This window comes from Streptomyces sp. S4.7 (assembly GCF_010384365.1).
Classification (GTDB): Bacteria; Actinomycetota; Actinomycetes; order Streptomycetales; family Streptomycetaceae; genus Streptomyces.
On sequence record NZ_CP048397.1, the window covers coordinates 4,286,561 to 4,342,340 of the forward strand.

51 protein-coding genes and 4 pseudogenes (2 of these 55 cut by a window edge) are annotated in these 55,780 nt (G+C 70.5%); 31 read left to right on the forward strand and 24 right to left on the reverse strand.

The window, feature by feature from the left end:
• Together SSPS47_RS19125 and SSPS47_RS19130 are read left to right on the forward strand one after the other, a co-directional pair.
• Window positions 1-210, forward strand: partial view of a sugar O-acetyltransferase gene (locus SSPS47_RS19125; protein WP_164252136.1) — the 3' portion only. Its footprint begins 333 nt before the window's first position; only the last 210 of its 543 coding nucleotides appear in the window; its start codon lies off the left edge, out of view; the stop codon is at window positions 208-210.
• A gap of 80 nt (window positions 211-290) precedes the next feature.
• Window positions 291-605, forward strand: a pseudogene (locus SSPS47_RS19130) (ATP-binding cassette domain-containing protein); the annotation flags it as partial.
• A gap of 1 nt (window position 606) precedes the next feature.
• Here SSPS47_RS19130 and SSPS47_RS19135 read toward each other — a convergent pair.
• A pseudogene (locus SSPS47_RS19135) lies at window positions 607-1,698 on the reverse strand (BTAD domain-containing putative transcriptional regulator); the annotation flags it as partial.
• Window positions 1,699-1,847: 149 nt separating this feature from the next.
• Between SSPS47_RS19135 and SSPS47_RS19140 the strand changes: the two are divergent.
• The 3 genes from SSPS47_RS19140 to SSPS47_RS19150 all read left to right on the forward strand — a co-directional run bounded on the left by SSPS47_RS19140 (window position 1,848) and on the right by SSPS47_RS19150 (window position 3,767).
• Complete coding sequence (locus SSPS47_RS19140) at window positions 1,848-2,297, forward strand: hypothetical protein (protein WP_203557880.1); 450 nt, start codon at window positions 1,848-1,850, stop codon at window positions 2,295-2,297.
• 62 nt (window positions 2,298-2,359) lie between these two features.
• The gene (locus SSPS47_RS19145; protein ID WP_164252137.1) at window positions 2,360-2,848 is read left to right on the forward strand and encodes a hypothetical protein; all 489 of its coding nucleotides are present in this window, start codon (window positions 2,360-2,362) and stop codon (window positions 2,846-2,848) included.
• A gap of 34 nt (window positions 2,849-2,882) precedes the next feature.
• Entirely contained in the window at window positions 2,883-3,767 is an 885-nt protein-coding gene (locus SSPS47_RS19150; protein WP_164252138.1) for a tetratricopeptide repeat protein, read from the forward strand.
• A 515-nt stretch (window positions 3,768-4,282) separates the two neighbouring features.
• Here SSPS47_RS19150 and SSPS47_RS19155 read toward each other — a convergent pair.
• Entirely contained in the window at window positions 4,283-6,019 is a 1,737-nt protein-coding gene (locus SSPS47_RS19155) for a lysyl oxidase family protein (protein ID WP_164252139.1), read from the reverse strand.
• Between the two features lie 205 nt (window positions 6,020-6,224).
• Window positions 6,225-8,924: a polysaccharide lyase family 8 super-sandwich domain-containing protein gene (locus tag SSPS47_RS19160; RefSeq protein ID WP_164252140.1), complete on the reverse strand. Its 2,700-nt coding sequence runs from the start codon at window positions 8,922-8,924 to the stop codon at window positions 6,225-6,227.
• Between the two features lie 205 nt (window positions 8,925-9,129).
• Here SSPS47_RS19160 and SSPS47_RS19165 point away from each other — a divergent pair, with 205 nt between their 5' ends.
• From SSPS47_RS19165 to SSPS47_RS19180, 4 genes and pseudogenes are all read left to right on the forward strand, one after another.
• The gene (locus SSPS47_RS19165; protein ID WP_164252141.1) at window positions 9,130-9,654 is read left to right on the forward strand and encodes a PadR family transcriptional regulator; all 525 of its coding nucleotides are present in this window, start codon (window positions 9,130-9,132) and stop codon (window positions 9,652-9,654) included.
• 185 nt (window positions 9,655-9,839) lie between these two features.
• Window positions 9,840-10,361, forward strand: a pseudogene (locus SSPS47_RS19170) (FtsX-like permease family protein); the annotation flags it as partial.
• A gap of 41 nt (window positions 10,362-10,402) precedes the next feature.
• Window positions 10,403-11,044 carry a GNAT family protein gene (locus SSPS47_RS19175; protein WP_164252143.1) on the forward strand — a complete coding sequence of 214 codons (642 nt, stop codon included), beginning with the start codon at window positions 10,403-10,405 and terminating at the stop codon, window positions 11,042-11,044.
• A 253-nt stretch (window positions 11,045-11,297) separates the two neighbouring features.
• Window positions 11,298-12,863, forward strand: coding sequence for a glycoside hydrolase family 3 protein (locus tag SSPS47_RS19180; protein WP_164252144.1), 1,566 nt, complete (start codon window positions 11,298-11,300; stop codon window positions 12,861-12,863).
• 174 nt (window positions 12,864-13,037) lie between these two features.
• Here the strand turns inward: SSPS47_RS19180 and SSPS47_RS19185 are convergent, their stop codons facing one another.
• Both SSPS47_RS19185 and SSPS47_RS19190 read right to left on the reverse strand, forming a co-directional pair.
• Window positions 13,038-13,427, reverse strand: a complete 390-nt coding sequence (locus SSPS47_RS19185; RefSeq protein WP_239064980.1) for a VOC family protein — start codon at window positions 13,425-13,427, stop codon at window positions 13,038-13,040.
• Between the two features lie 184 nt (window positions 13,428-13,611).
• Window positions 13,612-15,303 carry a bifunctional 3'-5' exonuclease/DNA polymerase gene (locus SSPS47_RS19190; RefSeq protein ID WP_164252146.1) on the reverse strand — a complete coding sequence of 564 codons (1,692 nt, stop codon included), beginning with the start codon at window positions 15,301-15,303 and terminating at the stop codon, window positions 13,612-13,614.
• Window positions 15,304-15,590: 287 nt separating this feature from the next.
• Here SSPS47_RS19190 and SSPS47_RS19195 point away from each other — a divergent pair, with 287 nt between their 5' ends.
• Window positions 15,591-15,809, forward strand: coding sequence for a zinc-binding dehydrogenase (locus tag SSPS47_RS19195; protein ID WP_275405194.1), 219 nt, complete (start codon window positions 15,591-15,593; stop codon window positions 15,807-15,809).
• A gap of 143 nt (window positions 15,810-15,952) precedes the next feature.
• Here the strand turns inward: SSPS47_RS19195 and SSPS47_RS19200 are convergent, their stop codons facing one another.
• A complete protein-coding gene (locus tag SSPS47_RS19200; protein WP_164252147.1) occupies window positions 15,953-16,519 on the reverse strand; it encodes a sugar O-acetyltransferase in 567 nt (188 codons plus the stop codon).
• A 220-nt stretch (window positions 16,520-16,739) separates the two neighbouring features.
• Here SSPS47_RS19200 and SSPS47_RS19205 point away from each other — a divergent pair, with 220 nt between their 5' ends.
• Complete coding sequence (locus SSPS47_RS19205) at window positions 16,740-18,011, forward strand: DUF2786 domain-containing protein (protein WP_164252148.1); 1,272 nt, start codon at window positions 16,740-16,742, stop codon at window positions 18,009-18,011.
• 91 nt (window positions 18,012-18,102) lie between these two features.
• Here SSPS47_RS19205 and SSPS47_RS19210 read toward each other — a convergent pair whose 3' ends face one another.
• Window positions 18,103-18,591 (reverse strand): hypothetical protein, encoded by a 489-nt coding sequence (locus tag SSPS47_RS19210; protein ID WP_164252149.1) that lies wholly within the window; start codon window positions 18,589-18,591, stop codon window positions 18,103-18,105.
• 264 nt (window positions 18,592-18,855) lie between these two features.
• Between SSPS47_RS19210 and SSPS47_RS19215 the strand changes: the two genes are divergently transcribed.
• On the forward strand, window positions 18,856-19,092 hold the full coding sequence (locus SSPS47_RS19215; RefSeq protein ID WP_031230206.1) for a DUF397 domain-containing protein: 237 nt from the start codon (window positions 18,856-18,858) through the stop codon (window positions 19,090-19,092).
• A gap of 99 nt (window positions 19,093-19,191) precedes the next feature.
• Here SSPS47_RS19215 and SSPS47_RS19220 read toward each other — a convergent pair whose 3' ends face one another.
• Window positions 19,192-19,686, reverse strand: a complete 495-nt coding sequence (locus SSPS47_RS19220) for an ATP-binding protein (protein ID WP_031230204.1) — start codon at window positions 19,684-19,686, stop codon at window positions 19,192-19,194.
• Between the two features lie 338 nt (window positions 19,687-20,024).
• Here SSPS47_RS19220 and SSPS47_RS19225 point away from each other — a divergent pair, with 338 nt between their 5' ends.
• Complete coding sequence (locus SSPS47_RS19225) at window positions 20,025-20,906, forward strand: helix-turn-helix transcriptional regulator (RefSeq protein ID WP_164252150.1); 882 nt, start codon at window positions 20,025-20,027, stop codon at window positions 20,904-20,906.
• A gap of 124 nt (window positions 20,907-21,030) precedes the next feature.
• The gene (locus SSPS47_RS19230) at window positions 21,031-22,488 is read left to right on the forward strand and encodes an aldehyde dehydrogenase family protein (protein WP_164252151.1); all 1,458 of its coding nucleotides are present in this window, start codon (window positions 21,031-21,033) and stop codon (window positions 22,486-22,488) included.
• Window positions 22,489-22,507: 19 nt separating this feature from the next.
• On the opposite strand, the gene SSPS47_RS19235 is transcribed toward SSPS47_RS19230, so the two are convergent.
• The gene (locus SSPS47_RS19235; protein ID WP_203557881.1) at window positions 22,508-23,293 is read right to left on the reverse strand and encodes a VOC family protein; all 786 of its coding nucleotides are present in this window, start codon (window positions 23,291-23,293) and stop codon (window positions 22,508-22,510) included.
• Between the two features lie 40 nt (window positions 23,294-23,333).
• On the opposite strand from SSPS47_RS19235, the gene SSPS47_RS19240 reads away from it, so the two are divergent.
• The 3 genes from SSPS47_RS19240 (at window position 23,334) to SSPS47_RS19250 (ending at window position 25,815) form a co-directional block, all read left to right on the forward strand.
• Complete coding sequence (locus SSPS47_RS19240; RefSeq protein ID WP_164252152.1) at window positions 23,334-23,975, forward strand: PadR family transcriptional regulator; 642 nt, start codon at window positions 23,334-23,336, stop codon at window positions 23,973-23,975.
• 137 nt (window positions 23,976-24,112) lie between these two features.
• On the forward strand, window positions 24,113-25,030 hold the full coding sequence (locus tag SSPS47_RS19245; RefSeq protein WP_147878415.1) for an ATP-binding cassette domain-containing protein: 918 nt from the start codon (window positions 24,113-24,115) through the stop codon (window positions 25,028-25,030).
• Entirely contained in the window at window positions 25,027-25,815 is a 789-nt protein-coding gene (locus tag SSPS47_RS19250; RefSeq protein ID WP_164252153.1) for an ABC transporter permease, read from the forward strand. The genes SSPS47_RS19245 and SSPS47_RS19250 overlap by 4 nt, the downstream gene beginning before the upstream one ends.
• 162 nt (window positions 25,816-25,977) lie before the next feature.
• Here SSPS47_RS19250 and SSPS47_RS19255 read toward each other — a convergent pair whose 3' ends face one another.
• From SSPS47_RS19255 to SSPS47_RS19265, 3 genes are all read right to left on the reverse strand, one after another.
• Window positions 25,978-27,384, reverse strand: coding sequence for a glutamate decarboxylase (locus SSPS47_RS19255; RefSeq protein ID WP_164254722.1), 1,407 nt, complete (start codon window positions 27,382-27,384; stop codon window positions 25,978-25,980).
• Window positions 27,385-27,453: 69 nt separating this feature from the next.
• Entirely contained in the window at window positions 27,454-28,071 is a 618-nt protein-coding gene (gene wrbA, locus SSPS47_RS19260; RefSeq protein WP_164252154.1) for an NAD(P)H:quinone oxidoreductase, read from the reverse strand.
• Between the two features lie 288 nt (window positions 28,072-28,359).
• Window positions 28,360-29,634 (reverse strand): ion channel protein, encoded by a 1,275-nt coding sequence (locus SSPS47_RS19265; RefSeq protein WP_239064982.1) that lies wholly within the window; start codon window positions 29,632-29,634, stop codon window positions 28,360-28,362.
• A gap of 237 nt (window positions 29,635-29,871) precedes the next feature.
• Between SSPS47_RS19265 and SSPS47_RS19270 the strand changes: the two are divergent.
• A pseudogene (locus tag SSPS47_RS19270) lies at window positions 29,872-30,498 on the forward strand (VTT domain-containing protein); the annotation flags it as partial.
• Window positions 30,499-30,741: 243 nt separating this feature from the next.
• Here the strand turns inward: SSPS47_RS19270 and SSPS47_RS19275 are convergent.
• Both SSPS47_RS19275 and SSPS47_RS19280 read right to left on the reverse strand, forming a co-directional pair.
• A complete protein-coding gene (locus SSPS47_RS19275; RefSeq protein WP_164252156.1) occupies window positions 30,742-32,409 on the reverse strand; it encodes a threonine/serine exporter family protein in 1,668 nt (555 codons plus the stop codon).
• A 205-nt stretch (window positions 32,410-32,614) separates the two neighbouring features.
• Window positions 32,615-33,109 (reverse strand): inorganic diphosphatase, encoded by a 495-nt coding sequence (locus SSPS47_RS19280; RefSeq protein WP_003968257.1) that lies wholly within the window; start codon window positions 33,107-33,109, stop codon window positions 32,615-32,617.
• Window positions 33,110-33,296: 187 nt separating this feature from the next.
• Here SSPS47_RS19280 and dacB point away from each other — a divergent pair, with 187 nt between their 5' ends.
• The 6 genes from dacB to folE all read left to right on the forward strand — a co-directional run bounded on the left by dacB (window position 33,297) and on the right by folE (window position 40,950).
• Window positions 33,297-34,805, forward strand: coding sequence for a D-alanyl-D-alanine carboxypeptidase/D-alanyl-D-alanine-endopeptidase (dacB, locus tag SSPS47_RS19285; RefSeq protein ID WP_164252157.1), 1,509 nt, complete (start codon window positions 33,297-33,299; stop codon window positions 34,803-34,805).
• Window positions 34,806-34,935: 130 nt separating this feature from the next.
• The gene (locus SSPS47_RS19290; RefSeq protein WP_147878378.1) at window positions 34,936-36,066 is read left to right on the forward strand and encodes a zinc-dependent metalloprotease; all 1,131 of its coding nucleotides are present in this window, start codon (window positions 34,936-34,938) and stop codon (window positions 36,064-36,066) included.
• Window positions 36,067-36,297: 231 nt separating this feature from the next.
• Window positions 36,298-37,380: a tRNA lysidine(34) synthetase TilS gene (gene tilS / locus SSPS47_RS19295; RefSeq protein ID WP_164252158.1), complete on the forward strand. Its 1,083-nt coding sequence runs from the start codon at window positions 36,298-36,300 to the stop codon at window positions 37,378-37,380.
• A gap of 69 nt (window positions 37,381-37,449) precedes the next feature.
• Entirely contained in the window at window positions 37,450-38,010 is a 561-nt protein-coding gene (gene hpt, locus SSPS47_RS19300) for a hypoxanthine phosphoribosyltransferase (RefSeq protein ID WP_164252159.1), read from the forward strand.
• Between the two features lie 195 nt (window positions 38,011-38,205).
• Entirely contained in the window at window positions 38,206-40,233 is a 2,028-nt protein-coding gene (gene ftsH / locus SSPS47_RS19305; RefSeq protein ID WP_147878375.1) for an ATP-dependent zinc metalloprotease FtsH, read from the forward strand.
• 111 nt (window positions 40,234-40,344) lie between these two features.
• Window positions 40,345-40,950 (forward strand): GTP cyclohydrolase I FolE, encoded by a 606-nt coding sequence (gene folE, locus SSPS47_RS19310; RefSeq protein ID WP_147878374.1) that lies wholly within the window; start codon window positions 40,345-40,347, stop codon window positions 40,948-40,950.
• Between the two features lie 66 nt (window positions 40,951-41,016).
• On the opposite strand, the gene SSPS47_RS19315 is transcribed toward folE, so the two are convergent.
• The 6 genes from SSPS47_RS19315 to SSPS47_RS19340 all read right to left on the reverse strand — a co-directional run bounded on the left by SSPS47_RS19315 (window position 41,017) and on the right by SSPS47_RS19340 (window position 45,370).
• Window positions 41,017-41,502 carry a DUF3180 domain-containing protein gene (locus SSPS47_RS19315; protein ID WP_164254724.1) on the reverse strand — a complete coding sequence of 162 codons (486 nt, stop codon included), beginning with the start codon at window positions 41,500-41,502 and terminating at the stop codon, window positions 41,017-41,019.
• A gap of 123 nt (window positions 41,503-41,625) precedes the next feature.
• The gene (folK, locus tag SSPS47_RS19320; protein ID WP_147878373.1) at window positions 41,626-42,222 is read right to left on the reverse strand and encodes a 2-amino-4-hydroxy-6-hydroxymethyldihydropteridine diphosphokinase; all 597 of its coding nucleotides are present in this window, start codon (window positions 42,220-42,222) and stop codon (window positions 41,626-41,628) included.
• A complete protein-coding gene (gene folB, locus SSPS47_RS19325; protein WP_147878372.1) occupies window positions 42,219-42,587 on the reverse strand; it encodes a dihydroneopterin aldolase in 369 nt (122 codons plus the stop codon). The genes folK and folB overlap by 4 nt, the downstream gene beginning before the upstream one ends.
• A 204-nt stretch (window positions 42,588-42,791) precedes the next feature.
• On the reverse strand, window positions 42,792-43,250 hold the full coding sequence (locus SSPS47_RS19330; RefSeq protein ID WP_147878412.1) for a nuclear transport factor 2 family protein: 459 nt from the start codon (window positions 43,248-43,250) through the stop codon (window positions 42,792-42,794).
• 5 nt (window positions 43,251-43,255) lie between these two features.
• The gene (gene folP / locus SSPS47_RS19335; RefSeq protein WP_164252160.1) at window positions 43,256-44,122 is read right to left on the reverse strand and encodes a dihydropteroate synthase; all 867 of its coding nucleotides are present in this window, start codon (window positions 44,120-44,122) and stop codon (window positions 43,256-43,258) included.
• 75 nt (window positions 44,123-44,197) lie between these two features.
• Window positions 44,198-45,370 carry a betaine/proline/choline family ABC transporter ATP-binding protein gene (locus SSPS47_RS19340; RefSeq protein ID WP_164252161.1) on the reverse strand — a complete coding sequence of 391 codons (1,173 nt, stop codon included), beginning with the start codon at window positions 45,368-45,370 and terminating at the stop codon, window positions 44,198-44,200.
• Window positions 45,371-45,513: 143 nt separating this feature from the next.
• Between SSPS47_RS19340 and SSPS47_RS19345 the strand changes: the two genes are divergently transcribed.
• The 4 genes from SSPS47_RS19345 to SSPS47_RS19360 all read left to right on the forward strand — a co-directional run bounded on the left by SSPS47_RS19345 (window position 45,514) and on the right by SSPS47_RS19360 (window position 49,420).
• Window positions 45,514-46,251 carry an ABC transporter permease gene (locus tag SSPS47_RS19345; protein ID WP_147878369.1) on the forward strand — a complete coding sequence of 246 codons (738 nt, stop codon included), beginning with the start codon at window positions 45,514-45,516 and terminating at the stop codon, window positions 46,249-46,251.
• Window positions 46,252-46,254: 3 nt separating this feature from the next.
• On the forward strand, window positions 46,255-47,052 hold the full coding sequence (locus tag SSPS47_RS19350; protein WP_164252162.1) for an ABC transporter permease: 798 nt from the start codon (window positions 46,255-46,257) through the stop codon (window positions 47,050-47,052).
• An 89-nt stretch (window positions 47,053-47,141) separates the two neighbouring features.
• Window positions 47,142-48,116: an ABC transporter substrate-binding protein gene (locus SSPS47_RS19355; protein ID WP_147878367.1), complete on the forward strand. Its 975-nt coding sequence runs from the start codon at window positions 47,142-47,144 to the stop codon at window positions 48,114-48,116.
• A 107-nt stretch (window positions 48,117-48,223) separates the two neighbouring features.
• Complete coding sequence (locus SSPS47_RS19360; protein WP_203557882.1) at window positions 48,224-49,420, forward strand: hypothetical protein; 1,197 nt, start codon at window positions 48,224-48,226, stop codon at window positions 49,418-49,420.
• A gap of 269 nt (window positions 49,421-49,689) precedes the next feature.
• Here the strand turns inward: SSPS47_RS19360 and SSPS47_RS19365 are convergent, their stop codons facing one another.
• Both SSPS47_RS19365 and SSPS47_RS19370 read right to left on the reverse strand, forming a co-directional pair.
• Window positions 49,690-50,841 carry an NADH-quinone oxidoreductase subunit D gene (locus SSPS47_RS19365; RefSeq protein ID WP_147878366.1) on the reverse strand — a complete coding sequence of 384 codons (1,152 nt, stop codon included), beginning with the start codon at window positions 50,839-50,841 and terminating at the stop codon, window positions 49,690-49,692.
• Window positions 50,838-51,821: an SAM-dependent methyltransferase gene (locus SSPS47_RS19370; protein WP_164252163.1), complete on the reverse strand. Its 984-nt coding sequence runs from the start codon at window positions 51,819-51,821 to the stop codon at window positions 50,838-50,840. Before SSPS47_RS19370 ends, SSPS47_RS19365 begins: the two co-directional genes overlap by 4 nt.
• 174 nt (window positions 51,822-51,995) lie before the next feature.
• Here SSPS47_RS19370 and SSPS47_RS19375 point away from each other — a divergent pair, with 174 nt between their 5' ends.
• From SSPS47_RS19375 to SSPS47_RS19385, 3 genes are all read left to right on the forward strand, one after another.
• Window positions 51,996-53,198, forward strand: a complete 1,203-nt coding sequence (locus SSPS47_RS19375) for a sensor histidine kinase (RefSeq protein WP_164252164.1) — start codon at window positions 51,996-51,998, stop codon at window positions 53,196-53,198.
• 69 nt (window positions 53,199-53,267) lie between these two features.
• Window positions 53,268-53,945: a response regulator transcription factor gene (locus SSPS47_RS19380; protein WP_164252165.1), complete on the forward strand. Its 678-nt coding sequence runs from the start codon at window positions 53,268-53,270 to the stop codon at window positions 53,943-53,945.
• Window positions 53,945-54,547 (forward strand): AAA family ATPase, encoded by a 603-nt coding sequence (locus SSPS47_RS19385; protein ID WP_164252166.1) that lies wholly within the window; start codon window positions 53,945-53,947, stop codon window positions 54,545-54,547. Before SSPS47_RS19380 ends, SSPS47_RS19385 begins: the two co-directional genes overlap by 1 nt.
• Before the next feature lie 58 nt (window positions 54,548-54,605).
• Here the strand turns inward: SSPS47_RS19385 and SSPS47_RS19390 are convergent, their stop codons facing one another.
• Both SSPS47_RS19390 and SSPS47_RS19395 read right to left on the reverse strand, forming a co-directional pair.
• Window positions 54,606-55,700 (reverse strand): DUF5937 family protein, encoded by a 1,095-nt coding sequence (locus SSPS47_RS19390; RefSeq protein ID WP_164252167.1) that lies wholly within the window; start codon window positions 55,698-55,700, stop codon window positions 54,606-54,608.
• Between the two features lie 54 nt (window positions 55,701-55,754).
• Window positions 55,755-55,780, reverse strand: the final stretch of a protein-coding gene (locus tag SSPS47_RS19395; RefSeq protein WP_164252168.1) for a beta-eliminating lyase-related protein. The gene runs 1,165 nt beyond the window's last position; only the last 26 of its 1,191 coding nucleotides appear in the window; the start codon falls outside the window, past its right edge; it ends in the stop codon at window positions 55,755-55,757.

Consider the following 55,780-nt stretch of genomic DNA (forward strand, 5'->3'; position numbering starts at 1 on the left):
CCCGTCGATCCCGAGGAGCGAAGGGGGTGGCTGAGCGGAGCGCCCATCGATGTGGCGGAGAACGTGTGGATCGGCGCCGGTGCCACGATCCTTCCCGGTGTCAGCATCGGCCGTGACGCCGTGGTCGCCGCAGGGGCCGTCGTGACGGAGGACGTTCCGGCGGCAAGCCTGGTGACCGGCAGCAAGGCGACCGTCCACCGGCGGTGGTGACCACGACCTCGCCACAGGGGCCAGGGCGCTGAAACCGCTCTGAAACAGCGCTGAATGCGCCCTGCCGCAGCCTCTGCGGCATGACGACAACGACTCCCGAATCACACGCCATAGCGGCCAAGGGGCTGCGCAAGTCCTACGGGGACAAGCTCGTCCTCGACGGCATCGACCTGCGCATCCCGGCGGGCTCGGTGTTCGCGTTGCTGGGACCGAACGGTGCCGGGAAGACCACCGCCGTGAAGATCCTGTCGACGCTGATCATTGCCGACGGCGGACAGGCGCGGGTCGGCGGTCACGACCTCGCCGCCGATCCGCAGTCGGTGCGCGCCGCGATCGGTGTCACCGGGCAGTTCTCCGCGGTCGACGGTCTGATCACCGGCGAGGAGAACATGCTGCCTGCTCGCAGTTGTCCAGGACCAGCAGCGCCGGCCCGGTGCCGAGCGCGCCGAGGATGCCGGACACCAGCGCGGCCGGGCCGGTGCCGCCCCCGGCGCCGGGCCGCCCCTCGCCCGTACCGAGCGCGGAGGCCACCTCGGCGGCGACGTCCGCGTCCGCGGTGACACCGGCGAGCGGCACGAAATACTCCACCCGCTGCTCGGCCCGGCGGCTGACGGCGTGTGCGATCCGGGTCTTGCCGAGACCGCCGGGGCCGACGACGGTGACCGCGCGAGAGGTGCGCAGCAGCCCCTGGAGGGCCGCGATGTGGTCGTCCCTGCCGAGGAGCGGGTTCGGCTCGTGCGGCACGCCGTGTCTGACCACGGGCGCCTCACCGAGCAGCAACTCCTGCTGTACGGCCTTGAGTCCGGCGCCCGGATCCGTGCCGAGATCGTCGCGCAGCTCGCGGCGGTACGCCTCGTACCGCGCCAGCGCCGCGGACGGGCCCGTCGTCGCCGCCACGCCGCGCAGCAACTCGGCGAGCACCTCCTCGTCGCGCGGGTGCTCCGAGGCGGCCAGGCCCAGCGGACCGGCCGCCTCCGCGCGCCGTCCCAGGCGCGCGAGCGCGAGCGCACGCGTACGTATGAGGGCTCCGCGCACCGGCTCGCGCTCGGTGCGCAGCGCGTAGACGGGGTCGTCGGTGTCGCCGGCCCCGTCGGGCGTGCCCTCCCACAGCGCGAGGCCGGCCTCGGCGGCGGTGAGGGATCCCGCGTAGTCCCCGGACCTGGCCCGCTCCGCGCTCGCGGCTGCGTGCAGCAGCAGGGCGGAGGTGTCGACCTGGTCCTCGGCGAGGGCGAGCCGGTAGCCGGTCGGTGTGCTCGCGATGAGATCGGCGCCCAGTTGCGTCCGCGCCCGGGAGACGAGTACCTGTAGTGCCCGACCCGGCCGCTCCGGCAACTCGTTTGGCTGCCACAGCCCTTCCACCAGCCGCTCGGTGCTGCATCCCGTACGCAGGTCGCCCGCGAGCAGCGCGAGGAGCCCGCGCAGCCGGGGAGCGGTGACCTCGTGTCCGCGGTGGGCGACACGTGGCAGCAGGGTCAGGTCGGTAGTCACCCGTGCAGATTAGCCAAGGGGCCATCGGGTGGAGCTGCCGCTGCCGCCTCTGTTGGGTGTCCCACCCACCGAACGCGACGGAACCCGTCTGGGAACCTTCTGGATCGAGGTTCGGGGACGGGTTCGGATCAGCGGGGCGGCGGCTGATCGTGGTACTCGGGCCGCCGGGCCCTTGTTGGACGCCACGCCGCCCGTCAGGCGGCGTCGAGGGCTCCAATGATCTTGCGGGCCATCACGGCTCGCTGACCGCGTACGCCACCCTCACCGAGGCGGCCCTGCTGCTCACACCAGGGCCGAGGCGGCAGATCTCCGCCTCCTCGCCCGCGGCACTGCTGGCCGCCGTCGCGCCGGTGGTCTCACCGGCGTATCCGCTGGAGGAGCAGCTGAGCTACGCGGCGCGCGAGCGCAGGCCCGGCCAGTACGAGCAGGTGGCCGCCCTGCTGTCCTCGGCGCCGGGCGAGTTCCACCGCCGGATGCGCGCGGTCGTCTACCGGCTGCTCGATCTCGGCGAACCGGCCCACGCGCCCGTCGTGTCACCCCTCCCGCTGCCACCGGCGCTCGACCGCTGGGAGGCCACGGACCTGGGACTGGCACAGTGACGGTCCGGCCCCCGGCGCCGGCGCGGTCCGGGGCCCGGTGGGCGGACGCCGCGTGGTGCGCGGTGCGGTTCGGCCGTCCGGGCGGCCGGGGGCGCGGGCCGGTCTCGCGCCCGGTGTCGGTGCTCTGGCGGCCGGTGGGCGGGGCGGGTGCCCCGGCCTCGGTGCCCTGCCACACCCTCGCCCGGCTCGACGGGGCCTTCGAGGGACCGCGGGAGCCGTACGCGTGCGACGTACACCTGCGCGTGGATCCGGACGCCTCCGAGCGGCGGGACACGGTGTGGTACGCCGATGTGCTCGTCGTCCGCGAGCCGTTGACGACGACGGCGGCCCGCCGCCGTGCGACCGAGTTGATCGCGCGGTATCCGGGCTCTCTCGTCGCCGCCGTACCCGACTCCTCGCACGGGTGCGTCCTGGCGGTGCGGGACGGTGCGGACGTATGGGCCGACCGCCGGCGACTGCCGGCGAACCTCGCGGGCGCGGGCCCTGCTCGACCTCAGCACGGTGTGCGTCCACGCGGGGAAGTACGACGAGGGTCACTCGACGGCGCGTGAGGCGCTCGGGCTCGCCCAGTCCCTGAAGGACACGGTGCTGGAGAGCGAGTCCATTCATCAGATGTCGATCCCGATGTGGCACACCGGGCAATTGGCACTCGCGCAGACCCTTCGGGAACGTGCCGTGTTTTTGCGTAAGCAATCGGGCAACATTCTGCAAATGGCGCGCAGTCGCAATTTTCTCGAAATCATCCATCTCCACCTCGGTCAGGACCGGGATTCCGTCGACTACTTTCAGCTCGCCCGTTCCGGATTCACCGATGCGGGTGATGACCGCGGGCGGTACCGGACATTGAACAACGTGGCCGAACTCTGGCAGAAGCTGGGTAACAAGGAATACGCCGAGAGGTATTACCGGGAAGCGCTGGACGTCTCGAAGACCATGGGAAGCAGAGGAGACCGGGCAACTCTCCAGATGAATCTCGCGAGCGTTCTGACCGATCGCGGAAATACCGACGAAGCGCTTGCTCTGTATGCGAAGTCGCTGCCCGCCCTGAGGGCCGTCGGCGATGTGCAGGGGGAGGGAACGGCCTTGAACGGGACCGGCAGGGCGTACCGGGCCGCGGGGCTCAGCGAGCAGGCGCTGCCGCATCACATCGCCGCCCTGGCGGTCATGCGCCGTATCCGTGCCGCTGCCGAGGAGGTCGGAGTGCTGTACGACCTGGCACTGGCGGAGCTGGACACGGGCCGAGTGGACCAGGCCGCGGCGCACCTGGCCCAGTCGCGGGCCGTCAGCCGCAGGATCGGGGCGCGCGCCGACGAGGAGCGGGCCGCGCTGGCGCTGGAGCGGCTCGGGCGGTCGGGGAGTCCGGAAAGCCAGGACGTCCGACAATGTGGTATGCGCACCTCTTTGGCATATGCGCCGGAATATGCCAGGACCTGCTCTTTCCATGGTCCGGGCGGTGCGGAGAGGGCATAGGGAAGCGATAGCATTCTCGTGGGCAACAGCGGAGCAACCGAACTTCGAATCCCGCTGCTTCTTGCCTGCCCCAAAAATTGGAACAGAAGGAAAATATCCGTGTCGTTGAACAGCGCTCGCGTCTCCCGCACCCGCGCCACGAGTAAGGGGCGAATCGCCGTACTGATGCTTATTGGTAAGGCGCTGGTTTGCATGGCGTACATAGCCCCGTCGATGAGTACGGGAGGGCCGGGCAGCATTTGAGGGAGTCGAGAACGGAGTGCCGGACCACGGAAGCGTGGCCCGGCATTTTGCTGTCGGCGGGGATGGCGAGGCGGTGGTGGAGGGTGGCCGGCGCGGCGCGGGTGGTGAGGTCGGTCGTCTCGAGTACGTCGAGGAACGTCAGCCACAGGTCCTGCGTCGGGGCCATCGCCATCTCCTCCTCGACCCGCGGTGACAGAAGGCCGCGGACGGCGTCGGCCCCCGGGGCGGAGGAACCCGGGGGCCGATCGAGAGTGGTTACCGTACGGACGAGGTCAGTTGGAGTCGACCAGGTCGTGCGCCGGCACCTTCACGGTACGCGCGCCCGGCTTGCCGCCGAGGACGACCTTGCGCAGCGCGCTGTTGTTGTCGAGGTCCGTCTCCTTGAGACGGTTCTCGGGGTTGGCGAGCACCTGGATGTAGTAGGTGCCGTTCGCCAGGTTGGTGATGTCGAAGGACTGACCCGGCAGGTCCTGCGTGTACGTGTCGCCGGAGCCGACGTCCAGCACCTCACGGACGGAGATCGAGTTCTCCTGGCCGCACGCGGTGGACAGGTCGGTGTTCCCCGGGTGCCAGTTGGCGTTCTTCACCGTGTAGTCGACGGCGTCGGTGTTCGCCAGGCAGAACGCCTCCTTGCCGCTGCGCACGGTCTCCTTCTGGTCCGCCTTCAGCAGCCGGTAGCTGGCGAAGTCGGTGAAGTGCCAGTGCTCGTGGCCCGGCCGCGGGTCCCACTCCATGGTGCCGGTCGGGGTGTAGCCGACCTGCTTGCCCTCCGCGTCGTAGAAGTACTGGTAGGCGTCCATCAGCTCCTTGCCGGGGCTGCGGAAGCCGTCCACGACGAGCTGCGCCGGACCCGCGTTCCAGACGTTGGCGCTGAAGGCGAGGTAGTCCTTGCCCTTGACGTCCTGGCCGCCGTCGCTGATCTCGATGCCGTAGGCGGGCAGCGAACGCAGGTCGGGCTTCGGAACGTCCGGGACCAGGGCCTTGCCGGTCGGGCGCTTGGCGTTGGGCTCAACGGCGGGCGCCTTGCGTGAGCCGTCCGTACGGCCGGGGCCGTCACCGACGGGAGCCGTCGCGGTCCTCAGCGAGGCCTTCTTCAGTGCCCACGGCAGGGCGGGCGGCGCGGGGATCAGCGGGCCGTGGCCCACGTTGTACGAGGGACCGGCGCCACTCGTCGGGGCGGCGGGGGCCTCGGAGCGCGTCGCGCCGTGGCCGGCGTGCCCGGACATGCCCTTCATGTTCGCCATGTCGTGGCCGCTGTGGCCGGATGCCGCGCTCTTGCCGCGCAGCCCGGCGGCGCCCTCCTCGTCATCCCAACTGCGCTCGCGCACCGTCAGGTTGATGATCTGCGGCTTGCTGGAGATGCCGAAGAGGTCGCGGTAGCGCTTGGTCACCGACACCTTGGCCTGGTACTTGCCGGCGGCGAGCTCGACCGGTGTGGAGGAGTAGCCCGCGTACGTGTTGGACGCCCAGCCCTTCTCGACGCCCCACACCGAACCGAGGGTGAACGCGTTCTCCGGGCAGCTCTCCGGGTACTTCGACTTGGCCGGTCCGTCGGGGTCGATGCGCCCGGCGGCGTTGTTCGGGCAGTACTTCTCGGTCTTGTTGACCACGACCTCGCGGTTCGTGTCGGTGATGGTGATCTGCGCGAAGCCCGGCAGCCCCGAGAAGTCCTTGACCAACCCCGCCGGCAGGGCCTTGGTGCTGGTCTTGTCCCCGTCGTGGATGACCTGCTCCGCGACGACCGGGTCCTTGTACGACTTGCGGGTCACCTTGAGTTCGAAGGGCGCGCCCTCGGCCGTGAGGTAGGTACCGAGGTCGAGGTAGACGCCCGGGTCCTCCTTCCACGAGTCGAGCGTCAGCATCTTGGTCGCGGCGATCAGGCTGAGCTTCGGCGTGGTCTGCGCCGCCTCGCCTTCGGGCGCCGCGGCCACGACACCCGCGGTCACGGCGAGCGCCGCGGTGGCGGCCATCACCGAACGCCGGAGCCGGACGTTGTGCGTTCTGGTCATCGTTCCTCGTTTTCCGAGTATTCCGAGTTCTCCGAATGCCTGCGTGGACGGTGGACGAACAGCCGGCGCGAAGTACGGTCTCCGATCGCGGAACCGTCTCCCCTGCCAGTGAGAGGCGGGAGAGGGAGCTGTGGGTTGTCTGTGAACCGGTGGGAGCTCAATCGTTGGCCGAAAGTCGCCCTCGGGGGACGGATCCGGCCGCGCCCTACCGCAGCTGTGCCGTCAGGCTGCGCCCGTGCGTCCGGTGGGTGTCGACGTCGATCCGCGTGCCGCCGGGTACCTTGCGGACGCGGACCCCGTCGTCGGACGACACGGCGCGCAGCCAACGGCCGCGCACGGTGACCGAGACCGTCTTCCGCCGCATCGTCGGGTCGCAGACCGAGATCGAGACCGTGCCGTCGTTCGACGTCCGCAGGAGCACCGACGCGGCGCCGTCGATCGACAGACGGTCGGCGCGGTGGGTGCCGGGCGTGAAGGTGTTGACGGCGAGGAGGGACAGTCCGCGGTGTTCGACGGCCTGGACGCGGGTGGTGTTGGCGACGACCGACAGGGGCCCGCGCCCCGCGCCGTTCCCGTGCTCGCGCCCTCCGTCGTGCCGCCCTCCGTCGTGCCCGTGCCCGGCGCGGTACGCCTTCAACTGCCGTTCCGTGGCGTTCGGTACGAGCGCGTGCGCCATCGACAGCCGCCGCGCACCGTCCGGTTGGTCGACGGACAGGGAGAACACCCGCTTGGTGACCGGGGTGTCGGGGTTGGACGTACGCACGACCCGTCGGCTCCTGGTGACCGTGTCGAGCGTGACCGTCGGACGGCTGTCGCCGCCCCCGTCCAGGAACACGTACCCGACCGAGATCCCCTGTCCGGCGTCGGCGTAACGCAGCCAGGCCACCGGGCCCGGCGCCGTACCACCGCCCCCCGGCCACGCCGCACCGTCGCGCAGCCGCCCCGTCACCGTGACGGCGTCCGAGGCCGCGGCGATCCTGCTGTCGAGCGTGGTCGTCACCGCGCGGCCCGCCGCGTCACCGACCCCGGCCGCCAGGACGACGATCTCGTCGTCGAGCATGAACCACGACTTGGTGGCGGTGGCGTTGCGGTGGACGACGAAGTCGTCGGGCAGCTCGCCGGCCTGCTTCGCGGCGTACGCGACGTCGTCGCCCAGCACGAGGCCGACCGCGCCGTACGCGCCGAGGCGGGCGCCCCCGGACACGGTGTTGGTGCCGCGCGGGAAGTAGACGTACGTGTTCTGCGACTCGGAGGACGAGGTGAAGCCGCGCTCCGGGTTGTCGTACCAGGCGGTGCCGTACAGCTCGGGGATCGTCCGCCGGGTCTCCACGGGCGCGGTGACGCCGGCCAGCCGGTACGGCGACACGGTCGTGTAGTAGTCGATGCCGAAGGACCGGGTCTGGTCCTGGCCCGCGAGGTACAGATAGTGCGCGCCGTCGCCCTGGAACCACGGCATCAGGTTCTCGCCGCTCATGTACTCGTACTTGCTGATCCGGTCCGAGCTGCGGGCCAGCGCGAACGCGTAACCGGGGCGCCGGTGCACGGTCTTGTCCATGGCGTTGAACGCGGTGTGGCTCTCGGCGTCGCCTAGGTCCGCGGCCGGGACGGACGTGTCGGCGAGGATGTCGGCGTAGCGCGCGACGCTGACAGGTGAGACGAAGACGGCCGGGTCGAGCGCGGCCTTCGACGTCTGGCGGACGAACTTCACGTACCCCTGGAGGGCGGTGGCGTCGGCCCCGGTGGAGTGTCCCGAGAGGTCGACGACGGCCTCGACGACCACGGCGACGTCCGTGTAACCGGTCGCCGTCCGCGACACCCCGCGGCCCTTGACGATCTCCATCATCCAGCCCTCGAAGATGAGCGGGGCGAAGCCGTCGGCCACCCAGCCGCGCACCACGGCCACCAGATCGGCGGTGCCGGTGCCGGTGTCGCTGTCGTTTTCGGTACCGGCGTCGGCGTCGGTACCGAGGTAATCGGTGCCTTCGAGGATTTTGACGGTCTGCACGGCGCGGGTGAGCAGGACCTTGCCGTACGAGCCGGTGTAGGCGACGGAGTCGTGCTGGATGAAGGAGCCGTCCGCGTAGAAGCCGTCGGTGACGCCGTGTCGGGGGCGGTACGGATCGACCGTCGCGTACACCGTCAGCTGGTCGGCGACCGCCTTGACCACGCGCGCGTCGTCGCCGGTCACCGCGCCCTGGAGGATCCGGTTGGTGGTGATGTCGGCGAGGTTGGCGCCGGTGTGGAAGCGTGAGTCGAGGTCGACGTCACCGTCCTTGCCGTTGCGCAGATAGGCGTCCATCGAGGAGACGTAAGTGGTGGTCAGATCCGGCCTGTACGCGGCGAGTTCGTCCTTCAACAGGACGAGGATCCTGCTGACGCTCGCGGAGATGCCGATCTCCCAGTTGAACCAGTTGCCGTAGTAACCCTTCGACTGGTCGCCGTAGTACGTGTCGTGGAGCAGTACCAGGCCGTCGATGACGCGTCGTTGGACGCTCGTGTCCTCCCGGAGGTCCGAGGCAGCGGGGCCGGGTGTGCGGGTGGCGAGGGCGATCTCGTACAGGTACTGGTACGAGGTGTTGAGGTTCGCGTCGCTGGTGCCGAGCGCGACGCCCTTGAAGAGTTCCCCGGGTCCGGCGCCGTCCAGTGCGGTGAGGCGGGTGCGCGCCGTCGAGTCGATGGCGGCGAGCTTGGCGGCCACCTCGGGGCGGGCGTTGGACTCGGCCGTGCCGGCGAAGATCGCGACGGTGTTGGCGAGGAGCGCGGCGTGGTTGGCGCCGGGGTCGGCGGCGCTCGTGGCCGTCGTGGCGGCCGGCCGCCCGGCGGCTCGCGCCCGCAGGGGCGCGGCGACCGCGAGCAGGGTGGACGCGGGCAACATCGTCAACAGGGTGCGGCGCGAGAGCTGCAAGGGAATGCTCCAAACTCGGCCAGAAAGCGCTTGCCGTATCCAAACAACCGGGGTTGGGCCTGTCAATGAATCGGCGCGCCCGCCTCTCCGGTTGAGGTGGACGGGTGGCGGCCGGGAGGGGGAAAGGGCAGGTCGGAGGCGTGTCGACGGTTCGTTGCCGGATCACTATACACGGTATGTATACGCAGTGTGTAGAGTGTTCGCCATGTCAATCGGACACACCCTCCTCGGGCTTCTCGAATCAGGCCCTCAGCACGGCTACAACCTGAAGCGCGCCTTCGACGACTCCTTCGGCCACGATCGCCCCCTGCACTACGGGCAGGTCTACTCGACCATGTCCCGGCTGCTGAAGAACGGGCTCGTCGAGGTCGACGGGGTGGAGGCCGGCGGGGGCCCCGAGCGGAAGCGGTACGCGATCACCGAGGCCGGCATCACCGACGTCGAGCACTGGCTCGCGCAGCCGGAGAAGCCGGAGCCGTATCTCCAGTCGACCCTCTACACGAAGGTCGTCATCTCGCTGCTCACCGGCCGCAGCGCCGCCGACCTGCTCGACACGCAGCGGGCCGAGCATCTGCGGCTGATGCGCGTCCTGACCGAGCGCAAGCGGCACGGCGACCTCTCCGACCAGCTCATCTGCGACCACGCGCTGTTCCATCTGGAGGCGGATCTGCGCTGGCTGGAACTGACGGCCGGGCGCCTGGACAGGCTCGCCGATGAGGTACGCCGATGAGCGCCGCGTCCTCGTCGTCGTCCCCCTCCTCGTCCCCGTCCGGGTCCTCGCCGGTCTCCGAGCCGGCATCGGCATCGGCCTCGGTATCGGCATCGGCCTCGGCCTCGGCATCGGCCTCGGTATCGGCGTCGGCCGCGTCCCGAGCCCCCGGCATCCCGGCGGCCCCCGAAGGCTCGCTGCTCACCGCGACGGTCAGGGCGTCGATCAAGGTCGATCCGCGGGTGCCCGACGCGGCGGAGTACGTACGCACAACGGCGGCGCACATCGATCCGACGCTGCGGATCAACGCGCTCAAGGACCTGGAGCGCGACAAGCAGTACGGGAGCGTCCAGACCGGGCTGCTCGTGGGCGGCACCCTCACGATGATGCTGATCGCGGCGAGCCTGCTGGTCTCCCAGATCGAGCAACTGCGCGAGCGCAAGCGGATGTTGTCGGTCCTGGTGGCCTTCGGTGCGCGGCGCCGGACGCTCGCCTGGTCGGTGCTGTGGCAGACGGCCGTACCGGTCGTGCTGGGCACCGGGCTCGCGATCGCCGGCGGTCTCGTCCTGGGGGACTTCATGCTGGGGATCATCGGGAAGTCGATCGACGACTGGTGGGTCTTCGTCCCGTACGCGGCGGTCGGAGCCGCGGTGATCATGCTGGTGACGGTGGCGAGCATGCCGCCGCTGTGGCGGATGATGCGGCCGGACGGCCTGCGTACGGAGTAATTCGGTCGACACCCCGACGGCCGGTTCGGCAGGCTCCGTTCATGGACGCTCATTTCTGGCCCCTGTACGGACTCCGGATCACGACCCCGCGCCTTGAACTGCGGCTTCCGGATCTGGCGAGCCTGTCCGAACTGGCGGCCGTCGCCGCCGCCGGGGTGCACGACGAGGACCGGATGCCGTTCTCCGTCCCGTGGACGGACGCGAGCCCCGAGGAACGCGGGCGGGCGACCTTCCAGCATCTGCTCGGCACGGTGGCCGCCTGGACCGCGCGGGAGTGGACGCTGAGCCTGGCCGTCAGCTGCGAGGGGACGGTCGTCGGGCGCCAGGACCTGGGCGCGACGGACTTCGCGGTGACGGGCGAGGCGCACACCGGCTCGTGGCTGGGGCAGGAGTACCAAGGGCGCGGCATCGGTACGGAGATGCGGGCGGCGGCGCTGCACCTGGCGTTCGAGGGCCTGGGGGCGCGGTATCTGACGTCGGCGGCGATGTCCGACAACGCGCGGTCGCTGCGCGTCTCGGAGAAGCTCGGCTACCGCCCGGACGGGCTGGAGACGGTGGCGGTACGGGGTGCGGCCCGTACTCAGGCGCGGCTGCGCCTGGACCGCGCGGGCTGGGAGGCGAACCGTACCGTCCCGGTCGAACTGCACGGTCTGGAGCCGTCGTTGGCGCTCTTCGGGGTCTGATGCCCCCGGTCCCGCCGGGGGCGAGAACCGGCCGTACCCGCGAGCCCGGCATCTGCCCAGCCGCTCCCTCGAAGCCTCACCAAATATTCATGAACGGCCTAATCCGCCTGCTTCCGGGTCGAGTGCGTACAACGCGGCAGCCCGATACCTCCTTGACACACCTATTGGTCTGAGCCAACATCCCGATTGGCCTGTACCAAGTTCAAGGGCGGTTCGCTGAGCCGGCCGAGCGATGCGCCTTCGGAGGACCCGCATGGAGCCGAGCAGCCGTCACGACCGACTGACGCGTCTCGCCGAGACCACGCTCCAACCCGGATTCGTGGGCACGACCGTGCCCGACTGGGTCCGTCGCGGGATCGCGGGCGGCGGTCTCACCTCGGTCGTGCTGTTCGGCCGGAACATCGTCGACCCCGAACAGGTCGCGCGCCTCACCGCCGACCTGCGCGCGGAGAACCGCGACCTCATCATCGCCATCGACGAGGAGGCCGGCGACGTCACCCGGCTCGAAGCCTGGACCGGCGCCTCCCGTCCCGGCAATCTCGCGCTCGGCGCCGTGGACGACGTGGATCTGACGGAGTCCGTCGCCCGTGACATCGGGCGCGAACTCCACGCCGCCGGCATCTCCCTCAACTACGCACCCAGCGCCGACGTCAACTCCAACCCCCTCAACCCGGTCATCGGCGCCCGCTCCTTCGGCGCCCGTACGGATGTCGTCTCCCGGCACACGGCTGCGTGGGTCCGCGGACTCCAGTCGGCCGGCGTCGCCGCCTGCGCCAAGCACTTCCCCGGCCACGGGGACACCTCGGTCGACTCCCACCACGGTCTGCCGCAGGTCTCGGCGAGCGCCGAGGAGATCGCCGCCACCGCGCTGCCGCCGTTCGTCGCCGCCATGGAGGCGGGCGTACGCGTGGTGATGACGGCGCATCTGCTCGCGCCCGCGTACGACCCCGAACTGCCGGCCACGCTGAGCCCTCGCATCCTTGTGGACCTGCTCCGCGGCGAACTGGGCTTCGACGGCCTGGTGGTGACGGACGGCATCGAGATGAGCGCGGTCACCGCCCGCTACGGCATCGACGGGGCCACCGTACGGGCCGTCAAGGGCGGCGCCGACGCGGTGTGCGTCGGCGGCGAGCACGCCGGGGAGGCGACCTTCGACCAGCTCACCGGCGCCCTCGTCCAGGCCGTGCTGGACGGCACGCTGCCCGAGGCGCGGATCAGTGAAGCGGCGGCGCGGGTGGCCGAGTTCGCGGCCTGGTCGGGCAGCCGTACGCGCGCCGTGGCCACCGACGACGCGGCGTCCGACATCGGCCTCGTCGCCGCCCGGCGCGCGCTGCGCGTGCTGACGGGACAGAGCGGGATGGGCGGGCAGGGCGGCCGGGGCGAGCACGATGGACAGGACCGGGGCCCGGTGCTGCCGCTCGTCGGCGCGCCCCATGTGGTGGAGCTGTCGCCGACGATGAACCTGGCCGTCGACGGACAGACCCCGTGGGGCGTGGCGGCTCCGCTGAGCGATCTGCTGCCGGGCACCACCTCCGTACGGCTGACGGAGGCCGACCTGCGGGAGTCCGGCGACCTGCTGGACCGCAAGGGCCTCGACCCGGCCGCCGAGCGTTCGCTCGTCGTCGTGGTGCGTGACGCGGCGCGGCACGGCTGGATGTCGGCGGCGATGGCGCGGCTGCTCGGGAGCCGGCCCGACGCGGTGGTCGTGGAGATGGGCGTCCCGAACGGTGCGGCGCCCGGCGCCGTCCACCTGGTCACCCACGGCGCGACGCGCGTCTCCGGAGTGGCGGCGGCCGAGTTCCTGGCGGGGCGCCGCTGACTCCGGGAGGAGGAGCGGGCGTTGAGGACCCCGGAAGACCCCTGGGTCTTCCGTTGTCCCCAACGCCCTTGCCGCAGTGAAGAGTTGAGGCGGTGTCACATGTGCGCGAACCGCCCCGGCCGAGTAGACCTACTCGGCTGTCACCCGGTCGGCGCCGTCACTCGGCCGCCGCCGTCACCCGGCCGTGTCCGCGCCGACGTTGTCGTACGGCTGCGTGATCACTTCGAGGTAGTGACCCGACGGATCGAGGAAATACACGCCCCGGCCGCCGTGGTTGTGGTTGATCCGGCCCGGGAGCCTGCCGTGCGGATCGCCGAAGAAATCGACTCCCGCATCCTTGATGCGCCCGAAGATTCCGTCGAAATCGTCCTCGGGCACGAGGAACGCGTAATGCTGCGGGGCGATGGACTTCTCATCGACGGTCGCGAAGTCCAGAGTGACGCCGTTCGCGGTGTCCACCGGAATGAAGGGGCCCCATTCGGTGCCGATCTCCAGATCCAGGATGTTCGCCAGGAATTCGGCGGAAGCCCGGTTGTCACGGGCGTGCACGATCGTGTGATTCAACTGTACTGATGACACGGTGGAATGCCTCCAGAGGCATCTCACGGGAACCTCCACGCCTCACCCGGCCGGTGACCGACGCGCGATGCCCACCGGGGATCGTAGATGCTCGGCGAGCGCGGATCCAACGTTTTGCCGCCGCGCCGGATCCCCTCGGCCCCCTGGGGGCACCTGTACGGCTCCCGCCTCACTTGGCGTCCGAGTACCGCTCCACCGTGGCCGTCGTGAACGGGAACCGCACCGGCGTACGCCCGAAAGCGATGCGGCCCGCCAGCTCACCGGCCTCACGGATCGCCACCGCCACGTCCGCCGCCTCCTCCCGGGGACAGTGCACGATCACCTCGTCGTGCTGGAAGAAGACCAGCTCCGCCCGCATCCCGGCGGTCGCGCTCCGCAGCGCCGCCAGCATCAGCAGCGCCCAGTCGGCCGCGCTGCCCTGCACCACGAAGTTTCGCGTGAAGCGGCCACGCGCGCGTGCGTTCGTCGACGCGTACCCCGGCGTGAACTCACCGTCGCCGGGCGCCGCCTCGTCGGACTCCTGCGGGATGCCCGCCTCGCCGCCGTCCTCCGAACCGGCGGCCGGCGGACTCGTCCGGCCCAGCCATGTCCGTACGAGCCGCCCCTCCTCTCCCGCCCGCGCCGCGTCGTCGACATACGCGACGGCCTGCGGGAACCGTCTTCGCAGGGCGGCCAGATTCTTCAGGCCGTCGCCCGACGTCTGGCCGTAGATCGCGCCCAGCAGCGCGAGCTTCGCCTGCGCGCGGTCGCCGGAGAACGCGCGGTCCGACAGCACCTTGTACAGATCGTCGTCATGCCCGGCGACCTCCATCAGCCCCCGGTCGCGCGAGATCGCGGCGAGGACGCGCGGCTCCATCTGGTCGGCGTCCGCCACGACCAGCCGCCAGCCCTCGTCGGCGACGACCGCTCCCCGTATCACGCGCGGGATCTGCAGCGCGCCGCCGCCGTTGGTCGTCCAGCGGCCGGAGACCGTGCCGCCCGGCAGGTACTCCGGGCGGAAGCGGCCGTCCCGCACCCAGTCCTGGAGCCAGCTCCAGCCGTGCGCCGTCCAGATGCGGTACAGCTTCTTGTACTCGATCAGCGGAGCCACCGCCGGGTGGTCGATCTCCTCCAGCTCCCACCGCCGCGTCGACCTCACCTGGAACCCGGCCCGCGTGAACGCCTTCACCACGTCCGCCGGCAGATCGGGCCGCACGCGCCGTCCGAACGCCTCCGAGACCCGGTCGGCCAGCTCCGCCAGGCGTCGCGGCTCGCCCCCGCCCGCGTACCGCTCGCCCAGCAGCTCGTCCAGCAGGGCCCGGTGCACATCCGCCCGCCACGGCAGGCCCGCCGCGTGCATCTCGGCGGCCACCAGCGTCCCCGCCGACTCCGACGCCGTCAGCAGCCGCATCCGGTCAGGCTCCTGCGCCGCGTCATGTCTGCGCTGCTGCTCCGCGTACACCTCCAGCAGGCCCTCGAACGGCACGTCCGCGCCGGCCTGCGGCTCGAAGAGCGAGGACTGCGAACCGGGCTCGGCGGCGCGCGGCGGCGGATCGGGCGGTACGGGCCCCCGCCGCAGCCGCGCCCAGGCGGCGGCGGCCGACCGGGGCTCCCCGAGCCGCCCCTCATGGCCGAGCAGCAGCAGCTCCGCCGCCTCGATGTCGTAACACCGCTCGACCCGGACCCCGGCCGCCAGCAGCCGGGGCGCCAGCTCGGCGGTGGAGCGCCAGACCCACCGCGTGACCTCGGGCAGCCGCGCCCTGACCGCCTCGACGAGATCGGGCTCGCGCAGCACCGCACCGGCTGGGCGCGCGTCCGCGCCCAGCGGCACGAGCCAGGCGCCACCGCCGTCCGCCGGGGCCAGAGCCCACCGTCCGATCATGCGTCCGAGTCTGGCAGCAGGGTCTGACAACGGGACGGAAGCGGAACCGACCCGGGCGCAACATTCGAGAGGTGGACGCCGCCGCGCGCGGCGAACATCGAGATGACGGACGGGCTCGCATCTACGGAGGCTGACGTGCAGGCGATCGTTTTCGAGGAGTACGGGGGTCCTGGGGTGCTTCAGCTCAAGGACATCGAGCAGCCGCGACCGGGGCCCGGCCAGATCGCAAGGGCGCGCTGCCGGACTCGATCACCCTGCGCAGCGGCACGACGGACCGTGTCATCACGATCGCCGACCCGACGGCCGCCGAGCACGGGGTGCCGTTCTCCTCTGGCGGCTCGACCCCCGAGGAGAGCCGCGCGGGCCTCACCGAACAGGCCCGGCCGGCCGCGGACGGCACGCTGCGCGTCCTGGTGGCGCAGACCTACCCTCTGGCCGCGGCGGTCCAGGCCCAGTCGGCGAGCGAGTCGGGCCACACACGCGGAAAATTGATCATCAAGCCCTGACCCGCCCCCAGCGGTCGTGTCCAGCCCGTCCGGCCTCTGAGGACGAACCGGCCGCCCGCCGGACCGGGTGCGTCCCGGCTCCCGCCCGCCGGACCGGGTGAACCCCGCCTCCGCCGACAGCACCCGGCGGACCTCGGCCCCGCTCACCCCAGCTTGCGAATCACCCGCGCCGGATTGCCGACCGCCAGAACCCCCGCCGGCAGATCCTTCGTGACCACGGACCCCGCGCCCACCACCGTGTTCTCGCCGATCGTCACCCCGGGACAGACGATCACTCCGCCGCCGAGCCAGACGTTGTCGCCGATGGTCACGGGTGACGCCCGCTCCCAGCCCGCCCGGCGGCGCCCGGTGTCCAGTTCATGGGTCGGCGTGAGCAGTTGGACGTTCGGGCCGATCTGGACGTCGGAGCCCACGGTGATCGGCGCGGGGTCGAGGAAGACCGCGCCGAAGTTGATGAACGTGCGCGCACCGATGCTGATGTAGGTGCCGAAGTCGCAGTTGAACGGCGGCCGGATCCGCACGCCCTCACCCACCGAGCCCAGCAGCTCCCCCAGGATCCATCCGCGGCCGTCCGCGTCGGGCATCCCCTCCCCGCCCGTCCCGTTGTACGCGGCGCACAGGCCGGCCCGCCGCCGGGACGCCTCCTCCAGCTCCTCGTCGTCCGGCAGATACCACTCGCCGGCCAGCATCAGCCGCTTGTTCTCGCCCATGTGGGTCCGTGTCCTCTCGTCGGGGTTCCACCACGCTAGGTCGGTATGCCGGATCGCGTGGCCGGACCTCGGATCCTGTGGACAGACGGGAGACCATGCAGGTCGAGCAGTAGTTCTATATGCACACCCTGTGGATAACCCGCGTTCTGGGACCATGGACGGCGGTCCGTCGTCACGACGGCCGGGGCGGGACGATCAAGAGGTAAGGGGAGACGGTTCCATGCCGACTGCGCCAGGCACGGTCGACGGCGCGTTCGCCGCCGCGCTCTACGCCGACCCGGCCGCGGACGGCGGCAGAGGGCTGGACACCGGTGCCTCACTGCTGGCCGCCGACCCGGCGGCCGACCCGGACCTGCGCGGACGGGGCGAACAGTTCCTGCGCCGGGCCTGGGAGCGTGGCTGGCAGCCCGCCGACGTCGTACGGCTCGTCCGCCGCGACCTCGACGAGACGCACACCCGGCTGGTCGCCGAACTGATCACGGCCGAGGCCGTCCGGTACGAACGGGTGGCCCCGCGCTGGAGCGCCCAGCTCACCGAGATCGCGGCGGACCTCGAAGCCGATCGCAGGGCCGGGGCGGTTCCCCGGTCCGCCGACCGCTTCTCGTACGCGACCACCGCGCTGGAGCTCTACCGGCTGCTCGTCAGGCTGCCCGCGGTCGAACCCGTGGGACCCGTGCCCGGCACGCCCGTCCATCTCCCGGCGGCCGACGGCGAACCGCGCATGCTCACCCGGATCCGCGCCCTGCTCGCCAAGGCCGAGGGCACCGACTTCCCCGAGGAGGCCGAGGCGCTGAGTGCCAAGGCCCAGGAGCTCATGGCCCGGTACAGCATCGACGAGGCCCTCCTCGCCGACCGGGCCCACCGGGGCGACCTGCCGGCCGCCTGCCGGATCGGGGTGGACGCGCCGTACGAGACGGCGAAGGCGATTCTGCTCGACGCCGTCGCGTCCGCCAACCGCTGTCAGTCGGTGTGGAACAGCGGTTTCGGCTTCTCCACCGTGGTCGGTTTTGAGCCGGATCTTCAGGTGGTGGAGCTGCTGTACACATCGCTGCTCGTCCAGGGGACCGCGGCGATGACCCGCGCGGAGGCCGCTCAGCGGGCGTCGGGCCGCAGGCGGACGAAGACCTTCCGGCAGTCGTTCCTCATGGCCTACGCCCACCGGATCGGCGAACGGCTCGCTGCCGCGGCGGAGCAGGTGACCGCCGACGCGGCCGGCGCGGAGGCGGCCGGTGACGGCGGAGCCACGCGAACGCCCGACGGGGGAGGGCGATTGCTGCCCGTTCTGGCCGCACGGGACCTGGCCGTCGCCGACCGCGCGGAGCGGATGTTCCCCGAGACGGTGCGCACGAGGGTGCGTGGTGTGAGTGACGGCGAGGGATGGGTACACGGCACGGCGGCGGCGGACCGGGCCCGCGTGCCCGGTGACGGGCGGACCGGCGGCCGTGGGAACGGCGGAGCCGACCCGCACCGCCGACTGCGCCCCGGAGCCTGACCGCGTCGCCGTCAACCGCCGGTGCCCTATGAAGAGGGCGCCGGATTCAGCTGAGTCCGGCGCCCTCTTTATGAGGAGAAAGCGGTCTCCATCAGGGCGCCGGAATGTCCGTCGGCAGCCCCCCGGGCAGCTTGCCCGGTTCGGTCTTGGCGAGGCTGTCCTTCGCGCCGCCCTCCCACGAAAGCACCAGTGTCTTCCCGTCGTTGGAGTCGATCGACCCCATCGTGCGCTCGGTGTTCCCGTCGGCGCACTTGAGCGACAGCATCGGCTCGCCGCCCATCTCCTCGACATCGCCCTGGCAGATGTGCTCGTCGGCGATGAGCGCGGCCTTGCCCTCTTTGACGGACAGCGCGACGGCCTTGCCCTCCGTCGTCCCGGCCCAGGTGCCTTCCAGGCTGTCGGCCGAGGCCTCGTCGGCGGGAGCGGATTCGCCGCCGCCGGCGTCGGGTCCGCCCGGGGCGGACGTGCCGGCTCCCTTGTCCTTGGCGGAGTCACCGCTGTCACCGCCGCCACAGCCGGTGAGAGTGAGTGCGGCGACGGCTCCGGCCGCGACGACGCTGGTTCGTACGATCTTGCGCATGGCAAAGTCCCCCTTCGGTTCCAAGACCGCGCCAAGCTACCAGGACGCCCTTCGCCGACCCCGCCGTCGAGTTCCGGACGAGTACCTGAACACATGGCACCGAAAGGGCTTTCCGTGCGTCTCATTGAATGGGGTGTTCTGCGCGTGAGTCTGTAGTCAAGGGAACACCCCCCGTGCACGTGCATCTGCTCATGCATTGGCATGTGAACACAGCTATGATCCGAGCTAGTTGACACCTGCACCTTGCAACTCGGGGAGCGTCCTGTGCACCACGCGTACAACGGCATGGCGGCCACCGAGCTTCACGGAGTGGTCTGGCAGAAGAGCCGGCACAGCAATTCGCAGGGTTCCTGCGTGGAGTTCGCCAAACTGCCCGGCGGGGGTGTGGCGGTACGGAATTCACGCCACCCCGAAGGACCCGCCCTCGTGTACACCCGGGCCGAGATCGTGGCCATGCTGGCGGGTGTGAAGGACGGGGAATTCGATCATCTGACGGCCTGAGACCCGGGCCCTGTTTTTCTGATCAGCCCCTGGCTCCCAAGGGCTCGGAGGTCCGCTCCAGGGTCGCCGGGGCCCCCGGAGTGGCCGGACCGCCCGTCGTCATTCGGCCCGGAGCCGGAACAGCGCCCAGACCACCTTGCCGTGCAGCGACCCCGCGAGCGGATGCCAGCCCCACGTATCGCTGAACGAGTCCACGAGGAACAGCCCTCTGCCGGACTCCGCGGCGAAGTCCTCGTCCGACTCGCGGGCCGTGGGGCCCGCGTGACTGGGATCGCGCACCGCGCACACCAGCCGGGTCGTCCAGCGCATCAGATGCAGCCGTACGGGCGGTTCCTGGGGCTCGCGCGGCGTGTCAGAGGGGAGGGCGTGCCGCAGCGCGTTGGTGACGAGTTCGGAGACCACCAGCGCGACATCGTCGAACCGGTCGTCAAGTTCCCACTGACAGAGTGTCGTACGGGTGAACTGTCGTGCCCCGCGCACCGCCTCGTAGCGGGCGGGCAGAGCGCACGAAGCGGAGCTGGAGACGGCTGCGGGATCGATCGGCGGAAGCCCCTGCCTTAACGGCTCGAGCACGGTCGATCCATTCGTCCCCATGCGAGGCACTCCCCGGGATTCGCGGCCGTAGCGATACTGCGGTGGTACAGCGTCACAACACGTCAAACACGAACGAGCACGCAGGTGCGGCGAGGCCCATGGTTCCCAATGCGCAGGGCAGATGCAAGGGCAGATGCACGTGCACGCGCCCGACTTGGCCCAAGATGTGAGCTTCCGCAATATTTCTCCTGTCGACCACTTTCCCGCTCCTTCCCAAAGGCTTCCCATTTCTGTAATCGAATGAGTACGGGCTGATGCGTTTGATGGCACAATCCGGCTCTCAGGGTTCGGGGGTACTCCGAGGGCGTCGAGGGAAAAATAGTGGGAGATGGACCGTAATGGGGAGGGTTGGAGACGTGACCGCAGTCGAACCGGGCGGATCCGTGGTGCGGCGCATACTGCTGGGCTCGCAGTTGAGACGACTGCGCGAGTCGCGCGGCATCACGCGTGAGGCGGCCGGTTACTCGATCCGCGCGTCCGAGTCCAAGATCAGTCGTATGGAGTTGGGGCGGGTGAGTTTCAAGTCCAGGGACATCGAGGACCTGTTGACGCTCTACGGAGTCGCCGACGAGATGGAGAGAGGGTCCCTGATCGGCCTCGCCCGCGAGGCCAACGTCGCCGGCTGGTGGCAGAGCTTCGGTGACGTACTCCCCGGCTGGTTTCAGACATACATCGGACTCGAAGGCGCCGCCTCGCTGATCCGTATCTACGAAGTCCAGTTCGTGCACGGCCTGTTGCAGACCGAGGCGTACGCGCACGCCGTGGTCAGGCGCGGCATGCCCAACGCCCCCCAGGACGAGATCGACCGCCGCGTCGCACTGCGCCAGGAGCGCCAGAAGGTGCTCGTCTCCGAGCGCGCCCCGCGATTCCACGCGGTGCTGGACGAGGCGGCGCTGCGCAGACCGTACGGCGACCGGGCCGTGATGCGCGGTCAGCTGGCGCATCTCATCGAGGTCTCCGAGCACCCGACGGTCACGCTCCAGGTGATGCCCTTCAGCTTCGGCGGGCACGCGGGCGAGAGCGGCGCCTTCACGATGCTGCGCTTCCCCGAGTCCGATCTCTCCGACCTCGTCTACCTGGAACAGCTCACCAGCGCGCTGTATCTGGACAAGCGGGAGGAAGTCACCCAGTACGAACGGGTGATGACGCGACTGCACGAGGACAGCCTCGGGCCGGCCGAGAGCCGTGACCTGCTGCGGGGTCTGCTGCAGCTCTCCTGAACGACCGTGACCGGTCCGATGCCTTGCGATTGCCGGGATCGGACGTTCTCGAAGCCCCTTAACTCTGACTCCGCGTAAGTATGATGACGTGACATCAGTCTCCTGTTCTGAGGTTAGGGATCACATGTCCTTCTTCGCCGAACTCGACCAGCAGTACATCGACGGCGAGTGGCGGCCCGGCAGTGGCTCGTGGGACATCATCGATTTCAACCCCTACGACGGTGAGAAACTGGCGTCGATCGCGGTGGCCACGGCGGACGAGGTGGACCAGGCCTACCAGGCCGCCGAGCGCGCACAGGTGCCGTGGGCAAACACCAACCCGTACACCAGGCGAGGCGTCTTCGAGCGTGCCCTGCGCATCGTCGAGGACCGCGAGGACGAGATCACCGAGGCGATCATCGCCGAACTGGGCGGTACGCGCCTGAAGGCGGCGTTCGAGCTGCGACTCGCCAAGGAGCTCCTGCGCGAGGCCGTACAGCTCACGCTGCGCCCCGAGGGCCGCATCCTCCCCTCGCCCGTGGACGGCACGGAGAACCGCGTCCAGCGCGCTCCCGTCGGTGTCATCGGGGTGATCAGCCCCTTCAACTTCCCCTTCCTGCTGTCGCTCAAGTCGGTCGCCCCGGCGCTGGCGCTCGGCAACGCCGTCGTACTGAAGCCGCATCAGAACACGCCGATCTGCGGTGGATCCCTGGTGGCCAAGGTGTTCGAGGACGCGGGCCTGCCCGCCGGGCTGCTGAACGTCGTCATCACCGACATCGCCGAGATCGACGACGCGCTGATCGAGCACCCGGTGCCGAAGGTCATCTCCTTCAGCGGCTCCGACCGGGTGGGCCGGCACGTCGCCGTCGTCTGCGCGAAGAACTTCAAGCGCTCCGTGCTCGACCTCGGCGGGAACAGCGCGCTGATCGTCCTCGCGGACGCCGATGTCGACTACGCGGTCGAGGCGGCGGTCTTCAGCCGGTACGCGTACCAGGGCCCGGTCTGCATGGCGGCGAACCGCATCCTGCTGGCCCGCTCGGTCGAGAAGGAGTTCACCGAGAAGTTCGTCGCGAAGGTCAGGACGCTGACCGTCGGTGACCCGGCCGATCCGACGACGGTCATAGGCCCGCTCATCAGCTCCCAGCAGGCCGACGCCGTCGGCGCGCTGGTCGACGAGACCATCGAGGCCGGCGCGACGGCGCTGGTGCGCGGCACCGTCGACGGCAACCTCGTCTCCCCGACCGTGCTGACCGGCCTGGCCGCCGACTCACCCGTCCTGACCCAGGAGATACTCGGCCCGGTCGCGATCCTGCTGCCGTTCGACGGCGTGGACGAGGCGGTCAGGATCGCCAACGACACGCGGTGCGGGCTCAGCGGCGCCATACACACCGGCGACGTCGAGCGGGGCGTGCGGGTGGCCAGGCGGATCAACACCGGCATGATCCACATCAACGACGGCACGGGGCACACCGAGCCGATCGTGCCGTTCGGCGGTGAGAAGCACTCCGGGGCCGAGTGGCTGAACGCCGAGTCGATGGTCGACGCCTTCACGACCCAGAAGTGGATCTCGGTTCAGTACGGGCGCTCACGGTTCCCGTTCTGATCCGGCGGTGGGGTCGCGGTCACCGGACCCATTCCTGGTCCCGTTCCTCGTCCTGGAGTGACTCCAGGAGCTCGGCGGCCCGCTCCGCGTCGTCGATGACCTCCGTGCGCTCCGCGGCCGTCAGCTCGACGGCGGCGGCCCTGCCGAGGAAGCCGCGTGCCTCCTCGGTCTCGTTCAGGCGCCGGGCGACATCGCCCCGCAGCACCAGCAGCCGGTAGAGCTGTACGGCGGTCGGCGGGGCGCCCTCCTTGATGTCGCCTTCGTCGCCTTCGCCCGCTTCGGGGGTGTCCCGGAGGGCACGGTCGAGGATCTTCACGGCGGCTCCCAGGTCCTGCTTCGAGTCGGCGAATGCCACCGCCAGGTGCAGGGCGCGCGCGTACGGCTCCTTCGGGGCGGGCTGATGGTGCCCGTCGCTCTCCGCGTCGTTCGGCTGGCCGATCCGGACGGTGTTGCCGCCCGGGTCCGTCATGAGGAACTGCCGCACGCCGTACGACATGTCCTTCACCGGCCCGATCCGGGGCAGCCCACGGGTCGGGACCCTCCCGTACGCCGATTTGAGCCCCGCGCGGAAGGCGCTGTGCAGCCCGTCGACGTCGTCGGTCAGCACATAGCAGCCGCTGAACGACTCGGTGGGGTCGTATTTCTTCATACCGAAGAACTGCAGCTCCACATCGCCGCGCTCGACCACCGCGTACGCGTAGGGACTCTTCTGTATGAAGGTGACCTCGAAGCCGAGTGCCGAGTAGAAGTCGACTACCGGTTGGATGGTCCGGCAGGGGAGGAGCGGGATGGTCTTCTCTGTCATGTCGAGTAGTCTAGTCAAAGTTGAATAGAAGGGTACGGCGATGTCAGCGATCCGGCTGCTGGTGCTCGGCGCGGTGCGTCAGCACGGCCGCGCGCACGGCTATCAGATCCGCAACGACCTGGAATTCTGGGGTGCGCACGAGTGGTCGAACGCCAAGCCGGGCTCGATCTACCACGCGCTGAAGCAGATGGCGAAGCAGGGTGAGCTGCTGGCGCACGAGGTCGCGCCGAGCACGGCCGGCGGCCCGCCTCGTACGGAGTACGAACTCACGGAGGCCGGCGCCGCGGAGTACTTCCGGCTGCTGCGCGAGTCCCTGGTCGAGTACGACCAGAAGATGGACGTGCTGTCGGCCGGTATCGGCTTCATCGTCGATCTGCCGCGCGCCGAGGCCGTCGAGCTGCTGAAGGAGCGTGTGCGGGCGATCGAGGACTGGCGGGCGTCGGTGACCGAGCACTACACGCCGGAGGACGGTCCGGAGCAGCTCGGGCACATCGGCGAGATCATGAACATGTGGATCGGTCAGGCCGACTCCGGGGCCGAGTGGACGCGCGGGTTCATCAAGCGCGTCGAGGGCGGCGCGTATGTCTTCTCGGGGGAGGGTGAGCCGTTCCTCGGAGTGCTCGCCGAAGGCGAGGAGAACCCGTACGCGACTGGTGTGCCCGCCGAGGGCGACGACGACTGACGCGGCGGGCCGACCTCTCTAATCAAGTTTGACCAATCGCTTCCCCGGGGTTACCTTTCCGCCTGTAGTCAAGTTTGACTACGAAGGTGCAGGGGCTGGAGGCGAAGACATTGACCGACGCGACCGACGCGATCGTCATGGAAGGCGTACGCAAGCGGTACGGCGAGAAGTCCGCGCTCGACGGGCTCGACCTGGTGGTGGCGCGCGGCACCGTGCACGGGTTGCTCGGGCCGAACGGAGCGGGCAAGACGACGGCGGTCCGGGTGCTGGCCACGCTGCTGCGGCACGACGAGGGCGTGGCGCGGGTCGCGGGGCACGACGTCCGTACGGAGGCACGGGAGGTGCGCCGGCGGATCGGACTGCTCGGCCAGCACGCGGCGGTGGACGAGGAACTGAGCGGGTGGCAGAACCTGGAGATGTTCGGGCGCCTGTACCACCTGGGCTCCCGGCGGGCGGCGACCCGCGCCGGCGAACTGCTGGAGCGCTTCGGGCTCGCCGACACCGGACGCAAGGCGGTCAAGCAGTACAGCGGCGGGATGAGGCGCCGGCTCGACCTCGCGGCCTCGCTGATCACCGATCCGGCCGTGCTCTTCCTGGACGAGCCGACGACAGGGCTCGACCCGCGCGGGCGCGCCGAGGTGTGGGCGTCCGTGCGCTCGCTGGTCGGCGGAGGCACGACCGTACTGCTGACCACGCAGTATCTGGAGGAGGCCGACCAGCTGGCGGACCGGATCTCGGTCGTCGACGAAGGCCGGGTGGTCGCCGAGGGGACCGCCGACCAGCTGAAGGCGAGGATCGGCGGCGACCGCATCGACGTCGTCGTGTCGGACGCGGGTCAACTGGCGGCGGTGGTACGGCTGTTCGGCGACGAGGCGACGGTTGACGAGGAGCGCCGGATGGTCAGCGTGCCCGCCGCGAACCGGATGGCGACGCTGGCCAGGGCCGTGCGGGAACTGGAGGCGGCCGGGATCGAGGCGCAGGACATCGGGGTGCGCAGGCCGACTCTGGACGAGGTCTTCCTGCGGGTGACGCGACGTACCAAGGAGGCGGTATGAGTACGACGAACGCCTGGGTGCTCACCGACTGCTGGACGATGACGCGGCGCGAACTGGCCCATTGGCGCCGGCAGCCGGTCCAGGTGGTCATCGGGCTGATCTTCCCGGTGATGCTGCTGCTGATGTTCGGCTACCTGATGGGAGCGGGCCGCGGGGTCGACGGCGAGTACATCGGCTTCCTCGTTCCCGGAATGCTCGCGCTGACCATGGCCTTCGGGCTGGAGTCCACGATGCTGGCCGTCACCCAGGATCTGGGCAAGGGGGTCGTCGACCGGTTCCGTTCCATGCCGATGGCGTCCTCGGCGGTGCTGGTCGGCCGGAGCACCGCGGACATGTTCCAGTCGGCGCTGAGCCTGGCGGTGATGATCGGGGTCGGTTGCGCGGTCGGCTGGCGCTGGAACGGCGGATTCGGCGCGCTGCTGGGGGCCGTGGGGCTGCTGCTCCTGCTGCGGTTCGCGATGCTCTGGCTCGGTATCCAGCTCGCGATGGTGGCGGGCAAGCCGGAGATGGTGCAGGCGGTGCAGATCCTGGTCTGGCCGATCGGTTTCTTCTCCAACGCCTTTGCCACACCGGAGTCAATGCCGGGCTGGCTGGGCGCCGCGGTCGAGTGGAACCCGATGTCGGCGACGGCGACAGCGGTCCGTGATCTGTCGGGGATTCCGGGGCAGTTGAGCGGCTCGTGGGCGGCCGAGAACGCGCATCTGCTGGCGGTGGTGTGGCCGGTCGCTTTGACCGCGCTGTTCTTCCCTCTCGCGGTGGGGCGGTTCCGCGGGCTCAGCCGCTGACCGAACGAAGGGTTGGAACCCATCCGGGGTCCGCGGTGTACCAGAGGCGGAACCGCACGCGGCGCGTCGAGTCGCCGCGGACCTCGGGGGGAATCCATGCGCAAGATCTGGACGGGCGCGCGCCGCGTGAAGGGTGCGCGTGGCGCGGTGGACGCGCGCCGCTCAATGGTGGAAGGCCGTCGCCCTCGACTTGTCCCGGTCCAGCGGGTTTGGCTGGCGGCGCAGTTCCGGCAGCAGCAGCCGCAGATCGGCGAGCAGCATCGCGGCGAGGTCGGCGGAGAATCCGTTGCGGCACACCACGCGCAGGACGGACAGATCCTCGCGGTTGGCCGGGAAGGTGTAGGCGGGCATGAGCCAGCCGTGCTCCCGCAGCCGCCGCGAGACGTCGAAGACGTCGAAGTTCTTCACGTGGGGCGCGGTGGTGAAGGCGAAGACGGGCAGCTCGTCCCCGTGGGTGAGCAGCCGGAAGTCGTCCATGGCCCCGATCTCGTCGGCGAGCCCCCGGGCCACGTCCCGCGCGGTCTGCTGGACGGCCCGGTAGCCGTCCCGGCCGAGCCGCAGGAATGTGTAGTACTGGGCGACGACCTGCGCGCCGGGCCGGGAGAAGTTGAGCGCGAAGGTGGGCATCTCCCCGCCCAGGTAGTTGACGCGGAAGATAAGTTCCTCGGGCAGTTCGGCCGAAGTGCGCCACAGCGCCCAGCCGACACCCGGGTAGACCAGGCCGTATTTGTGCCCCGAGGTGTTGATCGAGGAGACGCGCGGGAGCCGGAAGTCCCAGACCAGGTCCTCGTCGAGGAAGGGCGCGACCATCGCGCCGGAGGCGCCGTCTACATGGACGGGGACGTCCCAACCGGTGCGCTCCTGGAGCGCGTCGAGGGTGGCGCAGAGCTCGCCGACCGGTTCGTACGAGCCGTCGAAGGTCGAGCCGAGCACGGCGACGACGCCGATGGTGTTCTCGTCGCAGAGATCGGCCGCCGCCTGCGGGTCGAGATGGAAGCGGTCGCCCTCCATGGGGATGAGACGGGCCTCGACCTCCCAGAAGTTGCAGAACTTCTCCCAGCAGACCTGGACGTTGACGCCCATCACGAGATTGGGCCGGGCGCTGCCCGGATAGCGGTCCCGGTTCTTCGCGGTCCAACGGCGCTTGAGCGCGAGCCCGGCGAGCATGCAGGCCTCGCTGGAGCCGGTGGTGGAGCAGCCGACGGCGGCGGACGGGTCCGGGGCGTTCCAGAGGTCGGCGAGCATCGTGACGCACCGCCGCTCCAGCTCGGCGGTCCGGGGGTACTCGTCCTTGTCGATCATGTTCTTGTCCCGGCACTCCGCCATCAGCACACCGGCCTGTCTCTCCATCCAGGTGGTGACGAAGGTGGCCAGATTGAGCCGGGAGTTGCCGTCCAGCATCAGCTCGTCGTGGACGAGCTGGTAGGCCGTGGACGGCGGCATGGGGCCGTCGGGCAGCCGGTGCGTGGGCGGGGCGGACGACATGCCGCCGATCGGGTCGGCCTCCCCGAAGAAGGGGTTGAGCGACAGCCTGAGCCGCTCGGAGTGGTCGTCCGCCGGGCCTCTCATATTGCCCTCAGCGCCGTGCGTGCCGTGTTGGAGTGGCATCGGCTTCCCTGTATCCCGTGGTCTGTTGACTCAAGCGCCGAGGCCGTCCTTGAGGGCACGGGTGAATTTCACGACCCGCTCGGCCTGGACCCGGACTGCCGTCAGCGTCTGTTCGTTCACCGGGAGGTCGCCCTGCCCGGAGACGTGCGAGGTGCCGTACGGATTGCCGTCGACGAACTTCGACGCGTGCGTGTAGCCGGGGGTGATGAGGATGCCGCCGAAGTGGTGGATGGTGTTGTAGAGCGCCAGCAGGGTCGTCTCCTGGCCGCCGTGGGGCGTGGCGGAGGCGGTGAAGCCGCTGTAGACCTTGTCGGCGAGTTCGCCGGCCTGCCAGAGGCCGCCGAGGGTGTCCAGGAACTGCTTGAGCTGGGCCGAGATGTTGCCGTAGCGAGTGGGGGAGCCGAAGACCACGGCGTCCGCCCAGCGCATGTCGTCGGGCGTGACCTCGGCGATGTCGGCGGTCGCCCCGATGTTGGCGGCCCAGGCCGGATTGGAGTCGATCGCCGTCCGGGGGGCGAGTTCGGCGACCTTGCGGAGCCGTACGGTCGCTCCCGCCGCCTCCGCGTCCTCGGTCATGGCTCTGGCCATCGTGGTGAGGGTGCCGGTGGCGGAGTAGAAGACGACGGCGACGTTCACGGGCGTGGGCATGGCGGCTACCTCGGTGGTCGGGCTAGGCCCTGTCCGGCGGATCTTCGGGGGCCCGGGACGCCTGGCACGGCACCTCGCCGCGTTGTCGGAGTCGTCCAAGTACGTTTAGTACGAGCACGATCCTCCGCCTTGCGATGCACCGCACCAGACGCCCCGGGCCTGATCCCCGAAGATCCGCCGGACAGGACCTAGGGCGGCAAGGACCTCAGGCGTGACGATACGGATAAAACGGTCAGCTGGCTCGCCGGCTGTCCGGCGGGTTGTCCGGCGGGGAGCGGTCGCCGGCCGTCACCGCAGGGCTGTGCCGTCCTCGCCGAGCTGCATCTTCGGACGTCCCGTCACCAGCAGCCAGGCGGGCAGTACGGCCACGCACAGCAGGGGGAGCAGGTTCGGGTCCGCGGCGAGCACGGCCGCGGTGAACAGGCTCAGCCACCCCTGCCGGGTGATGGCGAGCAGCACCCCGAGCACACCGCAGACGACCGCCACGGTCGGATGCACGGCGGGCACGAGCGCGTGGGCGAACAGCCCGAGGGAGACGCCGATGAAGACCGCCGGGAAGATCCGCCCGCCCCTGAAGCCGCACGCCGCCGAGATCACCAGGGCGACCGTCTTCACCCCGCACATCAGCGCGAACTGCCCCGCCGACCAGCCGTCCGGGTCGGACGCCAGGGTCTTCACCTCGTCCAGCCCCTTGAAGAGGGTGAGGTATCCGCCGAGCGCCCCGAGGAGGCCGAGGAGCAACCCGCCGACGGTCAGGGCGAGTACGGGGCGTCCGAGACGGTTGAAGGCCCTGTGGGCGTACGGGAAGGCGTACACGGCGGCCATGCCGAGGGCGGCGGCGACCGGTGCGATCACGATCGCGGCCAGGGCGTCACTCCAGCGGGCGCCCGGATGGTTCGGCAGGGACAGGTCGAAGGTCGGATGGTCGATCAGCGCGGCCGTGAGCCCGCCGGCCCCCGCCGCGACCAGTGGCCCGAAGAGTCTGTCCCAGAGCGACCCCGGCCCCGGTTGTGCCGCGAAGGTCTCCGTGAGGATCAGCGCGGCGGCCACGGGTGTGCCGAAGAGCGCCCCGATCGTGCCCGCCGCGGCCAGCGAGAGCCAGAGCGCCGCAGGTGCGGAGGGGGCGACCTTGCTTCCGAGCCAGCAGGCGATCGCGATGTTGGCCGCGGTGATCGGGTTCTCCGGCCCGAGGCTCACCCCGCCCGCCAGGGCCAGCGAGGTGGCCAGCAGCAGGCCGGGCACGACCCCGGGCGGCAGCGGGGGATCGACCAGTCCGGTCGTCGCGGGGTCGGGTCCCGCGTGGCCGGGCACCTGCCGTACGACGAGACCGACCGCGAGGCCGGTCGCCGTGAGCATCACGATCATCCAGAGGGAGGAGTGCCGGCCGATGCCCAGTGCGTCGGGGAGTCCCTTCCAGAGCACGTCCTGGAGCAGCCCGGCCAGCTCGCTCACCCCGAGCAGGACCAGGCTCGCGACCACACCGACGACCAGGGAGGGGACGATCAGCGGAAGGAGCGTGCGCCCGGACGGTGAGGGTGAAGCGGACGGAGTGTCAGTGGCCACGTACATACCGTAGTGGCACAAATGCCGCAAATCTTTACCCTGGAGCAGGGCCCGCACCTCACGTGGCGTGGGAGGTGCGCCGATCGCAAGCCGTGGGGGCCGGGTGGAACCTCAGTCATGGGTGGAGCGTTGATAGCTTTGGGCAGCCGACAATCGCTGACGGCGGTTGGACGACGCTGATGCAGCGACGGCCGATTTCGACGATCGACCGACTATCGACTCAGGAGCCCGGACCTCGTGACAACCCTTGCGCTCGGACCGAGCTGGCTCGACCCGGACTATCTGATCGGGACCTTCGGTCTGATCGGCGTCCTGGTCATCGTGTTCGCCGAATCCGGCCTGCTCATCGGCTTCTTCCTGCCGGGCGACTCGCTTCTCTTCACCACCGGGCTGCTGGTGACGTCCGGCACGCTCGACAGGCCGCTGTGGCTCGTCTGTGTCCTGATCGTGCTGGCGGCGATCATCGGCGACCAGGTCGGCTATCTCTTCGGCCGCAAGGTCGGCCCCGCGCTCTTCAAGCGCCCCGACTCCAAGTTCTTCAAACAGGAGAACGTGGAGAAGGCGCACGAGTTCTTCGAGAAGTACGGCCCCAAGTCGCTCGTGCTGGCCCGCTTCGTGCCCATCGTGCGGACGTTCACGCCGATCATCGCGGGCGTCAGCCGCATGAACTACCGGTCGTTCGTGACGTACAACATCATCGGTGGCGTGCTCTGGGGCGCGGGCGTCACGCTGCTCGGCGCCGCGCTGGGCAAGGTCGAGTTCGTCCACAAGAACATCGAGATGATCCTCATCCTGATCGTCGGGCTCTCCGTGCTGCCGATCGTGATCGAGTTCATGCGGGCCCGTGCCAAGTCCAAGAAGGCCGCCGCCGGGCCCGCCGAGCCCGTGGACCCCGCGCGGCACGCGCCTTATCCGCCGCAGCACACACAGGTACCGCAGGACTTCCAGACCCAGCAGCTGCGGGTCACGCGTGACGAGTACGGCGCCCCCCGCCCGTACACGGCTCCCGCCGCTCCCGCCGCCCCGGAGGACCCGGAGGGCCCGCCGCGCGGCGGACGCCACGCCAGGCGCTGACCCCGCCGGACGGCGGGCCCCGGTCCGCCAGGCTCAGAAGCCGCGCGTCCGCTTGGCCGCGCGGCGGCTCGACCCTCGTCCCGCGCCCGGCACCTTCAGGAACAGCCGGGAGATCTCGCCGCCGAAGTTCACCCCGATGGCGATCGCCATGGCCAGCGCCGCGGCCTTGGACAGTGAGGCCAGCCCGTCGTCCACATGGTTCTGCGCGAGACCGAGCAGACCGAAGTACGTCGCCGAGCCGGGCAGCAGCGGCCCGATCGCCGCGGTGACGTACGGCAGCGCGGACGCGAATCGGTACCGCGAGAACAGCTGCCCGAACAGCCCCACCACACCGGCGGCGACCGCGGTCGCCGCCACCGGCGAGATCCCGCCGGTGACATGCATCGCCCCGTAGACGGTCCAGGCCACGCCCCCGTTCAGGGCCACCATCAGCACGGTGGATCGTTCCTGCTGGAGCAGGATCGCGAAGGCGAAGCTGAGCGCCACGGCGGCGCAGATCTGGAGCACCGGCCGCCCCTCCCCGGCCTGGAGCGCCGCGTCCGGGTCGAGCTGGGCGTTCAACTGGACGCCCAGATACAGCGCGATCAGCACCCCCACCACGATCGCGATGAAGAAGTACATGACTTCGAGCAGACGCGCGGCGGCGGTGATGTAGTAACCGGTCAGCCCGTCCTGCACACCCGCCACCAGGGCCCGCCCCGGCAGCAGCGCGAAGAGCCCACCGGTGATCACGGCGGACGGCCGGCCCTCCCAGTTCACCGCCGAGGCGGCCAGGGTCAGCGCGACCCCCATCGCGGCCGGCGGCATCGCCGCGGCCACGAACTGGTAGAACTCCGGAATGCCGCGCCCCGCGCACAGCCACGCGAGCCGGTCGCCGAGCATCGCGCCGACCATCGCCGCGACGAACACGATCAGATCACCACCGACCAGCACCGACGCGGAGCCGGCCAGCAGCCCGCTCGCGGCGGTCAGCGCCCACCCCGGATAGGGGTGCCGGTTACGCCTGATCTCGGCCAGCCGCCGGTACGCCTCCTCCAGCGTGATGTCCGTGTCCTCGGTGGTGATGTCGTCGACGAGCGTGTAGACGGCCGACAGCCGCGTGTAGTCGGTGCCCCGCCTGCGTACGGTCCGGCTGGCCGTCACCGGATCGTCCACCAGCGACGGCTGGTAGGAGATCGACAGCAGCGTGAAGGTGACGTTCGGCTCGCAGCGGTCGAGACCGTACGCGCGGCTGACCGCGAACATCGCGGCCTCGACGTCCTCGGCCCCCTCACCACCCGCCAGCAGCAACTCGCCGATACGCAGCGTCAGGTCGAGCACACGCGGTACGGCCGGTCCGGCCTCGTCGTGCCGCTGCACGATCTCCGCCACCGGCCGGTCCCCGACCGGCATCCGCAGCAGCGTGCGCATCCGGTCCTGCCAGGGCGCTTCCTTCGTCAGCCGGACGATCGGCACGCCCTGCGCCGGTGTGAACGCCTGGGGCGACCGGCGTGCGCGGTAGGTACTCGGCGGATCGAAGGCCGACCGCTCGGTCTCCTGTGTGCTCTCCGGACTCAACCCCTGCGGAACCGCGAATTCCGAGGTGGGACTGTCCTCCTCGGGGGCCCGCACCTGGTCCATCCCGGACGGCGGAGTGAAGGCGCTGTGCGCCTCGTCGGACGGGGGCTTACGATCCTCCGCCTCGTCCCGCTCGGCCACCACAGTCCTCGCCCTCGCTCACTCTCTTCGGTGCCGCTCGGGCACAGTTCGCACAACCATCCGTTCAGTATGGACACGGTCGCGGACATGGGCGCACACGAGCGGCGGACGGCGCACCCGTGAGGTGCGCCGTCCGCCGCTCGTACGTGCCGCTTTCCGGCCGCTCAGGGACTGACGGCCCCCGAGTCCCGGTCCGTGGGACGCGTGTTCAGTGCGCGCCGCCCTGCGCCTCCAGGCGCTTGTACGAGGCCTCGATCTCGGCCTCCGCCTCGGCGCGGCCCACCCAGTCGGCGCCCTCGACCGACTTGCCGGGCTCCAGGTCCTTGTAGACCTCGAAGAAGTGCTGGATCTCCAGACGGTCGAACTCCGAGACGTGGTGGATGTCCCTCAGGTGCTCCACGCGCGGGTCCGAGGCGGGGACGCACAGCAGCTTGTCGTCGCCGCCTGCCTCGTCCGTCATCCGGAACATGCCGATCGCGCGGCACTTGATGAGGCAGCCGGGGAACGTCGGCTCGTCCAGGATGACCAGCGCGTCCAGCGGGTCGCCGTCCTCGCCGAGGGTGTTCTCGACGAAGCCGTAGTCGGCCGGGTAGCTGGTCGAGGTGAAGAGACGACGGTCAAGGCGGATCCGGCCGGTCTCGTGGTCCACCTCGTACTTGTTTCGCGAACCCTTAGGGATCTCGATGGTGACGTCGAACTCCACGGGTGGCTCCTCCATGATCAACACAGATGTCGGTGATGCTGCTGTCGGTGGTACCGCGCGTCACCGGGGCCGACCCCGGGGCCGAGCAGGATCGGCCATCGCTGGCCGGGGCACCGTGCTCGTGGCAACGCGCAGTGATTAAGTGTCCCCCACGCAGCTGTGTGATCGCGAAAGGGGCTGGTCAACCGTGCTTGAGCCGAAAGTGTGGCAGCTCACGGCAGGTTCCGCCGTGTTCGGCCTCGTACTGGCGGCCGGGGCGGTGGCCTTGGCCGGCCCCTGGGACTCCGGTCAGCGTAAGGCCGAGCGCGAGTGGGCGGCCGCTCAGGGCCCTACAGGTGGCGCACATCACGACGGGGAGCGCGTGCGTGTGCCCGCGTCCGCGCCCAGCGCCGTCGGCGTGCTCGCCGAACTCGGCGTGTCGGCCGCGTCCTTGTCCGCGCCGGCGGATCTGCCGGGCGACCTGACGAAGACCCTCGGGCCGCTGCTCGAATCCCCCGACCTCGGACCGGCGCCGGCTGCGTCCGTCGTCGATGTCGCCACGGGCGAGCAGTTGTTCGGGCAGCGCGCCGACCGGCCGATGGCACCGGCCTCCACCATCAAGATCGCCACGGCGGTCGCCGCGCTCTCCGCGCTCGGCCCCGACCACCGCATCCCCACCACCGTGGTCACCGCCGACGGCGGCAAGGGTGACGACGACAAGCCCGGCGACACACCCGCCGGCGAGTCGGACGGCAAGCGCGGCAACGAGGCCGACGGCAAGGGTGAGGACCCGACGGAGATCACCCTCGTCGGCGGCGGCGACGCCACCCTCGACCGCGCGGGCCTGCGCTCCCTCGCCGCCGGCACCGCCAGGGCGCTGCGCGACCGCGGTGTGCACCGGGTGAGCGTCCGCTTCGACGTCTCCCTCTACTCCGGACCCCGGGAACACCCGATCGGCCCCAACGACAACATCGCGCCGGTCACCGCCCTGATGGCCGGCCAGGGCCGCCTCGACGGCTCCGCCGCCGACTCCTTCGGCGGCCCGGCACCGCGCAGCGGCGACCCGGCGGGCGACGCCGCCGATGTCTTCGCGGACCTGCTGCGTGAACGCGGCCTCAAGACCTCGGGCGCGCCGGCCGCGGGCAAGGCTCCTCAAGACGCCGACCGCCTCGCGGTGACGTACTCGCGCCCTGTCTCCTCCCTGGTCGAACGCATGCTGACGAACAGTGACAACGACATCGCCGAGTCACTGGTCCGGCAGACCGCCATCGAGGCGGGCAGAGCGGCCAGCTTCGCGGGCGCCCAACAGGCCGTCCAGGCCGAGCTGAAGAAGCTGAAGCTGCCCGTCGACGGCGCGCTCCTGCGCGACGGCAGCGGCCTCAACCGCCACGACAGGCTGACCAGCGGCCTGCTCACCGCGCTGCTCGCCCGCGCGGCCGACCCCGACCGGCCCGAACTGCGGCCGGTGCTCACGGGTCTCCCGGTGGCCGGATTCAGCGGCACGCTCCAGGGCCGGTACACCGACGCGGACGCGACCACCGGCAGCGGCCTGATCCGCGCCAAGACCGGCACGCTCACCGGAGTGAACTCCCTGGCGGGCACCGTCGTGGGCCCCGGCGGACGGCTCCTCGCCTTCGCCTTCCTGGCGGAGGACGCCCCCGCCCCCGATACGGCCCAACGCGCCCTGGACCACCTCTCGGCGGAACTGGTGTCCTGACCGCCCTTGTCCCGCCCGTGTCCCGGAGCGGGGACAAGGGCGGCCACACGCACCGACCAGGACCGGCCGGGACGCGAACGGCCCGGCCGACACCCCACCGCCTTCCGGCCCGAGCACGTACGGTTGACACATGACGAGCATCGGTGGGGCCGAGATGGTGGACTGGAATCTCGCGGTCGCGACCGCGACCCGCCTCGCGCGGCCGGGACCGGAAGTGAGCCGGGACGAGGCACGCGAGATCGTCGCCGAGCTGCGACGGCACGCCAAGGCGGCCGAGGAGCACGTGCGCGGCTTCACCCGGATGATCCCGGACGGCCACGAGCCGGTGGACACCCCCGTCCTGGTCGTGGACCGGGCGGGCTGGATCAAGGCGAACGTCGCGGGCTTCCGCGAGCTGCTCAAACCACTCCTCGACAAGATGCAGGACCGCCGGTCGAACTCGGCCGGCGGCGCCGTCCTCGGCGCCGTGGGCGGCAAGGTGACCGGCGTCGAGCTGGGCATGCTGCTGTCGTTCCTGTCCTCGCGCGTCCTCGGCCAGTACGAGACGTTCGCCCCGCCCAGCCGCGACCTCCCTTCGAGTGACGGCGGCGGCGGGCGACTGCTGCTCGTCGCGCCGAACATCGTCCACGTCGAGCGCGAACTGGGCGTCGACCCGCACGACTTCAGGCTCTGGGTCTGCCTGCACGAAGAGACCCACCGCACGCAGTTCACCGGCGTCCCGTGGCTGCGTGACCACCTTGAGGGCGAGATCCAGTCATTCCTGGAAGAGACGGACGTCGACCCCTCGACCGTCGTGGAACGCCTGCGTGAAGCGGCCCAGTCGCTCACCGGCAGCCGCCCCGAGGGCGAGGAGGAGGACGAGGGCCGGAGCCTGGTGGAGCTGGTGCAGACCCCCGGCCAGAAGGAGATCCTCGGCCGCCTCACCGCCGTGATGTCCCTGCTCGAAGGCCATGCCGACTACGTGATGGACGGCGTCGGCCCGCAGGTCGTGCCCTCGGTGGCCGAGATCCGCGAGAAGTTCCAGCAGCGCAGGGCCAAGGGCGCCAGCCGGCTCGATCAGGCGCTGCGCAGGCTGCTGGGACTGGACGCGAAACTGCGGCAGTACCGGGACGGCGAGCGTTTCGTACGCGCCGTGGTGGACGAGGTCGGCATGGACGGCTTCAACCGCGTCTGGACCTCACCCAACACCCTTCCCACGAAGGCGGAGATCGCCAAGCCGGCGGACTGGATCGCCCGGGTGCACCGCAAGGCCGAGTCCTGACGCGTACTGCCTGAAAAGAGGAGCGCCACGAGGGCGCGTGCCGGATGTCAACGTCCACAGGTGTCCACCGGAATGGGCCAGCATCACCCATCCGAGGGACCGTGGGCGCTGGGTAGGCGTGCGATGCTCGGGGAACGGCCCGGTTCTGTCACCATCGACGCACTCTGTGTGACTGAACCCCGTCCCTACTCCGACCGAGGCACCCCCCAAACATCACGAAGGGCACCGGACATGGGTCCCCATCCTGCGGTCGCGGCGATACGCCTGGCGGTCCGCCGCGTACTCCACGACGTCATCACCGAATGCTCCGAATCCGAGAGCCCCGAGAGCCCCGGCATCGAGCGCTCCCGTCCCACCGTGACGGGCGCCGACCGGGCCGCCGCACCGCCCCCGGCCGACCGCCGGCCGCTGGTGCTCGTCGCCTGCTCCGGAGGCGCCGACTCCATGGCGCTCGCCTCCGCCCTCGCCTTCGAGGCCCGCAAGCTCTCCGTCCGGGCGGGCGCCGTCACCGTCGACCACGGTCTCCAGCCCGGCTCCGACCTCCGTGCCGCCGAAGTCGTCTCCCGGCTCGCCGCCATGCGGCTCGACCCCGTCGAGTCCGTCGCCGTGACGGTCGGTCGCGACGGAGGGCCCGAGGCCGCCGCCCGCGACGCGCGCTACGCCGCCCTCGACGCCGCCGCCGAGCGTCACGGCGCCGCCGCCGTCCTGCTCGGCCACACCCGCGACGACCAGGCCGAGACCGTTCTGCTCGGCCTCGCCCGCGGTTCCGGCACCCGTTCGCTCTCCGGGATGGCTCCCGTCTCCGGCGCCACCGGCCGCTACCGCCGCCCCTTCCTCCAGCTCGACCGGCAGACCGCCCGCAAGGCCTGCCTCGTCCAGTCGATCCCGGTCTGGGACGACCCGCACAACGCCGACCCCGCCTACACCCGCTCGCGCCTGCGCCACGAGGGTCTGCCCGCCCTGGAGAAGGCGCTCGGCAAAGGCGTCGTCGAGGCCCTGGCCCGTACGGCGCAGCTCTCCCGCGACGACGCGGACGCCCTCGACGCCTGGGCGGCCGACGCCGAGTCCGCCGTACGGGACGACACCGGACAACTGGAATGCGCCAAGCTGTACGCGCTGCCGCCCGCTGTCCGGCGCCGTGTCCTGCGCCGGGCCGCCGTCGTCGCCGGCGCCCCCGCCGGATCGCTGTTCGCCCGGCACATCGAGGAGGTCGACCGCCTGATCACGGGCTGGCGGGGCCAGGGAGCCATCAACCTGCCGGGCCGCGTCGAGGCCCAACGGCAGGGTGGCAGACTGGTCATCCGGCAGGGCTGAAGCGCTGAAGCACGACGGCTGTGTCTCCCGGGGTGGCGAGTTCCGGCCTCCTGGCCGACAACGAAAGTGATGCGGGTGGACCACAAGGACATGGGCGCCGACCTCCAGTCGGTGCTCTTCACCAAGGAAGAAATCGACGCCAAGCTGGTCGAACTGGCCGCCAAGATCGACGCGGAGTACGCGGGCAGGGACGTCCTCCTCGTCGGCGTCCTCAAGGGCGCCGTGATGGTGATGGCGGACCTGGCGCGTGCGCTTTCCACCCCCGTGACGATGGACTGGATGGCCGTGTCCTCGTACGGCGCCGGGACGCAGTCCTCCGGTGTGGTCAGGATCCTCAAGGACCTGGACACCGACATCAAGGGCAAGCACGTCGTGATCGTCGAGGACATCATCGACTCCGGCCTGACGCTCTCCTGGCTGCTGTCGAACCTCGGTTCGCGTGAGCCGGCGTCGCTGGAAGTGTGCACGCTGCTCCGTAAGCCGGATGCCGCAAAGGTCGCGATCGATGTGAAATGGATCGGATTCGACATTCCCAATGAGTTCGTTGTCGGTTACGGGCTGGATTACGCGGAGAAGTACCGCAATCTTGCATTCGTCGGCACACTCGCCCCCCATGTGTACGGCGGCTGAGCCGGGCCCGGCCCCCGCCGGGCCGGGACGGGAACCCCGGCACCCTTCCCGCCGTTGGAGCATGGGAAGACCGGTTTACCGGCAGTCCCGTGCGGTCGCGGGTGACAATGCTGGGGTACGGTCCGAAGAACAGTCTTTTCTCACAGCGACATTTACCTACGGGCAGGAGGGACGGGGCGTTCTCGCTCCGTATGGATGGACGTGAAGCGATACTTCCGTGGGCCGGTCATGTGGATCGTGCTGGCCGTCCTCGCCGTGGTCGTGTTGATGCAGGTCGTCGGCTCGTCCGGCGGCTACAAGACGGTGGACACCGGCGAGGTCGTCCAGGCGATCGACAAGAACCAGGTCGACCAGGTCAAGCTGACCACTGGCGACGAACAGATCATCAAGATCGACCTCAAGGACGGTCAGAAGGTCCAGGGCGGCGACAAGGTACAGGCCAGTTACATCGGCTCCCAGGGCTCGGCTCTGGCCGCCAAGCTGCAGAGCAAGTTCGAGAGCGGCGACATCAAGCAGGGCTACACGGTCTCGCCCTCCAAGCAGAGCCCGTTCGTATCCGTGCTGCTCTCCCTGCTGCCCTTCGTCCTCATCGTCGTGGTCTTCCTGTTCCTGATGAATCAGATGCAGGGCGGCGGCTCCCGAGTCATGCAGTTCGGGAAGTCCAAGGCCAAACTCATTACGAAGGACACTCCCAAGACGACGTTCTCCGACGTCGCGGGGTCCGACGAGGCGGTCGAGGAGCTCCACGAGATCAAGGAGTTCCTCCAGGAGCCCGCGAAGTTCCAGGCCGTGGGCGCCAAGATCCCGAAGGGTGTGCTGCTCTACGGCCCGCCCGGTACGGGTAAGACGCTGCTCGCCCGCGCGGTCGCCGGTGAGGCCGGTGTCCCGTTCTACTCGATCTCCGGTTCCGACTTCGTCGAGATGTTCGTCGGTGTCGGTGCCTCCCGAGTGCGTGACCTCTTCGAGCAGGCCAAGGCGAACGCCCCGGCGATCGTCTTCGTCGACGAGATCGACGCCGTCGGCCGGCACCGCGGTGCGGGCCTCGGCGGTGGCCACGACGAGCGCGAGCAGACGCTCAACCAGCTGCTCGTCGAGATGGACGGGTTCGACGTGAAGGGCGGGGTCATCCTGATCGCCGCCACGAACAGGCCCGACATCCTCGACCCCGCGCTGCTGCGCCCGGGACGCTTCGACCGCCAGATCGCGGTCGACCGCCCCGACATGCAGGGCCGTCTGGAGATCCTCAAGGTCCACCAGAAGGGCAAGCCGGTCGCCCCGGACGTCGACCTCGGCGCCGTCGCCCGTCGTACGCCCGGTTTCACCGGTGCGGACCTGGCGAACGTGCTGAACGAAGCGGCGCTCCTCACGGCGCGCAGCGACAAGAAGCTCGTCGACAACCACTCGCTGGACGAGGCGATCGACAGAGTCGTGGCGGGCCCGCAGAAGCGGACCCGGATCATGTCCGAGAAGGAAAAGAAGATCACCGCGTACCACGAGGGCGGCCACGCCCTGGTCGCGGCGGCCTCTCCGAACTCCGACCCGGTGCACAAGATCACGATTCTGTCCCGCGGCCGGGCCCTGGGCTACACCATGGTCCTGCCCGACGAGGACAAGTACTCGACCACGCGCAACGAGATGCTCGACCAGCTCGCCTACATGATGGGCGGACGCGCGGCGGAGGAACTGGTCTTCCACGACCCGACCACCGGCGCGGCCAACGACATCGAGAAGGCGTCGGCGACGGCACGGGCCATGGTCACCCAGTACGGCATGACCGAGCGGCTCGGCGCGATCAAGTTCGGCGGCGACAACACGGAGCCCTTCGTCGGACGTGAGATGGGCCACCAGCGCGACTACTCGGAAGAGGTCGCCGCGCTGGTCGACGAAGAAGTCAAGAAGCTGATCGAGACGGCGCACAACGAGGCCTGGGAGATCCTTGTCGAGAACCGTGACGTTCTCGACAACCTGGTCCTCGCGCTGCTGGAGAAGGAGACGCTCAACAAGGAGCAGATCGCCGAGATCTTCTCGACGATCGTGCGCCGCCCGGCCCGTCCGGCGTGGACCGGCTCCTCGCGGCGTACGCCTTCGACACGTCCGCCGGTGCTCTCGCCCAAGGAGCTGGCCCTCACCAACGGTGCGGCCGGTACCAACGGCACGATCCCCGGTGTGACGACCGGCGAGTCCGCGGCCGAGGCCGTTCCGGAGGACCGTCCCGAAAGCTGATCCCGCGTCTCTCACCAGGCCCGGAATAGATGCCGCGCCCCACAGGTCTTAGCCTGATGGGGCGCGGCATTCCTGTTGGCGCGCACGGAACGGCAGAGGAACGAGGCCCAGATGACCAACCCCGTGAAGCTGGACGGCGAGGGTGTGATCGGCGACTTCGACGAGAAGCGGGCCGAGAACGCCGTACGGGAACTTCTGATCGCGGTCGGGGAGGACCCGGACCGCGAAGGCCTGCGCGAGACGCCGGGGCGGGTGGCCCGCTCGTACAGGGAGATATTCGCGGGTCTGTGGCAGCGGCCCGAGGAGGTTCTGACGACGACGTTCGACATCGGCCACGACGAGATGGTGCTGGTGAAGGACATCGAGGTGCAGAGTTCCTGTGAGCACCATCTGGTGCCGTTCCACGGCGTCGCGCACGTCGGGTACATCCCGTCGGCGGACGGGAAGATCACCGGGCTGTCGAAGCTGGCACGGCTCGTGGACGTGTTCGCCCGCAGGCCGCAGGTCCAGGAGCGGATGACCACACAGATCGCGGACTCGCTGATGAAGATCCTGGAGCCGCGTGGCGTGATCGTTGTCGTCGAGTGCGAGCACATGTGCATGTCCATGCGCGGGGTGCGCAAGCCCGGCGCCAAGACGATCACCTCGGCGGTACGGGGTCAGCTGCGCGACCAGGTGACCCGCAACGAGGCGATGAGCCTGATCATGGCCCGCTGAACCCCCACGGACCGAGGTCCGCCCGGAGATCCGGTTCGGCCACGCCGGGACCGGTCGGGGACGGGCTCAGGCGCGGGCGACGCCCTTGTGGTCGTCGTCGTGATCTTCCGGCAGCTTGCAGACACGCTCCAAAAACATCGCGGCGGCGATCACCGCGATGCCGGCCAGCACCGAGAATCCCGCGTAGTACGCCTGGTCCCGCCGGGCGGGGACGTCGAGGGAGCCGAGCAGGAAGACGCCCGTCCCGCCGTACATCCCGGCGACCAGCGCCGCGACCAGCGCGCTCGCGTGGCCGAAAACGACGGCACGGGCCGCCATCATCGGATCCACCCCCTTGGCACCGGGCCGGCGCTCACGCTGGGCGCGCAGCCGGGACCGCAGGGAGAGCGCCGTCGCCGTGAGGACGACGGCGATCACCGCGAGCACGATGGGCGCGGCGAGGGGGACGCTGGGCAGGGTGCCGAGGGAGTCCCAGAGGCGTGTCCCGCCCCAGGAGAGCACCCCGGCCACGGCGAAGATGCCGAACAGAACCCGGATCCGCAATTGCCCCACCGCGAAAGCCCGCCCTTCACCCGTACTCGTCACTGACACACGTCACCGCACACAGACAACCGGCGCGCACGACCGGCACCGGACACTCCGGGACGGCACCCGGGCGGTCCGCAAGCCTAACGATTAGTCGGGCAGGCGGAGTTCCAGGTCCGCGCGCGGCTCCACACCCCGCTGCTCGACGACGGCGAGCAGTTCGGAGACCGCACCCCGCCCGGCGAGCAGCGCCTCGGGCTCCACGTCGTGCCAGGGCACGAGCACGAAGGCGCGCTGGTGGGCGCGCGGGTGCGGCAGGGTGAGCGCCGGGTCGTCCGACACGACGTCCGCGTACGCCACGATGTCGACGTCGATCGTGCGCGGTCCCCAGCGCTCCACCCGGACGCGGTCGAAGGCTTCCTCGACGGCCTGGGCGCGCTCCAGCAGGGACGAGGGCGGCAGTGTCGTCTTCACCACGACGATCGCGTTGAAGTACGAGGGCTGGGAGCCCGGTTCGACTCCCCACGGCTCCGTCTCGTACACCGGGGACACCGCCTTGACCCGCAGTCCCGGGGTGTCCTCCAGTGCGTCGATGGCGCCCTGGAGGGTCTCCAGCCGGTTGCCGAGATTGGACCCGAGGCTGATCACGGCGCGCTTGGGGTTGGACAGGGTGACGTCCGCCGCGTCGACCTGGGCCACCACCGAGGCCGGTACCGGCTGGACGGTCGGGTCGCTCTGGGGATTCATACTCGGCTCCGGGTGATGGTGATGGTCACATCGTCGAAGGGCACCGTGATCGGGGCGTCCGGCTTGTGCAGCGTCACCTCGACCTCTTCGACGCCGTCGTGTTTCAGACACTGCTCCGCGATGCGCTCGGCGAGCGTCTCGATCAGGTCGACCGGCTCGCCCCGCACGACGGCCACGACCTCCTCGGCCACGATTCCGTAGTGGACGGTTCTCGTCAGGTCGTCTCCGGCCGCGGCGGGGCGGGTGTCGAGGCTCAGCACCAGATCCACGATGAAGGTCTGCCCCTCCTCGCGCTCCCGGGGGAAGACGCCATGGTGCCCACGGGCCTTGAGGCCGCGCAGCGCGAGACGGTCCACGCGAATCACTCCTGCTGTCGTTGGTCAAGTGGGGCACTATGCCGTATGCGGACGGCCGGTGTCCCGGCTCGAATCTACTCGCGGGCTCCGACACGCCCTGCCCGTGGGGCCCCGGGCGCCGCGGAGGGTGCTCGCGACGGGCTCCGCGTGACTGGTACCGCAGGTAGTTCCAGCGGAGCGGAGCCGTCCCCCCCGTAACGTCGGTCTACCCACTCACGCGGGAGTTTCGTCGTCCTGGTCGTCGTCGGTTTCGGCCAGAACGGGGGAGCCGTGGTGGGACCAGACCCGCCAGCCGTCGGGGGTGCGGCGGAACACGTTCGTGGCGACCACCAGCTGGCCCACGAGCGGGCCGAGCGCGCCGCTCTCCTCCGCCGGTCCGCCGCTGAGGATGTTCTCGGTGCAGGTCACGAGAGCGGTGTCGCCCGCGACGGACACCACGACATCCGTGAGGAAGAACTGGATGTACTCGGTGTTGGCCATGATCAGCGCGTACGAGCGCAGCACCTCGCCGCGGCCCGAGAGCACCGGCCAGCCCGGGTGGACGCAGCTGACGCCGGGGCTGTCGCCGTCCAGCCACAGCGCGGACAGTCCGTCCAGGTCGCCGCGCTCCATGGCTTCGTAGAAGGCGGTGTTGAGGGCGTCGACCTGTTCCTTGTCGGTCCCGCTCGGCAGGCTTCTCACCGGGCGCCCTCGACGGCGCGCGCCACGCGGACGGCGTCGGCCGTCGCCCGTACCTCGTGCACCCGGACCGCCCAGGCGCCCTCGTGGGCGGCGATGGCGGAGACCGCGGCGGTGGCGGCGTCCCGTTCGCGCGCGGGCGGCGGGGCGCCCTCGCCGGCCAGTACCCGGCCGAGGAACCGCTTGCGGGACGCGGCGACCAGCAGGGGCCGGCCCAGTGCCCGCAGGTCCGCCAGACGGGCCAGCAGGGCGAGATCGTGCTCGGCGCCCTTGGCGAAGCCGAGGCCGGGGTCGACGACCAGACGCTCGGGGGCGATGCCGCCGGCGACGACCGCCTCCATGCGCTCGCGGAGTTCGGCCACCACCTCGGCGACGACGTCCGTGTAGACGGCGCGGCTGTTCATGTCCTGGCTGAAGCCGCGCCAGTGCATGACGACGAACGGCACGCCCGCGGCGGCGACGGCGGGCACCATGGCCGGGTCCGCGAGGCCGCCGCTGACGTCGTTGACCAGGGCGGCGCCGGCGGCCACCGCCTGTTCGGCGACGGAGGCCCGCATGGTGTCCACGGACACGGTGACGCCCTCGGAGGCCAGACCCCGTACGACGGGTACGACGCGCCGCAGTTCCTCGTCCTCGTCCACCCGGGAGGCGCCGGGGCGGGTCGACTCGCCGCCCACGTCCACCAGGTCCGCGCCCTCGGTGACCAGATCGAGGCCGCGCTTGACGGCGGCGGTGGTGTCGAACCAGCGCCCGCCGTCGGAGAAGGAATCGGGCGTCACGTTGACGACTCCCATGACCGCGCAGCGGTCCCACTCCGGCAGGCCGTCGACCGTGCCCCTTCCGCCCCGCGGGCGCAACGTACTCATACGTCCCACCCTAGGCCCGTACGGGGGCGGGGACGCGCCCGCCGGGCGGGCGCGGCCTCTCCCGGGACGGCGCGGTCAGGAAGCGGCGATCTGCGCGACCGTCTCCAGTTCCACCTCGGTGCGCGCGATGGCGTGCGCGTCCGCGTCGATCGAGCGGCGCAGCGCCTCGTGCAGTCGGGCCGGGGTCAGGACGCCGAGGAAGCGGCCCGTCTCCTCCTTGTCGATGACGGCGATCCAGCCGGCGTCGTGCTGGAGCATCGTGGAGAACGCCTGCTTGAGTGAGGCGCCGACGGGCAGCCATGCCTCCATACGGCGGGCGTGCTCCCGCACGGTGCCGGACGAGGCGGTCTGCTCGGTGGAGATCCAGCCGTGCAGATTGTCCTCGGCGTCCAGGACGACCGCCCAGCGCGCGCCCTCCTTCGAAAGCTTCGCCGCCGCCGCCCGCAGCGGGTCGTCCAGATGCACGACGGGCGGCTGCTCCAGGTCGCCCTCCTCGATCGGCGTGACCGAGAGGCGCTTGAGGCCGCGGTCCGCGCCGACGAAGTCGGCGACGTACGGCGTGGCGGGCGTGCCCAGCACGGCGGCGGGGGCGTCGAACTGCTCGATGGTGCCCTGCCCGTAGACGGCGATCCGGTCACCGAGCCGGACCGCCTCCTCGATGTCGTGAGTGACGAAGAGCACGGTCTTGTTGACGGCGGCCTGGAGCTTCAGGAACTCGTTCTGGAGGTGCTCGCGTACGACGGGGTCGACCGCGCCGAAGGGCTCGTCCATCAGCAGGACGGGCGGGTCGGCGGCGAGCGCCCGTGCCACGCCCACACGCTGGCGCTGTCCGCCGGAGAGCTGCTCGGGGTAGCGGTCGCCGTAGACGGACGGGTCGAGGCCGACGAGGTCGAGGAGTTCGGCAGCGCGCTCACGGCCCTTGCCGCGCTGCCAGCCCAGAAGATGGGGGACGGTCGCCGTGTTCTCCAGGATCGTCTTGTGGGGGAAGAGGCCGACCTGCTGGATCACGTAACCGATCCGGCGCCGGAGTTGAACGGGGTCGATGGTCGATATGTCGTCCTCGTCCATGAATATCCGACCTTCGGTCGGTTCGATCAACCGGTTGACCATCTTCATGGTGGTGGTCTTGCCGCAGCCGGACGGTCCGACGAGCGTGACCAGCTCGCCCGCTCCGACCTCCAGGCTGAGGTCGTCGACGGCCGTGGTGCCGTCCGGGTACCGCTTGGTGACGTGCTCGAATCGGATCATGGTTTCCCCATTGTGACGCGTCTTGTGTGAAGGCGATGTTGCTGGAATGTGGCGGCCTTCCGCGATTGTCGGTGGTCGGGGATAGGGTCGCCCAGACAAAGACACCAGACATACGTTCGGGGAGATAGGGGAGGCGGGGGTGGATGAGCACTCAAAGCTGTCTGGCGGCGAACGAATGGATCTGCGGAGAGTATCTCCGCTCCCGTAGCCAGGAGTTGATCGATGCGACGGTCCAGCACATCGGGATCACCGTCGTCTCGGTCCTCATCGGGCTGCTCGTGGCCTTTCCACTCGCGCTGCTCGCACGCGGGAAACCGGCTTTCGCCGGTCCCGTACTCGGACTGACCACACTGCTCTACACGATCCCGTCGCTGGCGATGTTCTCGCTGCTCCTGCCGTTCTTCGGGCTGTCGACCGCGCTGGTGGTCACCGGCCTGGTGCTCTACTCCCTGACGATCCTCGTGAGGAACATCATGGCGGGCCTCGACTCCGTCCCCGCGGAAGCCAAGGAGGCCGCCCGCGGGATGGGGTACGGCTCCGGGCGGCTTCTCTGGGAGGTCGAGCTGCCGCTCGCCCTGCCCGCGCTGATGGCGGGGATCCGGATCGCGACGGTCTCCACGATCGCCCTGACGACCGTCGGTTCGATCGTGGGGCGCGGCGGCCTCGGCAATCTCATCGAGGACGCGCTGCCCAGCCTGTTCAAGGCGCAGGTGCTCACCGCCTCCGTGCTCTGCGTGCTGCTGGCGGTCACCGCCGACCTGCTCCTCCTGGGACTCCAACGGCTGCTCACGCCCTGGACGCGCATACGTACGGGCAAGGGCCGCGCGCCGCGTCCGGCGCGCGCGGGGCGGACCGGCGGCCCGGTGAAGGTGGGGGGCTGACCCATGGGTGTCCTGGGTGACGCGTGGACCTGGTTGATCACCGGCTCCAACTGGTCCGGCGAGGGCGGGGCCCTGTCCCGGCTCGGCGAGCATGTGTACGTCAGCGGGGTCGCGCTCGCGCTCGCCTGTGCGATAGCCCTGCCGACGGCCTTCTACCTCGGCCACATCGGCAAGGGCGGCGCGCTCGCCGTCAACATCTCCAACGTGGGGCGGGCGATCCCGGTCTTCGCCGTGCTCGCGCTGTTCATGCTCTCCCCGCTGCGCAACGCCGGCTATGTGCCGACCATCGTCGCGCTCGTGCTCTTCGCCGTGCCGCCGCTGCTGACCAACGCCTACGTGGGTATGCGGGAGGTGGACCGCGCGGTGCTGGAAGCCGCACGGGGCATGGGAATGTCCGGGCGCCAGCTCTTCCTCCGGGTCGAGCTGCCCCTGGCGTACCCGATGGTGATGACCGGACTGCGGTCGGCGTCCGTGCAGGTGGTCGCCACGGCCACCATCGCCGCGATGGTGGGGCAGGGCGGCCTCGGGCGGATCATCACGGCCGGCTTCAACACGTACGACACCCCGCAGGTGGTCGCGGGCGCGCTCCTGGTGGCGCTGCTCGCGCTGCTGGTCGAGGGCGTGCTCGTGGCGGTGGACCGGGTGCTCGACCCGTCTCCTTCCGCCGCCGTCTCCCGGGCACGGCCGCCCGGCACACACGACGGCGCTCCGAACGGCGTTCCGAGCGACGCCCTCAGTCCCGGCGACTCGCTCCCGACGGGTGACTCGCTTCCGCGAGACCGGGTGACGAAGACCGTGTGACGAAGACCCGAGTGACCCGAGTGACACGACGACCGTGTGACGACCGACTTTCTCGGCCTCCCTATGGCCTCTACGGATGGTGAACTTTCATGAGCAAGATCTCGCGCATGGCGGGTGCGGTACTCGGCGCTGTCGTCCTCACCGGCTCGCTCGCCGCGTGCGGCGGCGACAGCCTGGAGTCGGACGGCGGCTCCGACAAGGGCTCGGGCTCCGACAAGAAGGGCTCCCTCGTCGTCGGCGCGGCGGCCTTCACCGAGTCCAAGGTGCTCGCCGAGCTCTACGCGCAGATCCTCGGTGACGGCGGATACGACACCTCCGTCACCACGGTGAAGAACCGCGAGCTGTACGAGCCCTCCCTGGAGAAGGGTGAGATCGACGTCGTCCCGGAGTACGCGGCGACGCTCACCGAATTCCTCAACGCCAAGGTGAACGGCGCGGACGAGGCGTTGAAGACCCCGCTCGCCTCCAGCGACACGGCCGCCACGGTCGCCGCCCTGGAGAAGCTGGCCGAGCCGCGCGGGCTGAAGGTGCTGCCCGCCGGCAAGGCGGTCGACCAGAACGCCTTCGCCGTCACCAAGGAATACGCGGAGAAGAACAACCTCAAGACCCTTTCCGATCTGGGTGCCTCGAAGCTCAAGGTGAAGATCGCCGCGGGCGACGAGTGCGAGGTACGGCCGTTCTGCGCGCCCGGTCTGAAGAAGACGTACGGGATCGATGTCGTCGGTATCGACCCGCAGGGTGTCGGCACGCCGCAGGCCAAGCAGGCGGTGAAGGACGGCAAGGACCAGCTGGTGCTCAGCACCACCACCGACGGCACGCTCGACAGCTTCGGTCTGGTGGTCCTGGAGGACGACAAGAAGCTCCAGAACGCGGACAACGTACTTCCGGTCGTCAATGCCAAGGACGCCGGTTCCCAGGAGATAGCGGACCTTCTCGGCAAACTCGGCGACGCCCTCACGACAGAGGATCTCGCGAAGCTCAACCTGAAGGTCGACGCGGAACGCGCGAAGCCCGCGGATGTCGCCAAGGAGTATCTGGAGTCGAAAGGTCTGATCGGCAAGTAGCCGCCGGGCGCCGGGAAGTAGAGGAACGGGAGCGGAGTCGGCAACGGACGGGGAAAGATTGTCCGGCCGACCCCCATTCCGCGTCCACGCGCGGTAAATTTCGGGCCATGCCACGTGGACGCCATCGCCATTCCCCGCCCCTCCACAGGATTCTGCCGCCGTCGGCCGTGGCGGGGGCCGCGGCTCTGTGCGCCGCGGGTGCCTGGCTCCTCGCGGAACCCGTGGCGCTCCGTGGTCTGGTGGCCGTCACCGCGGCCGCCGCCGCCACCGGCGCGTACCTGATGCGCAGTTGGGACTCGGCGGCGGGCAGGCGTGTCGCGGAGCTGTTGCGCGCGCGGGCGAGCGAGGAGTGGAAGACCGAGGAGCGAATAGCCGAACTCGAAGCCGATATCGACGAATCGCGCGAGATTCGCACCAGGCTGGAGACCAAGCTGCGCGCCAAGCGGGTCGAACTCGCGAAGCTGCGCGGTGAGCACGCCGCGCTCCTGCGGCGGTACGCCACGGCGGAGACGGCGCGGGCCAGCGCGCTGGAGGGCCGGCGGCAGCTCGCGATCGAGGCGGCCCAGGAGCCCAAGGCCCTTCCCCCCGCGGGCAGTACGCCCACCGCGTCGGTGTACTTCCGGGCCGCCAAGGCCCTGGACGATCTGACGCGCAACGGCATCACGCAGCACACCAGGCGGATCCTCGAAGACGCCCGCCGGCGGCAGCTCGCCGAACGCGCGGCCCGCGAGGCCGACGCGGAGGCGGAGCGGGCGAAGCAGGCCGCGAAGGCGGCGAAGAAGGCACGCGCCGAGCGGGCGGAACGGGAGCGGGCCGAGCGGGAGAAGGCGGCCGAGGAGCGGCGCGCGGCGGAAGCGGCGACGGCCGCCGAGCAGCACACCCGCCCGTCGTCCGCGCTGCCGCTGAAGGCCCGGCCGACGTCGTCCCTGCCCGCCACCCGCCCCCATCCGGGCGCCTCGGCGATCGTCCCGTACAGCAGGCGGCACCGGCTCCAGCGCGGCCCCGAGGGAGGGTTCGACTTCTTCGGTACGCAGAAGGGCGGCCCGGCGGCGATCGAACCGTCCGCCGACGCGACGGAGGACGGATCCCCCGACCGGGCGGCCGTGGACACCGGGGCCGGACGGCCGGAGCAGGCGCAGTTGGAGCGTGCGCAGCGCGAGGACCTGGCCGATGTGGCCGGCGAGGAGGCGTTGGCCCAGCGCGGGTCCGACGAACGGGCGGTGGGTCAGGTCATCGACCTGACCGAGCACGACGAGACCGAGCCGCTGCCGCTGGGCCAGCTGCGCAGCGCGATCGGCTCCTAGGTCCTGTCTTCACACTGGCGTCTGGCTCACGACGCCCGGCACGCCCGCCCGCCGCGTTGTCGGACCGCCCGAGTACGCCCGGTACGGATGCGATCCTCCGTCCTGCGATCGCACGCACCGGACGCCGTGAGCCCCGCCCTGCGGGCGGACGACGCCAGTTCGAAGACAGGACCCAGGACGCGTCCGGGCAGTAGCGCCCTCCGCCCGCGGCGAGGGCCGGGCGGGACTTCGCGGACACGCCCTGGACCTGGACGGCCGCCGGGTCGGTCCTACTTGTCGATGTCGCCCACGACGAAGAAGAGCGAGCCGAGGATCGCCACCATGTCGGCCACCAGGGTGCCCGGCAGCAGTTCGGTGAGGGCCTGGATGTTGTTGAAGGACGCCGAGCGCAGCTTCAGCCGGTACGGCGTCTTCTCGCCCTTCGACACCAGGTAGTAGCCGTTGATGCCGAGCGGGTTCTCGGTCCACGCGTACGTGTGTCCCTCCGGCGCCTTGAGGACCTTGGGCAGCCGCTGGTTGATCGGACCGGGCTCCAGGTCGGCGATGCGGTCCAGGCACGCGTCCGCGAGGTCCAGCGAGTTGTGGGTCTGTCCCAGCAGGCACTCGAAGCGGGCCAGGCAGTCGCCGTCCTCACGGGTCACGACCCTGAGCGTGTCCTGGAGTTCGCCGTAGGCGAGATACGGCTCGTCGCGGCGCAGATCGAAGTCGACGCCCGAGGCCCGCGCGATCGGTCCCGAGACCCCGTACGCGTGCACGGCCCGCGCCGAGAGGACGCCCACACCACGGGTGCGGCCCCGGAAGATCTCGTTGCCGAGGACCAGCCTGTCGTACACGTCCATCCGCGAACGGACCTCGGAGACCGCGTGCCTGGCACGGTCCAGCCAGCCCGCGGGCAGGTCCTCCTTGAGTCCGCCGACCCGGTTGAACATGAAGTGCATCCGGCCGCCGGAGATCTCCTCCATGACGGCCTGGAGCTCCTCGCGTTCCCGGAAGGCGTGGAACACCGGGGTGATCCCGCCCAGTTCGAGGGGGTAGGAGCCGAGGAACATCAGATGGTTGAGCATCCGGTTCAGCTCGGCGAGCAGGGTCCGGGTCCAGACGGCGCGCTGCGGCACCTCCATACCGAGCATGCGCTCGACGGCCATCACCACACCCAGCTCGTTGGAGAACGCCGACAGCCAGTCGTGGCGGTTGGCGAGCATCACGATCTGGCGGTAGTCGCGCGCCTCGAACAGCTTCTCGGCGCCGCGGTGCATATAGCCGATGACCGGCTCGGCGTGCTGGATCACCTCGCCGTCGAGTACCAGTCGCAGCCGGAGCACACCGTGTGTGGAGGGGTGCTGGGGCCCGATGTTGAGCACCATGTCCGTGCTCTCGGCCGCGCCGCCGATGCCGACCGTCGTGCGGGTGGTCTCCGTCATGGGGCCCAGTCTCTCAGAGCGGTCCCGACGGGGGTCATCAGCCAGCCGAAGTCGCCGAGACCGCCGCGGGCGGTCAGTTCGGCGGCCTGGCCGGCGGTGGCGAGCGCGCCCACGTAGGAGGCGGGGTCGGTCGCGGCGAGGGAGAGCGGCGGGCGCGCCCCGCTGACACCGAGGCGGTGCAGGGCCTCGCGCTGGCTCAGTACGAAGGCCGCCGAACCGCCCCGGGCGCCCGCGCCGCCCCTGGCGTCCGCCGCGACCGCCGCCTTGCAGGCGTCCAGCGCGACATGCGCGGTGATGTCGCAGCTCCCGTCCGGCACCGGGCGCACCTCGCGGCCGTCCCGGAAGCCGGTCAGCGTCCCGAACAGCGGCCGGTCGCCCCGTACATGGGCGTAGTCGACGGCCACCGCCAGCCCTCGGTCCAGGGTCGCCACGGCGGCGGCCCACGCCTCGTCACGGGTGCGCCCGATCTCCGCCCGCGCCCCCGGTTCGGCCGTCGGCCACCAGCGCGCCAGCCAGTCGGCGTCCGCGCCGTCGACCGGGGCGCCGGGCCGCTCCGTACCGTCGGGGCCGACCAGGACGTACCGCACCGTCCCGTCGGGTCCGGTCTCGGCGACGTCCACCGGCACGTTGTCCAGCCACTCGTTGGCGAACAGCAGCCCGCGCACCCCGGCCGGCGGCCGGTCGGTCCACTCCACGCGCGCGTCCGGCCCCGGCGGGCGGGCGGCCCGTTCGACGGCGTACGGGGTGACGGCCAGCCCGTCCGGTACGGCGGCCAGGACCCCCGTCAGCAGCTCCCCGCGCCCCGCGCCGACGTCGACCAGCGCGATCTCGTCGGTGTCCAGCGCCTCCGCCGTCGCCACCAGCAGGCGCGCGACGGCCGAAGCGAACAGCGGGGAGGCGTGCACGGAGGTACGGAAGTGCCCGGCGGGTCCCTCAGGGCGCCGGTAGAAGCCCTCCGGGCCGTACAGCGCGCTCTCCATGGCCGCGGCCCACCCACGGGGCTCCGGGCCCCACGGAGCCCCGTGAGTCCCCTCGCGCTTACACGTCTCATCCGTCACGGGCCCAAGTCTCCACCTTGGGGAGTACGCGCCGACCGACCGGATCGGCCCTCCGGTTGACCCTTCTACCTTTCCCGCTTCCCTACGCTGGGTTACGTGCAGCGTCTCTATGATTTTCTCCGCAGGCACCCGACGGGCGTCGACAGCTTCTGGGCTGTGGTGCTCTTCGGGTTCTCCGTGCTGTGGGTGGGGGTGGAGAGCAACACCGGCGCCGAGCGGATGCTCGTGGCCCTCGTCGTCGTCCTTCTGCTGTCGCTGACCGTCGCGCTGCGCCGACGTGCCCCGGACAAGATGCTGCTGCTCATCGCCGTCCTGGGCGTGGTCCAGCTGCTGGCCGATATCAGCGTCAATCCGGCGGACTTCGCCATGCTGGCGCTGATCTACACGGTCGCCGCCCGAGGCGGCCCCCGCTGGGCCACCCGGCTGGGGCTGATCGGCGGGGTGGCCGCGGCGCCGCTGGCATCACTGCGCTGGCCTTCCACCGAGGCCAGCTTCAGCGGGCAGGTCTTCCTGACCGTCGTGCTGACCGTGCCCTTCGTGCTCGCCTGGGTGCTCGGCGACTCCATCCGTACTCGTCGCGCCTACTTCGCCGAGCTGGAGGAGCGCGCCACCCGGCTGGAGAAGGAGCGCGAGGCGCAGGCCAAGGTGGCCGTCGCGGCCGAGCGCGCGCGGATCGCCCGGGAGCTGCACGACGTCGTCGCGCACAACGTCTCCGTGATGGTCGTCCAGGCCGACGGCGCCGCCTATGTCCTGGACAGCGCCCCCGAGCAGGCCAGACAGGCCCTGGAGACCATCTCGGGCACCGGACGGCAGGCGCTGGCGGAGATGCGCCGGCTGCTCGGTGTGCTGCGGACCGGGGATGTGAAGGAGAGCGGCGAGTACGTGCCGCAGCCCGACGTCCGGCAGATAGAGGATCTGGTCGAACAGGTGCGGTCGGCGGGGCTCACCGTGGACTTCAAGGTCGAGGGCACCCCCCGGTCGCTGCCGAGCGGGGTGGAGCTCACCGCGTACCGGATCGTGCAGGAGGCCCTGACGAACAGCCGTAAGCACGGCGGACCCGATGTGCGAGCCAGCGTGCGTCTGGTCTACTTCGACGACGGGCTCGGACTTCTGGTCGAGGACGACGGGCGCGGCGCGGGCCACGAGATGTACGTGGACGGCGGCGCGGACGGCCGGGGGCACGGTCTCATCGGGATGCGCGAGCGCGTCGGCATGGTCGGCGGCACGCTCGACGCGGGGCCCCGCCCGGGGGGCGGCTTCCGCATCAGCGCGCTCCTTCCACTGAAGCCCGCGCACTGAGCGTCCACCGGCACCACCTCCGCCCTCTTCCCCACCGACCGCTGGACCCAACGGACAAGGAACCCGCCGATGTCGATCCGCGTGATGCTCGTCGACGACCAGGTGCTGCTGCGCACCGGTTTTCGTATGGTGCTGGCCGCACAGCCGGACATGGAGGTCGTCGCGGAGGCGGGCGACGGCGCGGAGGCGATCGAGAATCTGCGCGGCACCGCCGTGGACGTCGTCCTGATGGACGTCCGCATGCCACGGCTCGACGGTGTGGAGGCGACCCGCCGGATCTGCGCGGAGCCCGGTGCGCCCAAGGTACTCATCCTGACCACGTTCGACCTCGACGAGTACGCCTTCTCCGGGCTCAAGGCGGGCGCCAGCGGCTTCATGCTCAAGGACGTACCGCCGTCCGAACTGCTGACCGCGATCCGCGCCGTGCACAGCGGTGACGCGGTCGTCGCGCCGTCCACGACCCGGCGGCTGCTCGACCGCTTCTCGGCGATGCTGCCGAGCGGCAAGGAGAACGGCGCGGCCTACGGCGCGCTGGAGCGGCTGACCGGCCGCGAGCGCGAAGTCATGCTGCTGGTCGCCCAGGGCCTGTCGAACGGCGAGATCGCCGCCAGGCTGGTGCTCTCCGAGGCGACCGTGAAGACGCACGTCGGCCGCATCCTCACCAAGCTCGGTCTGCGCGACCGGGTGCAGGTCGTGGTGCTCGCGTACGAGTCGGGGCTGGTGCGCGCCGGGGGAGGCGCCCTCTGATGCTGCTGTGGATCAACGGGCCGTTCGGCGGCGGGAAGACACAGACCGCGCACGAGATCGCGCGGCGGCTGCCGGGCAGCGTCGTCTGCGATCCCGAGTACGTCGGGTTCGGGCTGCACCGCATGCTGCCGACGGGGCTCCGGGGCGACTTCCAGGACCTGCCCGTCTGGCGGCAGGGCGTCCACGACATGCTCGATCTGGCGCTGCGCGGGCACGAGGGCACCGTCATCGCCCCCATGACGCTCGTCGAGGACGGCTACTTCGAGGAGATCGTCGGCCGCCTGCGCGAGGAGGGGCACGACGTACACCACTTCGCGCTGCTGGCGGCGCGCGAGACCGTCCTGAAGAGGCTCACCGAACGCGGACTCGGGCTGGGACTCATGCGGGAGAGCTTCGCCGTCAGCAAGCTGGACCACTGTCTGGAGCGGCTGTCCCGGCCGGAGTTCGGCGAGCACATCCGTAACGACGGTCTGACGATTCCCCAGGTCGCCGACGCAGTCGCCGCTTCGGCCGGGCTGCGGCTCACGCCGAACACCGACAGCGCGTTCCGCCACCGGCTGCGGCGCGCCTGGACCGGCGTCAAGCACATCCGCTTCGACTGAACCGTAGCCGTAGCCGTAGCCGTAGCCGTGGCCCGCGGCCGTGGCGGCTCTGTTCCGGTCAGCGCAGCACGCCCTCCAGGAAGTCGCTGCCGAGCCGGGCCACGAGGGTCACGTCCAACTGGTGCAGCACATAGCGGCCCCGGCGGCGGGTCGTCAGCAGACCGGCCTTGCGCATCACGGCGAGATGCCGGGACACCTCGGGCGCCGAGATCCCGTACGTGTCGGCCAGCTCGCCCGTCGTGTACCAGCCCCGCGCGAGGCTCCGGCACATCCGCATCCGCATGGGGTGCGCGACCGCCTCCAGACGCAGCTTGACCGTCTCCACGGAGGGCGCGCCGCCCGACGGCTCCGGGCTGCCCAGCGGGTACTGGACGACCGGCTGCCAGCCGGGCGCGTACAGCGCCAGCAGATGAGGCCAGCCGAAGGCGGTCGGCACGAAGGTCAGACCCGATCCCGCGGCGCTCGTGCAGCCCGACGTGAGCTTGTCGATGACGACGGCCCGGCCCCCCGTCGCCGTCTTCGTCAGGCTCACCGCCGGCGAGACGGCGGCGACGGCGTCCGTTAGCCCCTTGCGGCGCAGCAGTTCGGTCTTGTGCCGGGCGTCGGCGGCCAGCTGGACCCGGACGCGCCGCCAGGTCTCGGCGAAGAACGCCTCGTCGCAGTCCTCCAGGAGCCGCCGTATCCACCCCCGGACGGCGGGCGGATCGGTCAGCATGCGCCGTACGAAGGCGGCCTGGTGCGGCCCCCGTGCCGCCGCCAGATCCAGTACGCGCTCGCGCGTCGCGCCGTCCGCCAGCGGGGACGGCGCGCCCGTGCCGTAGTGACTGGCGCAGGAGATCTCCAGCGCCGCGTCCACGTACTGCTCGTCCGGCATCGTGTCGAGGTCGTCCAGCTCCTCGGCCAGCGTCTCGCGGGGGCGGGCGGGCAGCAGGATGTCGGAGCGGGCGGACCGCCACAGGAAGTCCGCCTCGTGCAGCCGGTCGGCCAGCTCGGGCTTGAGGCCGGCGGACGTGGAGGTGACCCAGCCGTTCAGCCGGGCGTGGTGGCCGGGCTCGGACAGCGCGTGCAGGGCGGCGCCCAGCTCGGCGAGCGGGGAGGGGCCGAAGACGATGCGCTCGTGGGGCAGCCCGGTGATGTCGATGGTCACGCTCATGCACCCATGCTGCACGCCACCACCGACACCACGGCGGACGATTGACGCCCTCGGTCAATCGTCGGACGCGTTTCCCGCCA

What these genes read in the sequence shown, in the direction of transcription:
- SSPS47_RS19155 (WP_164252139.1), bottom strand. Translation starts at nt 6,019, where the DNA reads ATGACCAGAACGCACAACGTCCGGCTCCGGCGTTCGGTGATGGCCGCC.
- SSPS47_RS19165 (WP_164252141.1), top strand. Translation starts at nt 9,130, where the DNA reads ATGTCAATCGGACACACCCTCCTCGGGCTTCTCGAATCAGGCCCTCAG.
- SSPS47_RS19175 (WP_164252143.1), top strand. Translation starts at nt 10,403, where the DNA reads ATGGACGCTCATTTCTGGCCCCTGTACGGACTCCGGATCACGACCCCG.
- SSPS47_RS19180 (WP_164252144.1), top strand. Translation starts at nt 11,298, where the DNA reads ATGGAGCCGAGCAGCCGTCACGACCGACTGACGCGTCTCGCCGAGACC.
- SSPS47_RS19190 (WP_164252146.1), bottom strand. Translation starts at nt 15,303, where the DNA reads ATGATCGGACGGTGGGCTCTGGCCCCGGCGGACGGCGGTGGCGCCTGG.
- SSPS47_RS19200 (WP_164252147.1), bottom strand. Translation starts at nt 16,519, where the DNA reads ATGGGCGAGAACAAGCGGCTGATGCTGGCCGGCGAGTGGTATCTGCCG.
- SSPS47_RS19205 (WP_164252148.1), top strand. Translation starts at nt 16,740, where the DNA reads ATGCCGACTGCGCCAGGCACGGTCGACGGCGCGTTCGCCGCCGCGCTC.
- SSPS47_RS19210 (WP_164252149.1), bottom strand. Translation starts at nt 18,591, where the DNA reads ATGCGCAAGATCGTACGAACCAGCGTCGTCGCGGCCGGAGCCGTCGCC.
- SSPS47_RS19220 (WP_031230204.1), bottom strand. Translation starts at nt 19,686, where the DNA reads ATGGGGACGAATGGATCGACCGTGCTCGAGCCGTTAAGGCAGGGGCTT.
- SSPS47_RS19225 (WP_164252150.1), top strand. Translation starts at nt 20,025, where the DNA reads ATGGGGAGGGTTGGAGACGTGACCGCAGTCGAACCGGGCGGATCCGTG.
- SSPS47_RS19230 (WP_164252151.1), top strand. Translation starts at nt 21,031, where the DNA reads ATGTCCTTCTTCGCCGAACTCGACCAGCAGTACATCGACGGCGAGTGG.
- SSPS47_RS19235 (WP_203557881.1), bottom strand. Translation starts at nt 23,293, where the DNA reads ATGACAGAGAAGACCATCCCGCTCCTCCCCTGCCGGACCATCCAACCG.
- SSPS47_RS19240 (WP_164252152.1), top strand. Translation starts at nt 23,334, where the DNA reads ATGTCAGCGATCCGGCTGCTGGTGCTCGGCGCGGTGCGTCAGCACGGC.
- SSPS47_RS19245 (WP_147878415.1), top strand. Translation starts at nt 24,113, where the DNA reads ATGGAAGGCGTACGCAAGCGGTACGGCGAGAAGTCCGCGCTCGACGGG.
- SSPS47_RS19250 (WP_164252153.1), top strand. Translation starts at nt 25,027, where the DNA reads ATGAGTACGACGAACGCCTGGGTGCTCACCGACTGCTGGACGATGACG.
- SSPS47_RS19255 (WP_164254722.1), bottom strand. Translation starts at nt 27,384, where the DNA reads ATGAGAGGCCCGGCGGACGACCACTCCGAGCGGCTCAGGCTGTCGCTC.
- wrbA (WP_164252154.1), bottom strand. Translation starts at nt 28,071, where the DNA reads ATGCCCACGCCCGTGAACGTCGCCGTCGTCTTCTACTCCGCCACCGGC.
- SSPS47_RS19290 (WP_147878378.1), top strand. Translation starts at nt 34,936, where the DNA reads ATGACGAGCATCGGTGGGGCCGAGATGGTGGACTGGAATCTCGCGGTC.
- tilS (WP_164252158.1), top strand. Translation starts at nt 36,298, where the DNA reads ATGGGTCCCCATCCTGCGGTCGCGGCGATACGCCTGGCGGTCCGCCGC.
- hpt (WP_164252159.1), top strand. Translation starts at nt 37,450, where the DNA reads ATGCGGGTGGACCACAAGGACATGGGCGCCGACCTCCAGTCGGTGCTC.
- ftsH (WP_147878375.1), top strand. Translation starts at nt 38,206, where the DNA reads ATGGACGTGAAGCGATACTTCCGTGGGCCGGTCATGTGGATCGTGCTG.
- folE (WP_147878374.1), top strand. Translation starts at nt 40,345, where the DNA reads ATGACCAACCCCGTGAAGCTGGACGGCGAGGGTGTGATCGGCGACTTC.
- folK (WP_147878373.1), bottom strand. Translation starts at nt 42,222, where the DNA reads ATGAATCCCCAGAGCGACCCGACCGTCCAGCCGGTACCGGCCTCGGTG.
- folP (WP_164252160.1), bottom strand. Translation starts at nt 44,122, where the DNA reads ATGAGTACGTTGCGCCCGCGGGGCGGAAGGGGCACGGTCGACGGCCTG.
- SSPS47_RS19340 (WP_164252161.1), bottom strand. Translation starts at nt 45,370, where the DNA reads ATGATCCGATTCGAGCACGTCACCAAGCGGTACCCGGACGGCACCACG.
- SSPS47_RS19345 (WP_147878369.1), top strand. Translation starts at nt 45,514, where the DNA reads ATGAGCACTCAAAGCTGTCTGGCGGCGAACGAATGGATCTGCGGAGAG.
- SSPS47_RS19350 (WP_164252162.1), top strand. Translation starts at nt 46,255, where the DNA reads ATGGGTGTCCTGGGTGACGCGTGGACCTGGTTGATCACCGGCTCCAAC.
- SSPS47_RS19355 (WP_147878367.1), top strand. Translation starts at nt 47,142, where the DNA reads ATGAGCAAGATCTCGCGCATGGCGGGTGCGGTACTCGGCGCTGTCGTC.
- SSPS47_RS19360 (WP_203557882.1), top strand. Translation starts at nt 48,224, where the DNA reads ATGCCACGTGGACGCCATCGCCATTCCCCGCCCCTCCACAGGATTCTG.
- SSPS47_RS19365 (WP_147878366.1), bottom strand. Translation starts at nt 50,841, where the DNA reads ATGACGGAGACCACCCGCACGACGGTCGGCATCGGCGGCGCGGCCGAG.
- SSPS47_RS19370 (WP_164252163.1), bottom strand. Translation starts at nt 51,821, where the DNA reads ATGGAGAGCGCGCTGTACGGCCCGGAGGGCTTCTACCGGCGCCCTGAG.
- SSPS47_RS19380 (WP_164252165.1), top strand. Translation starts at nt 53,268, where the DNA reads ATGTCGATCCGCGTGATGCTCGTCGACGACCAGGTGCTGCTGCGCACC.
- SSPS47_RS19385 (WP_164252166.1), top strand. Translation starts at nt 53,945, where the DNA reads ATGCTGCTGTGGATCAACGGGCCGTTCGGCGGCGGGAAGACACAGACC.
- SSPS47_RS19390 (WP_164252167.1), bottom strand. Translation starts at nt 55,700, where the DNA reads ATGAGCGTGACCATCGACATCACCGGGCTGCCCCACGAGCGCATCGTC.